This window comes from Nocardiopsis sp. LOL_012 (assembly GCF_048060475.1).
In the GTDB taxonomy this organism is placed as follows: Bacteria; Actinomycetota; Actinomycetes; order Streptosporangiales; family Streptosporangiaceae; genus Nocardiopsis.
Genome location: NZ_JBHMIV010000003.1, coordinates 55,957 through 113,627 on the forward strand (window position 1 = coordinate 55,957; position 57,671 = coordinate 113,627).

The window sequence follows — 57,671 nt, forward strand, 5'->3', positions numbered from 1 at the left end:
GTTCGGCGACGGCGAGGTACCACATGGTGCGCCAGTCGCCGGGGACCCGCTCGCTGAACCGCTGGAGGGCGTCCATGGCCTCGCCGAAGCGGCCCGCGGTGATCAGGGCCCGGCACAGCGCGAGCAGGGTCTCGGGGGTCGGGGAGGCCATCCCCAGCAGGGTGTGGACCAACTCGTCCGAGGACAGCGCTGAGAAGCCGCGCAGGTGCTGGGCGGCCGGGTCCCCGGGGTCGATCAGCGGGGTGGGCAGGAGCGCGGCCGCCTCGGTGGGCGAGGGCGGGACGAGCATGAGGTCGGCGTCGCGGGCGCTCGTGCCCACGGTGTGGTTCTCCCCGCCGAAGAGCGTCGAGGGGGCGGGGTGGGGCGTGCCCCTGATCTCGGACAGCACCTCGCGCAGGACTCCGGTGAGCTGGTCGGCCATGTCGCCCGCGTCGTGGAAGCGCAGTTCGGGTTCGATGTGGGTGCTCCGGCGCAGCAGCCGGTCGAAGGACTCGTGGCGCTGGAGCAGCGGCACGGACGATCGGGGCGGAAGGGCGTACTGGTACGTGCGCACGGCGTCGAACCGGAAGGCGAGCACGGCCAGGGTCCGTCCCACCGAGTACAGGTCGGAGCTGACGGAGGGGCCGGGGCCGCGCAGCTCCTCCTCCGGGACGCGGTATCCGGGCGTGGTGTACACCGGGCTCCCGGTGTCGTCCACCCGGCGCACGCCGCCCAGGTCGATGAGCGTGATCTGCTCCTCGCCCTGGATGACGTTGTCCGGCTTGAAGTCGCAGTAGAGCAGCCCCTTGGAGTGCAGGTAGCCCAGGGCCCGCAGGCTCTCCAGGCCGTAGGCGATGACCTGGTCGAGGGGGAGGACCCCCCGGCCGGCGGCGGCCTCCCCGGGTTCGGTCAGCAACTGGCGCAGCGACCTCCCGCCGACGTACTCCATGACGATGTGGCCGACGGGGACGCCGGTGCGCGGATCGGGGTACTGGGAGAAGTTGATGATCTTGACGATGTTGGGGTGCTCGACCTCGGACAGGAACGCACGCTCGGCGGCGGCTGCCTTGTGCGCCTCGGCGTCACCGACGTTGAGCAGGCCCTTGAGCACCACCCACCGGTCGTTGACGTTGCGGTCCCTCGCCAGGTAGATCCAGCCGAGTCCGCCGTGTGCCAGGCAGCCGAGCACCTCGTACTGTCCGCCGACCATGTCCCCGGGGGCGAGCCTGGGGGTGAAGGAGAAGGGGGTCCCGCAGGCGGTGCAGTAGCCCTCGGCCCGTCCCGGGCGGTCGCCCCGCGACCGGCCCACCCTCTCCCCGCAGTTGCCGCAGAACCGGTTCCTCTCCGCGACCACGGGCTCGGACAGGACCGCCTCGGAGGGCTCCCGGTAGGGGACGGCCGGCATCTCGACCATCCCCAGGCCGAGCATGCCGCGGATGGGGCGCGGGAGGGACCGGCCCGTGAAGGAGACCCCGCCCCGGGCCCCGCCGTTCCCGGTCGGCGCGCCGGGGCCCGACCGGCCGGAGATCCGGACGTCGCCGGAGGAGATCGGGTGGGAGCGGACGGGGTCGGGCCCGGCGGGGCCGGAGGAGAGCCACTGCTCGACGACGGTGTCGGGGGCGGAGCGCCCACGGCCCCCGGGAGGGGGGAGGCCGACGGCGGGACGTCCGCACACACCGCAGATCCCGTCCTCGACCGGGCCACCGCAGCCCGGCGCAGTGCACGTCGTCATCTGATCACACCACCGCCATCGCTTTCATCGTCCGATGCCGCCGGACCGAGGATGGTTCTGCCTTCGGAAGAGGTGGTTTCCACCAGTTCCCGGAGCCTGCGCAGGTACGAGGACAGGGTCTCGGTGGCCGCAGGCAGGTCGCACGGTGTGCTCCACAGCTCCCAGTGCGCCTCGCCGTGCAGCCCGGCGAGACGGCCGTCCTCGGCGCACCCGGCACGGACGGCGCGGGAGCGGTAGGCGTCCAGGCGGCCGCGGAGCCGCGCCCTGCTCTCCAGCAGACCGGTGAGGGCGGCCTCCCGTTCGCGGGCGGTGTCCGTCGCCTCGTGGATGTCCCGCTGGAGTTCTCCCAGCCGGGTACCGAGGTCGCGCCAGCGCCCGGCGTCGCGCAGGCGGTCCAGGTCCGCGACGGCCGCGCGCAGGTCGGGCACGGGATCGGGGACGTCGGGCGCAGCGGGGCGGGAGATCCTCGCCACGACCGTGGCCCGCAGGCTGCGGGCCCGGCTCAGGACCGCCGCCACGTCGTCGACCGCGTAGCGCAGGCGGGTGACGTTCTCGTCGTAGGAGTCGCGCATGCGCAGGGCGTCGCGCAGTTCCCCGCGGGTGCGTTCGAGCCGTCCGCGCAGGCGCTCCAAGGCGGAGGTGTCCACACGCCCGTCGTCCACGAGGGCGAGGGGGTCGAACCGCACCACCTCGGCCTGGTGGAAGACGGCGGCCCCGAGCGGGTCGTACTCGGTTCTGTCGAGTCCGACCATGTCGGCGAGGGTGCCGATGTCGTTCCACACGGCGTCGAGCTCGGTGATCCGGGGGCCGAGGGCGTCCCAGGCGGTCTCCACGGCGGAGACGGTCTCGGTGACCACCGAGTAGTGGGCACAGATCCGGGCGACGGCCTCGGCGGAGGTGATCGGACCCAGCGGTGCCGCCACGGACGGCCCGTCGAGGAGGCGGCCGATCTCGGTCCGGCTCGCGGGGTCCGCGGTGGCACGCAGTCCGGTGGCGCGGTCGACGACGTCCCGGAGGGCGGAGGTGAGGTCCCGCAGGCCGTGGACGTGCTCCTCCACGGACTCCCAGCGCTCGCGGGTGCGTCCGGCCAGGTCCGTGGCCTTGGGCATCCGGTGGACGATACGGCGGTCCAGGTCCGCGAGGTCGAGGGTGATCCGGTCGGCCTCACCGCGCACCCGGTTGAGCGCGTGGTCGATGCCCTCCCAGCTCATCGGGGTGCTCTCCGCCCCGGGTGCGCCGCCCACCTTCCCCGCACTCCCCCTGTCGCACACCCGTGTCCGCGCCGCTCGCCGACGACCGGTGATCCGATATCCGCTAGGACGAGTCTGGCGGGAGCGCCCCCGAACCACAAGGGAATGCCGGAGTTGCCGTCATGAGCGCTGTGAGGCGTAGCGTGTCCGGAAAACGGTCCGTGCGGGTGGCCGACCTGTCAGGCCGGGTCCTCGGGAAACTCTTCGGGGGGACGCGCCCGCCGTCCCGGCGCGCGGTGTCGGCCCCCTCCTCCGGACTGCCGCTCCTCGGCGCCGCCGGTTCCCGTGTCGGCGGTCCCGGTGTCGGCGGCCCGTTCCCGGGTACCGGCCCCCTGGCCGGAGGCGCCGCGGAGCCGCAGACCGGCCACCACGAGCACCGCGCCGAGGATGACCGCGTAGACCCCCACCGCCAGGAGAAGGACCTCGGCCCCCACCAGGGGCCAGAACCACAGCAGCAGGCCGAACACGACGGACAGGGCGCCGACGAAGACCAGCAGCCACTCGGAGCTGATGTGGGCGCGCAGCCGCACCGCGGTGATGATCTCGAAGACGCCGGTGAGGACGGCCCAGAAGCCGATGACGAACACCAGGGCGACCAGCGCCGCTAGCGGCCAGAGGAGCGCTACCAGGCCCAGGACGATGCCGAGCGCCGCTCGCACGGCCGTTCCCGCACGGGACCCGCGGGGTGCGCGGAGGGCCGCCGCGGCCAGGAAGCAGCCGTCGACCAGCGCGAAGGCGCCGAAGACCACGGCCAGCGCCACCAGGGTCGGGCCGGGCCACAGGATCGCGAGCAGGCCGAAGAGCACGGCGGCGGTCCCGCGCAGGACCATCAGCCACCAGTTCCGGCTCGTCTGCGCGAACAGGTCACCGGCGAGCACGTACCGGACCATCTCTCAGCCTCCCCGCACCCCGACTTCGTGGTCCCGTGATCACGGGACTACGGTGTGCGCTGACCCCAAGGTCGCACACCGACGGCCGACAGGGCACCAAGGCAGGGCCAAAGGACGGTATGCGCCGAACCCGCCCGGTCCCGGAACGGCGAACGCCCGCTCCCGGAGCCGGGAGCGGGCGTAGGCGGCGGGCGGTCAGCCCTGGCCGGGGTAGCGGCGCTCGCCGGACCCGATGTAGTGCTGACGCGGACGCGCGATCCGGAAGGCCGGGTCGTGCAGTTGCTCGCGGAAGTGGGCGATCCAGCCGGGCAGGCGGCCCAGCGCGAACAACACGGTGAACATGTTGGTCGGGAAGCCCATGGTGCGGTAGATGACGCCGGTGTAGAAGTCGACGTTCGGGTAGAGCTTGCGATCGGTGAAGTAGGGGTCGGCGAGCGCGGCGGCCTCAAGCTTGAGAGCCAGGGAGAACAGCTCGTCGGGGTTCTCGTCGCGGTCGAGGATCTGGCTGGCCAGACCCTTGATCTCCTTGCTTCGCGGGTCGAAGTTCTTGTAGACGCGGTGTCCGAAGCCCATCAGGCGGACCTCGCGGGCCTTCACCCGCTCCAGGAAGTCGTCGATGCTGGTACCGGAGTCACGGATCTCCTCCAGCATCTCCAGCACGGCCTGGTTGGCCCCGCCGTGGGACGGGCCGGACAGGGCGTTGACACCCGAGGCGATGCTCGCGTAGATGTCGGCCTGCGAGGAACCGACCACGCGCACGGTGGCGGTGGAGCAGTTCAGCTCGTGGTCGGCGTGCAGGATGAGCAGCAGGTCGACGGCCTTGCCGAACAGGTCGCCCAGCTCACCGTCGGCGGCCTTGTCGCCGAAGGTCATCCGGATGAAGTTCTCGACGTAGTTGAGGGAGTCGTTCGGCTCGATCGGCTTCTCGCCGATGGAGTTGCGGTAGATGCGGGCCGCGATCGTCGGCAGCTTGGCCAACAGCCGGATCGTGGCGGTCTCCACCTGGTTCTCGTCGGACGGGTCGGCGCTGTCGGCATAGTAGGCGGCGAGCGTGTTCACCGCGGCGGCCAGCAGCGACATGGGGTGGCCCTGGCGGGGCATCGCGTCGATGAGGGTGTTCATCTCCGCCGGGATGTCGGCGTTCTCACGCAGCTTGTCGGAGAACTCCTTGAGCGCGCCCGGCTCCGGCAGTTCACCGTAGATCACCAGGTAGGCGACCTCAAGGAAGCTGCTGCCCACGGCGAGGTCCTCGATGGGATACCCGCGGTAGCGCAGGATGCCGGCGGCTCCGTCGATGTAGGTGATCTTCGAGCTGCACGAAGCGGTGTTGCCGAACCCCGGGTCCAGGGTGGTCATACCAGTCGAGCCCAGCAGGGTCTTCAGCTCGATGGTGCGCTCACCCTCGGTACCGGTGAACACCGGAAGTGTCAGCGTTCCGCCCTCGTAGTGGAGCTCTACCGTGCGCTCTTTGTCGTCTTCGCTCATGCCCGAGGTCAACCTTTCCAGGCGGGGGATACGTGAGGTGCACGGCACGGGGCGGTGGCCACCGTGACCGTGTTCACTCGTTGGTGTTCTGTTTTGTTAAACGGCGGTTAAGCAAAATCATATAAGTTTCACCGATTCACGAACAGGTGACATGCAACACATACCCAGGACGTGATAAGAATTACCGCAAGGTGAAGATTTACAAACTTTGCCGAACGCCGATTACTCCGTGATCTCCCTGGGACGGGATCGACGGCACCGGGGTCACCCGTGCCGCGCGACCTCTCCTAGCGGTCCCCCGAGCGCCCCGGCACCCGGCGCGGAGACGGGGCCGCGGACACCCCACGCACGTGTACGAATGCCGCGCGGTCCGCTGCGCCGGCGTGCACGCACGCGCTCTAGCGGCCCCTCCCAGAGTACCTTCGCCCTGATCACAGGGGTTGAGGCGGGGTCACCGGAGCCGGTGATCTTCCGTACCTCAAATCAATACCCGCGCCCCACCGGGCCCACACGGCGCGGCCCAGCCCACGTGGACACGGGCGCGGGGAGGAAAAGGGAGCGGGAGGAAGCGGGCCGTGCGGCTCCGGACCGGCAGCGGAACCCGTCCACGGGGGCAGGAACCGCCGCCCATACGAATGGGGCCGAACACGGCCACACCGTGTTCGGAAAGCGCACTATCCCTCGTCGACCCCGCCGGCCAGGAGTGGTTCCATGAACAGTTCGGGGTGGTCCCGCTCGATCACGCGCAGCCGCCACTTGTTGTGCACCAGCACCAGGAGTTCACCATCACCGCGCCGCTTCAGCACCTCGGCCCCCGACAGCGCGTGCAGCGCGGGCGCGGACTCGGCGTCGGTGCGCCGCGCCACCGAGTAGTCCAGCGGGGAGGTCTCGATCGGCGACCGGAACTCCTGCTCCATCCGGGCCCTGACCACGTCGAACTGGAGCGGGCCCACCGCGGCCAGCACCGGGGCCTGCTCACCCCGCACATCCGAGGACAGCACCTGCACCACGCCCTCGGCGTCCAACTGGGCGATCCCCCGCTGGAACTGCTTGTACTTGCCCGCGTCCAGGGCCCGCGCCACCACGAAGTGCTCCGGAGCGAAGCTCGGGATCGCCGGGAAGACGACCTTGGGACCGTCGTAGAGCGTGTCCCCCACCGCCAGGGCCTGGGCGTTGACCAGCGCGATCACGTCGCCGGGGTAGGCGGCGTCGATGGTGGAGCGGTCCGCTCCGAAGACCGCCTGGGTGTACTTGGTCGCGAACGGGCGCCCCGTGGCCGCGTGGGTGAGCACCATCCCCCGGTCGAACCGGCCCGATGAGATGCGCACGAACGCCATCCGGTCCCGGTGGTTCTTGTCCATGTTGGCCTGCATCTTGAACACCTGCCCGGAGAACGGGGCGGCCACCGGGCGCGGCTCGTCCTTCTCGTCGGCCTTGGCCGCGGGTGCGGGGGCGAGCCCGACCACGGTCTCCAGCAGGTGGCCCACCCCGAAGTTGGGCAGCGCGGCACCGAACAGCACCGGAGAGGACTCCCCAGCCAGGAACGAGGCCTCGTCGTAGTCGGCGCCCAGCGCCTCCAGCAGTTCGATCTCCTCGACCGCCCGCTCCCACTCGTCCCCCTCGACCCGGGCGGCCTCCTCGTCCGAGAGCGCCTGCTCCACGGCCTTGCTGGCACCGCCCGGGGTACGGGTCATCTTGGTGTAGGCGCCGCTCGCGCGGTCGATCAGGCCCCGGAAGTCGCCCGCGATGCCCACGGGCCAGTTCAGCGGCGTGGGCCGCAGCCCGATCCGCTGTTCGATCTCGTCCAGCAGCTCCAGCGGCTCGCGCCCGGGCCGGTCCCACTTGTTGACGAAGGTGATGACGGGCATCCGCCGCGCGCGGCACACGTCGAACAGCTTGAGCGTCTGCGGCTCCAGGCCCTTGGCCGAGTCCAGCAGCATGATCGCGCAGTCCACAGCGGAGAGCACCCGGTAGGTGTCCTCGGAGAAGTCGGCGTGGCCGGGGGTGTCCAGCAGGTTGAGGACGCGGTCGTCGTAGTCGATGCGCAGCGCGGCGGAGGTGATGGAGATCCCGCGCTCCTGCTCCATCTGCATCCAGTCGGAGGTGACGCCCTTGCGGTCGCCCTTGCCGTGGACCGCTCCGGCCGAGGAGATCGCCGACGCGTGCAGGGCCAGCGCCTCGGTCAGCGTCGACTTGCCGGCGTCGGGGTGGGAGATGACCGCGAACGTACGGCGGCGCCCCGCCTCCCGAGCGACCTCGACCCCCTGCCGCGTCCCGGCCTCCTGGTCCACGCTCATCCGCCGCTTCCTCGCATCCCCGTCGCCGCCTGTTCACCGACGGGTCCAGCCTACGCGCGCCCGCGCGCGCCGAACACCGCGTCGCCGACACGGCGCAGCAGCTCCGCACGGCCGGTGCCGCCCGGGTAGACGGCGACGACCACGTTCCCGGCGGCCCCCTCCCCGGGCTCGGAGGCCGTCAGCAGGGGCCCCGCCGTGCGGCGCACGAGGTCCACCGCGGCGTCGAAGCGCTCCCACACCGCTTCGGGCTCCTGCCCGGGGCCGCGGAGCCAGGACCTGAGCACGTGGTTGTGCGCGGCGATGAGCGAGGCGGCGACCATACCGGCCTCCAGGGAGTGCTCCTCGCCGGTCCCCGCCGCCAGGTGGCGGGTGAACGCCGCCTGGTAGCGGGCGGTCATGGCCACCTCCCGGTCGCGCAGCCGCGTGTGGGCGCGGACCAGGCGGTACCGGGGGACGGTGATCTCCGGGTCGCGCAGGTAGCCCTGGAGGACCAGGCGGGCGGCCGAGCACGCCGCGTCCAGGGGTGCGTCGGGGGAGGCCTCCAGAAAGCGGGCCACGGTCGCGAAGAGTTCGTCGTGCTCGGCGAAGAGGATGTCCTCCTTCGAACCGAACCGGCGGAAGAGGCTGCGGCGGCTGACCCCCGTGGCCGCGGCGATGCCCTCCATGGTGGTCGCCTCGAACCCGGCCTCCGTGAACAGCCGTACCGCCGCGAGCACGACCCCGCGTGTGTCCGTTCCGGCCATCGGGTCCCCCTCCGCCACGCGCGGTGGGACCAGGTGCCCCACTCGGTGACCCGAAGCTACCGGCCCCCCGGTGTACTTCGGACGCTCCACCGCCTACTCTGACACTGGATGCCATACTAGGGCACGCAGTGCCACGCACCGGGGCGGCAGACACCGCGGAGAGGGAAGCGACATGAGCGACTTCGACCTGTTCAGGACCAGCGACGAGCACGAGGAGCTGCGCGAGGCCGTGCGCGCCGTCGCCGAGGACAAGATCGCGCCGCACGCCGCCGAGGTCGACGAGGCCTCCGCCTTCCCACAGTCCGCCCACGACGCCCTGGTCGCCACGGACTTCCACGCCCCCCACATCGGGGAGGAGTACGGCGGCGCGGGCGCCGACGCGCTGGCCACCTGCATCGTCATCGAGGAGGTGGCCCGCGTGTGCGCCTCCTCCTCACTGATCCCCGCGGTCAACAAGCTCGGCACCATGCCGGTGATCCTCGGCGCCTCCGAGGAGGTCAAGCGGCGCTACCTGCCCGAGGTCGCCAGCGGCGCGGCGATGTTCTCCTACGGCCTGTCCGAGCGCGAGGCCGGCTCCGACACCGCCAGCATGCGCACCCAGGCGGTGGCCGACGGCGACGACTGGATCATCAACGGCCAGAAGTCGTGGATCACCAACGCCGGCGTCAGCGAGTACTACACGGTGCTGGCCGTGACCGACCCCGGCGGCAAGCGCGGCGGCAACATCTCCGCGTTCGTCCTGCACAAGGACGACGCGGGCTTCACGTTCGGCGAGCCCGAGCGCAAGCTCGGCATCAAGGGCTCCCCCACGCGCGAACTGTTCTTCGACGACGTGCGCGTGCCCGGGGACCGCATCGTCGGCGCGCCCGGCGAGGGCCTCAAGCTCGCCCTGCGCACCCTCGACCACACCCGGGTCACCATCGGCGCCCAGGCCGTCGGCATCGCCCAGGGCGCCCTGGACCAGGCCGTGGCCTACGTCAAGGAACGCAAGCAGTTCGGCAGGGCCGTCGCCGACTTCCAGGGCGTGCAGTTCATGCTCGCCGACATGGCCATGAAGCTGGAGACCGCCCGCCAGATGGTCTACGTCGCCGCGGCCAAGTCCGAGCGCGGCGACGACGACCTGCCCTTCTACGGCGCCGCGGCCAAGTGCTACGCCTCCGACGCGGCCATGGAGATCACCACCGACGCCGTGCAGTTGCTGGGCGGTGCCGGCTACGTGAAGGACTTCCCGCTGGAGCGCATGATGCGCGACGCCAAGATCACCCAGATCTACGAGGGCACCAACCAGATCCAGCGCATGGTCATGGCCCGCCAGCTCCTCAAGTAGGCTCCCGGGTTCCCGCACGCGCCGGTGCCGGAGCGGGGAGCAGGACCCCCGGGAGACGTGCGCCCGGGGGTCCGCCTCTCCGTGCTCCGTCAGGCGGGTGCGCGGACGTCGGCGAGCACGGTCAGCGCCGAAAGCCCGGAGGTCTCCTCGTCCTCGAAGTACAGCTCAAGGGCCTCACGAAGGTTGGCGACGGCCTCCTCCACCGTCTCCCCTGGGAGGCGGCCCCGACTTCGACGGCTCTGGCCACGTAACCGCCCAGTCCGGTGTCCGGAACGACTGTGGCGTTGACGTGCGGTGTGCGCTCCATGGCCCCAGTCTGACCGAACCGGGCACCACCGGACCGGGATCCCGTCAGAGCGTGCAGGGTTCCTTCAGGGTGCCTTGACCTTCGGCACACCGCCCTTGCGCCCAATGGAGAAAGCGATCCTGTACACATCCGGTAGATCCAGGCGCCCATCCCGGCGGTAGGTATGGCCCTTGCGATAGTTCGCCCCCATGTAGGGGCCAGCGATCCTGGTGAACTCCTCCTTCTGGGTCTGACCGTCCACAAGGAGTTGATCCGGGGGTTGATAACGGCTAGCCATGTCATTGCGCCACCCGTATCGCAGCCCGCGAAATCCGGCAGAGAGACCCGGGGGTCCCTGGTTGCCGAGATAGTGGAAGAGCAATCCGTACAGATTGGTCATCGACCATGTCAGGTCGGCAGCGTTGGCGCTGAGAGTTCGTCGAAGCGGACGATGTCAGAGGTCACCGCAGCCCTCCAGCCACGAGAGCCTGCTGGTGGAGTACGAGCATCCCGCGAGCGGCTTCTGTGCATGCTGTTGCTCGGACACGCCGGGATCCTATCGGCTGTCCCGTCACCGCAAGACGTCGATCGCGTTGCTCTTCCCCTGGGCTTGGGTGTTCACAGCCCTCAGAGCGTGCACTCGCGGACGAACCGCGCCACCGGGATCGGGTCGCGGCCCAGCGCGGCGCGCACGTCCCCGGTGACCTCCGCGGCGCGGCCCGCGACGGCGGCGGCGAACCGCTCGTTGAGTGCGTCGACGTAGCGCTCACCCCAGCCCCGGTCGGTGGCCCGGAAGTAGAACCCCGCCTCGTCCACCGGCTTGAACCGCCACACCGGGCTCTCGGTGCCCCGGGTCATGCGCACCACCTGCTTGAACGTGAGCGCCTGCGGGCCGGTGAGCTCGTACTCCCGCCCGTGGTGCCCCTCCTCCAGGAGCGCGGCCACCGCCACGGAGGCCACGTCCCTGGCGTCGACGAAGCTGACCGCCGTCCCCTTCCTGACGGGGAGTTCGAGCTTGCCGCCGCGCCCCCGCGCCAACCGGGCGAAGACGCCCTCGGTGAAGTCCTGGTCCAGCCAGTTGGGGCGCAGCACGGTCCACGTGTCGAACAGCTCCGCGGCCCTGCTCTCGGCCCGCGCGTACTCGGGGTCCGCGGAGAGCCCGCCCATCGCGGACACGAGGACGGCCCGGCCCACCCCCGCCCCGGCTGCCCGCTCCAGAAAGCCGACCACCCTGCTGCCCAGGCCCACCGGAACCACGACGAAGACGCGCTCCGCCCCCTTGAGTGCGACGTCCCAGTCGGAGGTGTCCGTCCAGTCCAGGTGCACCCCCGAGGTCCGTGAGGCCCCCGTCACGGACAGACCGCGGCTGTGCAGCGCGGTCAGGACGAGTCGGCCCACGCAGCCGGTGGCTCCGGTGACGAGTGTGCTCATCGGGCAGGTCCCCCACGGTCGTTGCGCTCCGGGAAGCGCCTCCCCCGGTGTTACGGCGCCCCGCGAGCCCCCACGCTACCGACCGCCCGGCACCGCGCGTGACGGCTCCGAGACCGGGGAGTGGCTCAGCGGCGCCTGGTGGCCAGCGCCCCGGCGGCCAGCACGAGGGCCGCGCCGAGCACCGCCACCGCGAGGTTGGCGAACAGGGCGTGTTCCTGGAGGGGGCCCACGTTCGGCACGACGAAGCGGTTGAAGGAGTTGAGGACGACCCCGAGGAACGGCTGGTACCACAGGTGGTCGATGGTGCCGCTGACCCCGACGAGGAAGACGAGCACCCCGGTACCCTCGATGATTTTCCGCATGTTCCGAAGCCCATCACCTGCGGCGCCCCGCCGCATCGGCCACCGGTCCACATCCGCCCCCGCGCGAGCACCGGTTCGCCGCCCGTCCGAGCGACCAAAGTATCGGCCGGTGCGACCTCGGACCGAAAGCCGCCGCGCTCGGCGCCGCACCACGTGGACGAACCGTAGACTCCGAGGCGATGGACACTTCCACGGCCCCCGGACGGCGATGGCGGCGCGGCGCGCGCGACTGGGTCGTGGACCTGGCCATGTTCCTGCTCGCCGTCGGGTTCGGGCTGATGGAGGCCATGGACCTGAGCGGACCGCGGCACGCGGTGCAGGCACCCGAGACCGGGCCCGAACTGCCCGTGTGGCTGTCCGCCACCGAACAGCTCGTCGCCCTCGCGGGCTGCACGGCGCTGTGGTGGCGGCGCCGGTGGCCGGTGGAGCTGGCCGTCGTCCTGGTGGTGCTCTCCGCCCTCTCCTCGCTCGTGGCCGGGGCGATGCTCATCGCCCTCTTCTCCGTGGCGGTCCACCGCCCCCCGAAGGTCAGCCTGACCGTCTTCGCGCTGTCCGTACCGGCGGCCTACGTCAACGTGCTGATCTGGCCGGACCCCGTGGTCTCCATGCTGGTCTTCCTCATCATGGGGGTGACCCTCCAGGCCGCCGCCACCTGCTGGGGGCTGACCGTCCACCACCGGCGACGACTCGTGGAGTCGCTGCGCGACCGCGCCGTGCACGCCGAGACCGAGGCCCGGCTCCGGGCGGAGCGGGCCCAGCACCAGGTGCGGGAGTCGATCGCCCGGGAGATCCACGACGTGCTGGGCCACCGGCTGTCCATGCTCAGCGTCCACGCGGGCGCCCTGGAGTACCGGCCGGACGCCTCCCCCGAGGAGATCGCCCGCTCGGCCGGGGTGATCCGCGAGAGCGCGCACCAGGCCCTCCAGGACCTGCGGGAGGTGATCGGGGTCCTGCGCGCCCCCGTGGGCGAGCTCCCCCAGCCCACCATCGCCGACCTGCCCCAGCTCGTGGCGGAAGTGGACGACGTCGCGGGACGGGTCGAACTGGTGCGCGAGTATACGGGAACGGTGCCCGAGCGGGTGGGCCGTACCGCCTACCGGGCCGTGCAGGAGGCCCTGACCAACGTCCGCAAGCACGCGCCGGGGGCCGATACCCGGGTCCGGGTCGCGGGTGGCCCCGGGGAGGGGCTGACACTGGAGGTGCGCAACGGCCCTGCGGCCTCCCCCGACACGCCCGTGGCGGTCACGGGGACCGGCCAGGGGCTGGTCGGGTTGGCCGAACGGGTGTCGCTGGCCTCGGGGCGCCTGGAGCACGGCCCCACCGGCGCCGGTGGCTGGTGCCTGTCCGTGTGGCTACCGTGGCCCCATGAACGAGACGCGAGCGGGAGCCCCGGAGATCGGCGTGGTCCTCGTCGATGACGACGCGCTGGTACGTGTGGGGCTGGTGATGATGATGGGCGGCGCACCCGACATCACGGTCCTCGCCGAGGCCGAGGACGGCGGCGCGGTGCTCGACCTGGTCGGCCGGTACTCCCCCGACGTGGTGCTGATGGACATCCGCATGCCGACGGTGGACGGCCTGACCGCCACCGAGCGGCTGCGCGCCCTGCCCGACCCGCCGGAGGTGCTCGTGCTCACCACCTTCGACGCCGACGAGCACGTCCTGCGCGCCCTGCGTGCGGGCGCCGCCGGGTTCCTGCTCAAGGACACCCCGCCAGCGCAGATCGTGGAGTCCGTCCGCCAGGTGGCCCGCGGGTTGCCGGTCCTCTCCCCCGAGGTGACGCGCCGCCTGATCGACCGGGTGGCCGCCGACGACCACGGCGAGCGCACCGCGCGGGCCCGGGAGCGGCTGTCGGCGCTCAACGCCCGCGAACGGGACGTGGCGGTGGCCGTGGGCGAGGGCCGGTCCAACGCCGACATCGCCGCCCGCCTGTTCCTGAGCGTGCCGACGGTCAAGACGCACGTGTCCAGCATCCTCACCAAACTCGACCTGAACAACCGGGTCCAGATCGCCCTGCTCGTACACGACGCCCGGTTTCTGGAAGGGGGCGGGTGAAATCCGCTGCGGGAGGGGCGGCCCTCCCGCAGCGGCCGGGTCAGGAGGCGGGTTCGAAGGTCCGCGCCATCCGGTCGATCAGCGCGTGGTTGGCCCCCGGGTCGTCCGGGGTCACCAGGAAGAGCGCGTAGCCCTTGGTCTCGGTGTGGAAGCCCCGGTTGATGGCGTGCATCTCCCGGCCGCCGCTGGTGAAGGTGAACTCCCAGTCGGCGGCGGTGAGGTAGTCGTCGGCCCAGCCGCCCCGGATCTCCTCGATGCCGATGAGCTCGTACCCGCCGCCGAAACTCCCGCGCGCCTGCGGTTCGTAGTCGCGCCAGTCGGCGGCGGCGTCGGGGCCCGGGTCGTCGCCCTGGTCGACGAGCAGGTAGGCGCCGTCCGGCCCCCGGAAGTACACCATGTGCCCGTCGCGCTCCTCCGTCCAGTCCTCGGGGACGTCGACGGCGAACCCGCTGGGGTCCTCATGGCGGACGAGGAAGTCCCACTCGTCCGTCTCCTCCGGGGGCGGCGGCGTATCGGTGGCAGGCTCCTCCGGAGGCGGCGCGTCCGAGGCGGACCCCGCCACGGGCTGCGAGCCCTCGACGGAGCCCTCCACGAGGTCGGCGGCGGCCCCGTCACCGGGCCGGTTCGCGCTGACCATGTAGACCGCCGTCGCGGTGGCGGCGAGGACCACGAGTACGGCCGCGGCGACCAGCAGTCTGCGGGCCGCGTTGCCCGGGGCGGGCTCCTCGCCCCGGTCCGACCAGGGCACCACGGGGGTCTCGTCCGCTTCGGACGCGGGCTCGGCGGGCGCCGACTCGGCCACGGCCGCCACGGGTTCGGGCTCCGCGGGCGCCGGCTCGGCGAACGTCTCCGACGTCGTGCCGTGCGCGGCGGTCTCGGGCTCCTCGGGGGCCTCGAACACCTCTGTGGCGGGGGCCGGGTCGGGAGCCGGGGCCGGGACCACGGCGGTCGGCGCGTCGGCGTCGCGGAGCTCGCGCAGGCGAGTGCGCACTTCACCGATCGATGGGCGGTTCTCCGCCCGCTTCTCGCACAACCCTTCCAGGATCGGGCGGAGCGCCCCCGCGTGGACCGATTCGGGCAGGTCCTGGGTGACGATCGCCGTCAGCGTCCCCATGGGGGTGGGCCGGTCGAACGGAAGGGAGCCCTCCACCGACTGGTAGAGGGTGACGCCCAGGGCCCACGCGTCCGAGGCCGCGGTGGCCGGGTACCCCTCGGCGACCTCCGGTGCCAGGTAGCGGGGCGACCCGATGAGCAGGCCGGTGCTGGTCAGATGGGTGGAGCCGTCGACGTGGGCGATACCGAAGTCGGTGACCACCGCGCGGTCGTTCCCAGCGATGAGCACGTTGCCGGGTTTGATGTCGCGGTGCACGATGCCCCGGCCGTGCGCCTCGGACAGGCCCGCGCACATCTGCTCGCCGATGTCGGCGGTCCTGCGCACGGAGAGGCGCTCCTCCTGGCGGACGAGGTCGCCCAGGGAGGGGCCGCGGACCAGCTCCATGACGATCCACGGACGGCCGTCCACCTCCACGACGTCGAATACCGTGATGATGGAGGGGTGGCTCAACTGCGCGGCGCTGCGCGCCTCCCGGAGCATCCGGGTCCTGAGCACCTCGACCTCGCGTTCGGGGAGGTTGGGCGGCGTGGTCAGTTCCTTGACGGCGACGGGGCGGTCCAGGAGGAGGTCGGTCCCCCGCCACACCCGGCCCATGCCGCCCGCACCGATGACTTCGTCCAAGCGGTACCGGCCGACCAGCTCACGGCCGGTTTCGGATTCGGGGCTTCTCATCTCTGATGCGGTTTCCTCTGAGGGGGGAAGGGGGCGGGGACGCGGGGCCGCTCATGAGTGTAGGGAATCGGGGCGTCCCATGGCACGCCCCGGATCGGCACCAGAGGCAGCCCGATACCGGACACCATGCCCATGACATGGGGAGACCCGCTGAAAACAGCGGAGAACATCCCTTTCGCAGAGGTGTCCCCCGGGCGTGTCGCCCCGACGTGCCCCCGCACTCCCTCAGGAACCGCGCAGCAGCCTCACCAGGAAGTCGGACAGGCTCGACAGAACGGACGAGGGCCGGCCTCCCTCGGACGGCGGCGGCGCCTTGGTCTCCTCCGGTGAACGGCGGTTCGTCGGCGTGAACCGGACTGGAAGGTCGACGGGGACGGAGGCCAGATTGGTGACGTACCAGCGCAGTTCCTGGGACGGGACGGCCAGACTCAGGTCGGGCAACCGCTCGAACAGCGTGCGCAGCGCGACGATCGTGATGACGGTGGCCTCGTCGCGTGCGGGGCAGCGGTGCGGTCCGGCCCCCCAGGCGAGATGGGCGCGGTTGGGCGCCTCCTCCAGCCGCTCGGCGTTCTCCAGCCGGTAGAAGTGGTTCGCGGCGGCCAGGCCCAGGAGGATCGGGGTCCCGGCCTCGATCACGCGGCCCCCGCCGACCGGGATGTCCACACGCGGGTAGACGGCCGGGAAGTTCGTGATCGGCGGCACCTCCCACAGGATCCGGTCGACGAGCTCGACGAGGACGGTCCGGGACGGCGCCCGCCCCGGGGGGAGGACGGAACCGCTGAGGGCCGCTCGGGCGGAGGCACAGGTGAGCGCGAGGACGGTCTCGACCCCCCACGTGACCATGAGGAGCATCTGGTGGATCACCTCCTCGTCGGTCAGCGCGGACCGGTGCCCGATCAGCCGGGACGTGAGGTCCTCGCCCGGGTTCGCGTGCTTGGCGGCGATCACCTCCGACAGGGCCCGTTCCGCCTCGGCGTTGGCGCGTTCGGCGTCCACACCCACCACGACCTTGCGCATGGCCCCGGCGAACCGCAACCCCTGGTCCTCGTCGAAACCGAAGAGCTCGTTCATGACCAGGATCGGCAGGAGCCGCGCGTACTGGTCGACCAGGTCCGCCGTGCCCTGTTCGCAGAAGCTGTCGATCAGCCCTCCGGCGTAGCGCTCGGTGATCTCGCTCAGGTACGCCTCCCGGACGGCCCCGAGGCTGTCCGAGATCGCTCGCCGGTAGCGCTGGTGCTCGACCCCGTCCACGTACAGGGCGTTGGGACGCGGGGCCATCATCGGTAGGAGCGGGGAGTCCGGGGCGACCCGGCCCTCGCGGAAGTCCTTCCAGTTCCGGGAGTCGTAGGAGAAGTTCGACGTGTCCCGCGACCACGCGACCAGGGTCTGGTAGTCGGTGACGATCCACGCGTTCACCCCCGGTTCGAGCTCGATCGGGATGAGCGGACCGTACTCGGCCCTCAGCTTCTCGTACACGGCGTACGGGTCGGGGTGGGGCTCGCTCTGCTGGAACGTGGCGAAGGGGCATCCAGACGTCACGGGAACCTCGGCTCGGGGTGGGGGTGATCGGGGTATGCCGGACTCCGGCGGGGATCCGACCCTTCCGTGTCCGGCACGTGTACACCGTGTGGGTCGCACGCGAACACTGTGGCAGGGCACACACACTAGCGTTTCGGCCCGCCTGAGACGAGGCTTCAGGCCGCCCGCGCGAACGCGCTCACGGGCGCCGGAGCAGCCTGCCCAGGAAACGGGCCAGGAGGCCCGAGGGCAGCCGCTTGAGGAGGACGCTCCCGTCGCCGGCGGTCGGCGGCGTGTCGGGCGAGGAGGCGTCGGGCTCCCGGTCGGGCCGTGCCGCCGGTTCCCGCTCGGTGAACCGGACAGGAAGGCCCATGGGCAGGCAGAACACGTTGGTCACGAGCCATCGCAGGTCCTCGGGCCGGGAGGCCAGGGCCAAGTCGGGCAGCCGGTCCAACACGGTGCGCACGGCGACGGTGGCGATGACTAGCGCCTGGTCGCGGGCCGGGCACCGGTGCGGACCCACCCCCCAGGCCAGATGGGCCCTGCTGTGCGTCTCCTCCAACAACTCGGCGTTCTCCAGGCGGTAGAAGTGGTTGGCCGCGGCGAAGCCCAACAGGATCGGCGTCCCCGCCTCGATCGTCCGGCCGCCGCTGAGCGGCACATCCGTGCGCGGATAGAGGACGGGGTAGTTGGTGATCGGCGGCGACTCCCACAGGACCCGGTCGAGGAGCTCACCGAGGGCGGCGTCGGAGAGGGCGCGCCCCGCGTAGGAGGGGGAGTCGCTGAGGAGCAGCCGTGTGGAGCTGAAGATCAGGTCGGTGGTCGTGTGGAGGGCGATGGTGATGACGACGCGGAGTTGCAGGATCACCTCCTCGTCCGTGAGCGCCGACCGGTGCTGGAGCAGCCGCGAGATGAGGTCGTCGCCGGGCTCGACCCGCTTGGCCGCGATCGCCTCGGACAGGGTCTGGTTGGACTCCTCCACGGACCGCTCGGGGTCGCCGCCGGTCCACAGGTCGTTGATGGCCTGCCCGAAACGCAGTCCCTGGTCCTCGGTGAGCCCGAAGAGCTCGTTGACCACCAGGAGCGGCAGCAGTCGCGCGTACTCGAAGTACAGGTCGGCACTGCCGCGCTCACAGAAGGTGTCGATGAGGCCGTCGGCGTAGCGCCGGGTCGCGGCACGCACGTCCCCCTCCTGGGCCGCGTCCAGGGCCTCGGCGATCGCCCCCCGGTAGCGCTGGTGCTCGGCGCCGTCGGTGAACAGCGCGCTGGGCCGCGGCGCCATCAGCGCCGTGAGCCGGGAGTCCGGAGCGATCCGCCCCTCGCGGAAGTCCTCCCAGTTGCGGGGGTCGTGCGTGAAGGTCGCGGTGTCCCGGGACCAGGAGATGATCAGCTCGTAGTCGGTGACGATCCACGCCCTGACACCGGGCTCCAGCTCGATGGGGATGACCGTGCCGTACTCGTCCCTGAGGTCCGCGTACACGGCGTAGGGGTCGGGGTGCAGTTCGCTCTGCTGGAATGTGCCGAAGGGGCAGGATGTCACGGGGGCCTCGGGGTGCTGGGTGTCGTCGACGCGTGCGGACACCCTAACGTTAGGTGACGAGCGAAAGCGAGGCCCCCGTGCCCCGGGCGGTTGTGCCCGGGGCACGAGTGGTCACTGACTCCGCAGCAGCCTGCCCAGGAAGCGGGCCAGGATGCCCGGGGACAGCCGCTTGAGGAGGACACTCCCGCGTCCGTCCCCGGCGCGGCCGGACTCCGGCGGGGCCGCCTCGGCCTCCTGCCCTGCGAGCGGCGCCAGGGGGGCCTGCGGGGTGAAGCGGACGGGCAGGCTCACCGGTGTGCAGGCCATGTTCTTGATGACCCACCGCAACTGCTCGGGTGGGACCGCCAGGCGCAGTTCGGGCAGCCGGTCCAGGAGTGTGCGCAGCGCGACGCTGGCCATGGCGATCGCCTCGCCCCGGGCCGGACAGCGGTGCGGGCCCACCCCCCAGGCGAGGTGGGCGCGGTTGGGCACGCCGTCCAACCGCTCGGCGTTCTCCCTGCGGTAGAAGTGGTTCGCGGCGGCGAAGCCCAGCAGGACCGGGGTCCCCGCCTCGATCGTCCGACCGCCTCCGAGCGGCACGTCCCGGCGGGGATAGAGGGCCGGGTAGTTGGTGATCGGTGGCGACTCCCACAGGACCCGGTCCACGAGTTCGCCGAGGGCCGCGTCGGAGAAGGTCCTTCCCACGAAGCTCTCGGGGCTGGACAGGGCCAGGCGGCAGGCGGAGGCGATGAGGTCGGCGGTCGTCTGCACCGAGGCGGTGACGATGATGCGCACCTGCATGACCACCTCCTCGTCCGTCAGTGCGGACGGGTGCGCGATCAGCCGGGAGGTGACGTCGTCAGCGGGTTCGCGGTGCCTGGCGGCGACCACTTCCGACAGGGCGCGCTGGGTCTCGGCCAGGGAGCGCTTGACGTCCACCCCGGCCCAGACGTTGCGCATACTGGAGGCGAAGCGCAGCCCCTGGTCCTCGTCGAACCCGAAGAGCCCGTTGAGGACCAGGATGGGCAGGATACGCGCGTAGTCCGCGAGCAGGTCCGCCTCACCGCGTTCGCAGAACCGGTCGATGAGGCCGTCGGCGTAGCGCCGGGTGATGGTGCACAGGTCCTCCTCGCGGATCCCGCTCAAGCTGTCGACGATGGCCCCCCGGTAGCGCTGGTGCTCGGCGCCGTCGGTGAACAGCGCGCTGGGCCGCGGCGCCATCATGGCCGTGAGCCGCGATGCGGGGTCGACCCGGCCTTCGGTGAAGTCCTTCCAGTTCCGGGAGTCGTGCTTGAAGGTCGCGGTGTCCCGGGACCAGGAGATGATCAGCTCGTAGTCGGTGAGGATCCATCCCCTGACGCCTGGTTCCAGTTCGACGGGGATGACGGGGCCGTGCTCCTCCCTGAGCCGCGCGTACAAGGCGAAGGGGTCGGGGTGGGGTTCAGGCTGCTGGAACGTGGCGTAGGGGCAGGATGTCACGTGGGCCTCGGGGTGGTGGGGGTGGTCGATGCGTGGCGCACACCCTAGCGGGAGGCCGAGCGCGCACGCGAGACCCCGTTTTCCCCGGTACGCGCCCCGGGCGAGTGCGCCCGGGGCCGCGGAGACGGTGTTCAGGGGGTCCCGGGCATACCGTCGGCGGGGTCGGTCAGCGGCCGGAACCGGCGCAGGCGCTGACTGTTGCCGACCACGAACAGGCTCGACACGGCCATGGCCGCCCCCGCGAGCATCGGGTTGAGCAGGCCCAGCGCCGCCAGCGGCAGTGCCGCGGTGTTGTAGGCGAAGGCCCAGAACAGGTTCCCCTTGATGGTGGCCAGGGTCCTGCGAGAGAGCCGGACCGCGTCCGCCGCCGCGCGCAGGTCTCCGCGGACCAGGGTGAGGTCCCCCGCCTCGATCGCGGCGTCCGTACCCGTCCCCATGGACAGGCCCAGGTCGGCCTGGGCGAGCGCCGCCGCGTCGTTGACGCCGTCGCCGACCATGGCCACGACGCGCCCCTGGGCCTGCAACCGCTTGACGGCGTCGACCTTGCCGCTCGGCAGGACCCCGGCGATCACCTCGTCGATCCCGACCTCGTCGGCCACCGCCCGTGCGACGGTGGCGTTGTCACCGGTGAGCAGGATGGGGGTGAGCCCCAGGTCGCGGAACCGGCGGACCGCGTCGGCGCTGGTGGGCTTGGGGCGGTCGGCCACCGCCAGCACACCGCGGGCCCGGCCGTCCCAGCCGACCGCCACGACGGTGCGGCCCTCGGACTCGGCGGCGGCGACCGCCGCCGCCAGCTCCTCGGGCAGCGCGCGCGACCACTCCTCCTCAAGCAGGGCGGGCCGACCCGCCAAGGCGGTGTGCCCGTCCACGGTGCCCCGGACGCCGAGGCCCTCGATGCCGGAGAAGTCGGTGACGGCGGGCAGCGTGCCGACGCGGTCGGCCGCGCCCCGGGCGACGGCGCGGGCCACGGGGTGCTCGGAGGCGTGTTCCAGGGCTCCGGCGATCCGCAGGAGCGCGTCCCGGTCCTCTCCGTCCGCGGGGACGGCGTCCACGAGCGCCATGTGTCCGGTGGTGACGGTGCCGGTCTTGTCCAGGACGACGGTGTCGACGCGGCGTGTGTCCTCCAGGACCTCCGGCCCCTTGATGAGGATGCCGAGCCGGGCACCCCTGCCGGTGCCGACCATGAGCGCCATCGGGGTGGCCAGGCCGAGCGCGCACGGGCAGGCGATGATGAGCACGGCGACGGCGGCGGTGAACGCGGTGGCGGCGGGTGCGCCGGTGGCGAGCCAGAGGCCGAGGGTGGCGGCGGCGAGCACGATCACGGCCGGGACGAAGACGCCGGAGACCCGGTCGGCGAGCCGCTGCGCGGCGGCCTTGCCGTTCTGTGCCTCCTCCACCAGGCGCGCCATCTGTGCCAGGCGGGTTTGGGAGCCCACCCGCTCCGCGCGGACGACGAGGCGTCCCCCCGCGTTGACGGTGGCGCCGACGACAGCCGATCCGGGGGCGACCTCCACCGGGACGGATTCACCGGTGAGCATGCTCATGTCGACCGCGGAGGTGCCCTCCTCGACGGTGCCGTCGGTGGCGATCTTCTCGCCGGGACGGACCACGAAGCGGTCGCCGACGGACAGGTGGTCGGCGGGAACGGACTCCTCACGGGCTCCGGCGCCCTCGCCCCTCAGGACGGAGACCTGCTTGGCGCCGAGTTCGAGGAGCGCCCGCAGCGCAGCCCCGGCACGGCGCTTGGAGCGGGCCTCGATGTACTTGCCGACGAGGAGGAAGGAGGTGACGCCCGCGGCGACCTCCAGGTAGACGTCACCGGAGCCGTCGGTACGGGAGACGGTGAACGTGAAGGCGTGCGTCATGCCCGGGTCCCCGGCCGTACCGAGGAAGAGGGCGTACAGCGACCACAGGTAGGCGGCGCCCACCCCGAGCGAGACCAGTGTGTCCATGGTGGCCGCGCCCAGGCGCAGGTTCTTCCACGCCGAACGGTGGAAGGGCAGCGCACCCCAGACGGCGACGGGCGAGGCCAGGGCCAGGGAGGCCCACTGCCAGTGGGTGAACTGGAGGGCGGGGACCATCGCGAGGGCGATGACGGGGACGGACAGCGCGAGGCAGACCAGCATCCGGTCGCGCAGGCCCCGCGTGGGGTCGTCCTCCTCCGGTTCCGCACTGCCGGGTTCCGGTCGCGGCGGCGTGGCCGTATATCCGGCCTTCTCCACCTGGGCGACGAGCTCCCCGACCGGGACAGGGGCGCCCTCGAAGGACACGTGCGCCCGCTCCGTCGCGAAGTTGACGCTGGCGCTGACGCCCTCGATCCGGTTGAGCCGCTTCTCAATCCGATTGGCGCACGCGGCGCAGGTCATGCCTCCGATGGCCAGTTCGACCGACGAGGTGTCAGCGTCTCTCGTCCGGGTCCTGCTCGTGTTCATATCACGCTCCAGCGCGGTGGTCCGTGTCACCGGGGGCGGCCGTGTCAGCCGCGCACCCCGTATCCGGCCTCGTCGATGGCGGAGCGGACGGAGTCCGCGTCCACTGGCCCGTCGCTGGTGACGGTCACCCTGCCGGTCTCCAGGTCGACCTCGACCCCGGTGACACCGGGGACCGCGGTCACCTCCTCGGTGACGGCGCCGACGCAGTGTCCGCAACTCATGCCCTCGACGTCGTAGACAGCGGTGGTCGTGGCAGCCATGTCGCCTCCTGAGTACGTGTGCTTCACAGCGGTTCCTCGGGAACCGCTCCCAACCCCCTCAACCATACCCCCTATGGGTATATTCCCGCGGAGTCGCCCCCAGGGAACCCCGGACAGCACGGAGGGCGGCCCCGCACGGGACCGCCCTCACCCTCCTGTTCTCCGCGCCCCCTCCAGGCGCGGAGCTCATGCCGCCTTCAGTTCCAGCCGGGCCACCCACCGCTCACTCGCGTGGTGCGGGGCGAGGGAGAACCCGGCCCTGCGGAACATCTCGACGGTGCCTGTGTAGACCTCCGCACTGGGCGCCCTGCCGCCCGCGGTGTCGACGGGATAGGCCTCCAGTATCCGGGCGCCGTTGGTCCTGGCGTACTCGATGGCGCCGTCGAGCAGCCGGGTGCCGAGGCCCCGTCGTCGGCGGCGCGGCGGCAGCCAGAAGCACACGAGCGCCCACACCCCGGGTTCGTCGGGGTCGGCGGGGCGCAGGGCGCGCGACCGCGACAGCCGGATGTAGTCCCTCCTCGGGGCCACCGAGACCCAGCCGCAGGGCCCGTCGGAGTCGTAGGCGATCAGACCGGGAACACGCCCCTCCAGGGTCAGGCGCCGCAGCTCCAGCCGGTTGTCCAGGCCCCGCTGCGAGCGCTCGCACGAGACGCTCGCCGTGTGGTCCTTCGCCCGCCTGCGGAAGAACGTGCACCAGCAGTGTCCGTAGGCGCCGGTCGGTCCGAACAGGGTCTCCAGCTCCTCCCACCGCTCGGCGGTGGCGGGTTCGACTGAGACGAGGGACATCGGGCTCCTTCGGCGATCACGGTCCGCCACTGTGATGTAGAACACTATCGCGTCGAGCCCGCGACCGAAAGAAGCGGGATGCCGTAAAACACGGGCTTTTCGAGCCGTCGAGCCGCCCCGGCCCCCGTTCCGCGGCGACTCGGGGCGGGGACGGCCCGGCCGGTCGTCCCCGCCCCGAGCGGTCAGGCGGTCAGGACGGGGTGCCCGTGGGTGCCCCGGTCCGGGCCTCCGCCTCCGAGTCCCAGCACTCGACCCCGCGCAGACCGGGGATGCGGTCGCGGGTGAAGACCGGGTCGCGCCCCTCCTTGCGCTGCCGGTTGTAGTCCTTGAGCAGGCGGAAGGCGATCACCGCCAGGGGTGTGATCGCCGCCAGGTTGACCAGGGCCATCAGGCCCATCGTCGTGTCGGCCAGCGTCCAGATGAGGTCGACCGACCCGAGCGCGCCCAGGAAGGTCGCCACCAGGAACACGATCTTGTACCCGAAGCGCACACGCCTGCTGTCCGTCATGTACGCGATGTTGGACTCGCCGTAGTAGTAGTTGCCGAGTACCGAGGTGAACGCGACCAGCAGGATGATCAGCGTCATCAGGTGCAGCGCCCACGGCCCCAGGGCGGCCATGACCGCCTGCTGGGCCAGGTCGCCCTCCAGTCCGCCGTCGAGCGGCTCCTCGGAGGCCAGCAGGATGGTGAAGGCGGTGACCGTGCACAGGACGAGGGTGTCGAAGTACACGCCCAGGGTCTGGACCAGCCCCTGCTTGACCGGGTGCGTGACCGAGGCGCTGGCCGCGGCGATGGGCGCCGAGCCCAGGCCCGCCTCATTGGAGAACATCCCGCGCCGGATGCCCTGGACGATCACGGTGCCCAGAGCGGCCGCGCCGAACTCCCGGATACCGAACGCGTGCTCGAAGATCATCACGAACACACCGGGGACGGCCTCGTAGTTCATCACCATGACGACCAGGCCGATGAGCACGTACAGCGCCGCGAAGGACGGGATCAGGGCCTCCGCGGTGTGCGCGATCCTCCGGACACCGCCGAAGATCACCAGGGCGGTGGCCGCGACGAGGACCGCGCCGACACCCACCGACAGCCACATGCCCGACCCCAGGCCCAGGGTCTCGGAGGAGTTGCCGACCGCACCCGCGATGGTGTTGCTCTGCACCGCGTTGAACACCATCGGGAAGGTCAGGATGAGCACGACCGCGAACAGGACGCCCAGCCAGCGCCGCCCCAGGCCGCGCTCCATGTAGTAGGCGGGTCCACCGCGGTATCCGGTACTGCTGCGGGTCTTGTAGAGCTGGGCGAGGGAGGCCTCGACGAAGCTGGCGCCTCCCACCACCAGCGCCATCAGCCACATCCAGAACACCGCACCCGGCCCGCCGAGCGCGATGGCGACCGAGACACCGACGATGTTCCCCGTCCCCACGCGGGCCGCGGCCGAGATCATGAACGCCTGGAGGGAGGAGACGGCCTTCTTGCCGTCCGGCGCCGTCTCGGGCTTGCTCCTGAGCACCCGGAACATCTCGGGCAGCATTCGGAACTGGGCCAGCCCCGATCCGACGGTGAAGTACAGGCTGGCCGCGATGAGGACGCCGATCACGACCCACCACAGGTAGCCGTTGGCCTCGGCGATGGCTTCGGTTAACACGGTGGGGAGCTCCTTAACTCGGGAGAAGGCAACTCCCTCTCCCTACCCCCCAAATACCGACAAAAAGAACAAACCGTGCGAAGGCTCACGCGAAAGCCACACCCATGTGACCCAAGCGCAACATTATCGTTACTTTCCGCGATATCGGGGGCGACCTCAGCCCTCCTGGACCAGGTCCCCGTAGTCGGGGTTGCGCTTGAGGAAGCCGCGCACGAAGGGGCAGACCGGAACCACCCTGAGGTCCCTGGCCCGGATGTCGTCGAGCGACTCCCGCACGAGTGCGCTGGCCACCCCCCGCCCCTCGAAGGCGCGCTCCACCTCCACGTGCGGGAGAGCGAGCACCCCCTCCTCGATCAGGTGGTAGGCGGAGAAGCCCACGACCCGCCCGTCGGCACTCACCTCGTACCTGGACCGTTCCGGTGCGTCGACGACGGTCAGTTCCATGTCTCTCCCCCACTCCGGGTGCCCTCGCGCGGGCTCGGCAGGTGTGCTCGGCGAAGGGAAGCCTACTCCCGGACATACACCGCACACACGGGGACAACGGCCCGGACCCGTACGAGAGTTCCGCCGACCGCCTGGTCAGCGTCCGGAGAGATAGGGATCGGTGACCCCTCCGGGGCAGGCCAACGCCCCGATGTCCCACCCGGCTGGCTCCGCGCCCGCCCGGTAGGCGCTCTCCAGGAACTCCAGGACCGTGGCGCGCGGGTCGGGCGCCTTGCGGGCCTGCGCGTAGCGCAGCAGCGCGAGGTGTCCGTGGCCGCTCTCCACCCACTCCGCCGATGGGGGTACGAGCCCGCGCCCGGTGATCCCCTCTGGTTCGGGGGCCGTGTAGGAGTAGAAGCACGGTTCGGGGACGGCGTCGTCACCGAACCAGAAACCGGAGCTGACGACCTCCCGCGAGTAGGCCTCCCGGACCACCGGACCGGCCGACTCGGGTTGCGGGACCGGATGCGGCGAGAAGCGCGTGACCGCGATGTCGAACGTGTGCCAGAAGTGGTGCACCGGGCTGACCTTGCCGCTGAACCCGGCCGAGAACTCCTCCAGCACCAGGTTGACCTGGCTCAGGATCCGCCAGAACCGGGTGGCGTGCTCGGGGACGTAGACGGCGTGCGCGTGGTCCTCCACGAACAGCCGCCCGGAGTCGGGCAGGTCGAAGGGGTGCGCGTGCCGGATGCTCCCGTCGACCCCCAGGCTGTCCAGGGCCGACTGGAGCCGCAGGTAGAACGAGGCGACACTGTTGCCCGGGAGCGGGAAGGACACCTGGTCGCCCTCCAGGTTCGAGGCCACCAGCAGGTGGCTCACGAAGTCGAAGTCGACGGTGAAGACCGGGTTCCCGTCCGCCATCCCCATCGGGCGGGTGGTGATCCCGCGACCGGTCAGGTGGTAGGGCACGTTCCACCAGTGGTTGCGGCGGCTGCTGTGCTGGAGCCGCACCTTGCCCACGATCTGTTCGAACCGGTGCAGTGTCTGCTTGGTCTCGTTCCACTCCTCAAGCGGAAGCGGCGGGAAGAGTTCCATGGCGGCGGCCCCCCTGGGTCCTGTGTGTCGGTTCGTGTGTGATCGAAGGGCCGCGGCGCTGTCCGGCCCGGTCACCAGCCCCTCCGGGAGGCCCGCTTCGCCTGGCCCCCGGCGGCCGCGTACCGGACCCGCGTGCGGTAGACGACGTAGGGGCGGAACAGGTAACCGACCGGGGCGCTGAAGGCGTGCACCAGCCGGGTGAACGGAAGCAGCGCGAAGAGCGCGAACCCCACGAGGACGTGGAGCTTGTACAGCGGGTCGGCACCGGCCATGGCTGCCACGTCCGGCCGCAGGATCCAGATCGACCGGAACCAGGGCGAGACGAAGCGCCGGTAGTCCTGGGTGTGCCCGCCCGCCAGTTCCAGCCCCGCGAAGAACACCGTCATCCCCAGCCCGGTGACCAGGGCCAGGACCAGGACCGCGTACATGAGCTTGTCGTTGCGGGTGGTCGCGCTGAAGACGGGTCCGGTCGTGCGTCGCCGCCAGATGAGCAGGGCGATCCCCGCGAGCGTGCAGAAGCCGGCCACGCCCCCCAGCACCAGGGCACCCACGTGGTACACCGGGTCGGACACGCCGACCGCGCGTGTCCACCCCTCCGGGACCATCAGGCCCACCACGTGGCCGACGATGACCAGCAGCAGCCCGAAGTGGAACAGCGGGCTGCCGATTCGCAGGAGCCTGGACTCATACAGCTCTGAGGAGCGGGTGGTCCAGCCGAACCGGTCGAAGCGGTACCGCCAGACCAGCCCGCCGACGCAGACGACGAGGACGACGTAGGGGAGCACCCCCCACAGCAGCAGGTCGGGGGTGGTCAACGCCGCGCCCCCTCTCCGCTCCGTCCGCTCACATCGGTCAGGGGCAGCGGTGTACCCGCCCCGTAGGGCTCTAGGCCCACGTCCTCGGCGGGCGGCCCCTGGGCGGCCAGGCGCCGGGCACGCTCGCGGTCCCGCCCGCTCCCGGGGGGCAGGGTCAGGTGGACGGCGTCCACGACGCGCGCGTAGGGCGTCCCGTGGTCGTGCAGGGCCGCCCTCAGCAGCTCCAGCCCGGGGCGCAGGCGCGCGAGCAGCGCCTCGCCCGCACGGGCGTCGCCGCGCGCGGTGAACTCCAGGACCACCGCGAGGTGGTCGGGCAGCTCCCGGGCGGTCAGCTTCCAGCCCGCGGCGGTGTAGACGCCCCCGATCTCGACCAGGGCGTGCCCGCGCCGCCGCGTGGAGCCGTCGGAGTAGTAGGTCATGTGCAGGGAGCGCCGGTGGCGCAGGTCGAACACGTCCACGTAGTGCTCGCACAGCTCGCGTTCGGCCGCGCCCGCGGCGTGGGCGCAGAACTCCGCCAGCGCGGCGCGGGCCCCGCCCCGGGGCAGCTCGCCCACCGCACGCGTGATGCCGGGCAGACGCCCGCGCCATACCTGATCGGGGTATCCGAGCAGCAGGGACGCCGCCTGCCGGACCACCGCCTCGTCACGGCCCCTCACGTCTCCCCCTCCCCCCGCTGCGGGGGCACCGGCCCATCGCCGGGGGACTCCCCCGGTCCGGACCGGCGCGGCGGGAACAGCCCCTCGGGCCGTCCGCTACCGTCCCAGTTCAGGAGGTTGACCCGGCCGCCCGGGGCGACCCGCCCCCCGCTGGACTGGCGCACCCGCAGGGCGTGGAAGGTCTCCACGGACGCGGCGTCAGGGCGGCCCGACGCCTCCCCGAACGGGGGCGCGCCGCCCATGCCCCCCATCCCCGGGCCGCCCTCGAAGTCGAGGGAGCAGCCGATCTCGTCGATCGCCCCGGCGTCGGCCTCGTCCACCCCGAAGGCGGTCGGGACGACGTAGCGCTCGTCGTACTTGGCGATGGCCAGAAGCCGGTACATGTCCTCGATCTCGTCACCGCTCATCCCCACCTCCTCGGCGATCGACGCGTCGCGCTCCTGGCCGAGGTTGATCCGGCGCATGTGGGAGCGCATGGCCGCGAGCCTGCGCAGCACGCGCCGCACCGGTTCGGGGTCGCCCGCCGAGAACAGCTCCGCCAGGTACTCGACCGGGATGCGCAGCGTGTCGATCGCGCCGAAGAGGTTGCCCGCCTCCTCGCCGTCGTGCCCGGTCGAGGTCAGCGAGTCGACCACCGGGGACAGCGGCAGCACGTACCAGACCATCGGCATCGTCCGGTACTCCGGGTGCAGCGGCAGGGCCACCCGGAAGCGCTTGGCCAGGGCCAGGACCGGGGAGCGCGCCGCGGAGTCGACCCAGCGCCCGGGGATTCCGTCCCGCCGCGCCTTGTCGCGCACGGCCGGGTCGTTCGGGTCGAGGAGGACGTCGAGCTGCGCCTCGTACAGTTCGGTGTCGTCCTCCACCGACGCGGCCTCGGCGACCCGGTCGGCGTCGTAGAGGACCACGCCCAGGTACCGCAGTCGGCCCACGCACGTCTCCGAGCAGATGGTGGGCATGCCCACCTCCACGCGCGGATAGCAGAACGTGCACTTCTCGGCCTTGCCGGTCTTGTGGTTGAAGTAGATCTTCTTGTACGGACAGCCGGTGACGCACGTGCGCCAGCCCCGGCAGCGGTCCTGGTCGACGAGGACGACGCCGTCCTCGGCCCGCTTGTACAGGGCGCCGCTGGGGCAGGCGGCCACGCACGACGGGTTCAGGCAGTGCTCGCAGATCCGCGGCAGGTAGAACATGAAGGTCTCCTCGAAGGAGAAGCGCACCTTCTCCCCCAGGCGCCGCACGATCGGGTCGTGGCGGGCCAGTTCCGGACCGCCACCCAGGTCGTCGTCCCAGTTCGCGCTCCAGGTGACCGCCATGGGTTCGCCGGTGAGCACCGACCTGGGCGTGGCCACCGGGAAGTCGTCGCCCAGCGGGGCGTTGAACAGGGTCTCGTAGTCGTAGGTCCAGGGCTCGTAGTAGTCCTGGATGGAGGGCATCACCGGGTTGGCGAAGATCGTGGCGAGCCGTTTGAGCCGCCCGCCCGCGCGCGGCACCAGGCGTCCGCCCGGCTTGCGTACCCAGCCGCCCTTCCACTTGTCCTGGTCCTGGTAGGTGCGCGGGTACCCCTGGCCCGGCCGGGTCTCCACGTTGTTGAACCAGGCGTACTCGACCCCGCTGCGGTTGGTCCAGGCCTGCTTGCAGGTGACCGAACACGTGTGGCAGCCGATGCACTTGTCCAGGTTCATCACCATGGCCACCTGTGCCATGACCCGTCCGATCGGCCGCCTCGCATCGCCGTCGCCCATCAGTAGCGCACCTCCGTCGTCCGCTTGCGCACGACCGTGACCTCGTCACGCTGGTTCCCGGTCGGTCCGAGGTAGTTGAAGGCGTAGCTGAACTGCGCGTACCCGCCGATGAGGTGGGTGGGTTTGACGAGCAGGCGGGTGAGCGAGTTGTGGATGCCGCCCCGGGTGCCGGTGGTCTCGGTGAGGGGCACGTCGATGACGCGCTCCTGCACGTGGTGCATGTACACCGTCCCGGTGGGCATGCGGTGGGAGACCACCAGCCGGGCGGCGACCACACCGTTGCGGTTGACCGCCTCCACCCAGTCGTTGTCGCGGGCGCCGATGGCCTCGGCGTCGGCGACGCCCATCCAGAGGGTGGGGCCGCCCCGGGAGAGGGTCTGGAGCAGCAGATTGTCCTGGTATTCGGAGTGGATCGACCACTTGGAGTGCGGTGTCAGATAGCGCACGACGACCTCGCGCTCCCCGTGCGGGCCGAGCTGCGGCTCGCCGAACAGGCGGTGGATGTCGAGCGGCGGCCGGTACACGGGCAAGGCCTCCCCGAACTCGTGCATCCAGTCGTGGTCGAGGTAGAAGTGCTGGCGCCCGGTGAGGGTGTGCCAGGGCTTGTCGTGCTCCAGGTTGATGGTGAAGGGCGAGTAACGGCGGTCCACGGCCTCCTTGCCCGACCACTCCGGGCTGGTGCCCACGGGGGTGGGCCCGCCGCGGGCGTCGTCGAAGACCACCCGGCGCGCGGCGGCGTGGCGGATCAGCTCGTCCATGTCGGTACCGGTCCGCTCGGCCAGGCGCTCGAACCCCTGCGCGGCCAGGCGGCCGTTGCTGGTCCCCGACAGCGCGAGGATCGCCTCGCACACCTTGACATCGGTGTCCAGGGACGGCCTTCCCTCGGCGACACCGCCGCGCACGGCGCCGTTGCGTCGGCGCAGCCACTCCACCTCCTCGTCGGGGGTGAAGGAGACGCCCTTGACCGGCAGCCCCCTGCCCTCTGCGAGCGGGCCGAGCGCCGCCATCTTCTGCGCGACTGCGGAGTAGTCGCGGCGCACCGCGACGACGGCGGGCATGCTCCGGCCGGGGACGGGGCGCTCCCCCTCGGCCCTCCAGTCGAGGGGGATGCCGCGCGGCTGGGCCATCTCCCCGGGGGTGTCGTGCCCGTGGGGCACGGCGACCAGGTCGGTGACCTCGCCCAGCCGGTCGGCGGCCAGGGCGCTGAACGCCCTGGCCAGGCCGTGGAAGGCCTCGAAGTCGGAGCGGGTCTCCCACGGCGGGTCGATGGCCGGGTTGAAGGCGTGCACGAAGGGGTGCATGTCCGTGCTGGACAGGTCGTGCTTCTCGTACCAGGTGGCGGCGGGCAGCACGATGTCGGAGAGCAGGGTGGTGCTGGTCATCCGGAAGTCCAGGGACAGCAGCAGGTCGAGTTTGCCCTCGGGGACCTCCTCCCGCCAGTCCACCTCGCCGGGCCGGTGCTCGGGGCCGGCGGGTTCGGCGCGCAGGTTCGCGCGGGTGCCCAGCAGGTGCTTGAGGAAGTACTCGTTGCCCTTGGCCGAGGAGCCCAGCAGGTTGGAACGCCACACGGTGAGCACGCGCGGCCAGTTCTCCGGGGCGTCGGGGTCCTCCGCGGCGAAGCGCAGCGTGCCGTCGGCGAGCCGGTCGGCGACGTAGTCCCCGGGGTCCTGGCCGCGCTCGTCGGCCTCCCGGCCGAGCACGATGGGGTTGCGGTCGAAGGTGGGGTAGGAGGGCATCCATCCCATGCGGGCGGAGGCGGCGACCAGGTCGGCCGTGTGCTTGCCGCGCACCCGGCCGGGGCCGAGCGGGGAGGCCAGGGCGTCCGCCCGGTAGGTGTCGTAGCGCCACTGGTCGGTGTGGGTGTACCAGTAGGCGGTCCCGGCCATGAAGCGCGGCGGGCGGGACCAGTCCATCGCCGAGGCGTAGGCCGCCCACCCGGTGGAGGTGCGGCACTTCTCCTGACCCACGTAGTGCGCCCAGCCGCCGCCGTTGACGCCCTGGCAGCCGGTGAGCAGCAGCAGGGACAGGAACGCGCGGTAGGCGTTCTCCCCGTGGAACCACTGGTTGGTGCCGGCGCCGAGCACGATCATGGCCCGGCCGCCGCTGGCCTCGGCGGTGTCGGCGAACTCGCGCGCGATGCGCGCGGCCCGCTCAGCGGGCACGGAGGTGAGCCGCTCCTGCCACGCCGGGGTGTAGGGGGCGTCGGCGTCGCCGTATCCGGAGGGCCAGCGGCCGGGCAGGTCCGGCCGCTCCACCCCGTACTGGGCGAGGAGGAGGTCGAAGACGGTGGTGACGCGGCGGCCCGCCACGCGGCGGACCGGTACGCCCCTGGTCACCGCGCTGCCCTCGCCGGAGGGCGCGTCGAAGCGGGTGAGCGCCACCTCGGCGGTCTCGCCGCCCGGCTCGTACAGGGTCAGTTCGGGGACCCGCCCCTCCGGTCGCAGGTTCCACCTGCCGATCCCGGCCTCGCCCCAGCGGTCGCCGAGGGTCCCGTTGGGCACCGCGGGGGCGTCCTCCCCCTGCGGCCACAGCACCGGCTTCCACTCGGCGTTGGCGGCGGCCGTGTGCTCGGGCAGGTCGGCGGCGGTCAGGAACTTGCCGGGGACCGTCAGGCCGTCGCGCTCCTCCAGCGCCACCAGGAACGGCAGATCGGTGTAGGAGCGCGCGTACTCGGTGAAGCGGGCGGTGGGGGCGTCGACGAACCGCTCCTTGAGGATGACGTGCCCCATCGCCATCGCCAGGGCACCGTCCGTGCCGGGGTGGGGGGCGAGCCACTCGTCGGCGAACTTGGTGGCGTCGCTGTAGTCGGGCGAGACCACGACGACCTTCTGCCCCCGGTAGCGGGCCTCGGCCATCCAGTGGGCGTCGGGGGTGCGGGTGACGGGGACGTTGGATCCCCAGAGCACCAGGTAGGCGGCGTCCCACCAGTCACCGGACTCAGGGACGTCGGTCTGGTCACCGAACACCTGCGGTGAGGCCACCGGCAGATCGGCGTACCAGTCGTAGAACGACAGCATGGAGCCGCCGATCAGGTTGACGAAGCGGGCGCCCACACCGTGGGAGACCATCGACATGGCGGGGATCGGGGAGAACCCGGCGACGCGGTCGGGGCCGTAGGTGCCGATGGTGTGCACGTGCGCGGCGGCGGCGATCTCCAGGGCCTCGTCCCAGGTGATGCGCACCAGGCCACCCTTGCCGCGGGCTCGCTGGTAGCGGCGGCGCCGCTCGGGGTCGGCGGTGATCTCCGCCCACGCCGCGACCGGGTCGCCCAGCCGATCCCGGGCCTCGCGGTACATCTCGACCAGCACGCCGCGCGCGTAGGGGAAGCGCACCCGGGTCGGGGAATAGGTGTACCAGGAGAACGCGGCGCCGCGCGGACAGCCGCGCGGTTCGTACTCCGGACGGTCCGGGCCCACGGACGGATAATCGGTCGCCTGTGTCTCCCAGGTGATGATCCCGTCTTTGACATAGACATTCCAGGAACACGACCCGGTGCAATTGACTCCATGCGTGGAACGGACCACGCGATCGTGGCTCCAGCGGTCCCGGTAGAAGACGTCCCCCTCCCTTCCACCCTGTCTGACCTGTGCCCGGGTTCCGTCGAGGGGTTCGGAGCGCGTCAGGTACGAGCCCATGCGCAAAAGCGCGTCACCCGCACCTCCGCCCCTTTTTTGCGCCACCATTGCACCCCGTTCACCGTTACATGGATCGGCCCGGACGCGCCAAGGTCCAACTCCCACCACATTCCGTTAATGAATATGCCTGAACCGGCACGGATGTCACGTATCCCACTCCGCCCCGGGCGACAATCACCCCGAAACCGCCTTGAGGGGAGACACCTGTGGAAACAGTGACACGGCAGCGGCCGCCCCGCTCCGGAACGGCGGGTGCCAACCTCGTCCTGGCCACAGCGGCGTTCGCCCTGACGTTCTGGGCGTGGAACCTCATCGGCCCGCTGTCGCGGACCTACTCCGAGCACCTCGGCCTGGGCCCGGCGCGGACCTCGCTCCTGGTGGCCGTCCCGGTGCTGGTCGGCTCCCTGGGCCGGATACCCGTGGGTGTGCTGACCGACCGCTACGGCGGACGGCTGATGTTCACCGTCCTGTGCTTCATCAGCATCGTCCCGACGCTGTTCGTCGGCCTCTCCCAGGACTCCTACGGGATGCTGCTGTTCTGGGGGTTCCTGCTGGGCATCGCGGGCACCTCGTTCGCCGTCGGCATCCCGTTCGCCAACGCCTGGTACCCGCCCGAGCGGCGCGGGTTCGCCACGGGTGTGTTCGGTGCGGGCATGGGCGGAACCGCGCTGTCGGCGTTCCTGACCCCCAGGCTGGCGGAAGGGCTGGGTGTGCTCACCACGCACCTGCTAATGTGCGCGACCCTGGCGGCCATGGGCGCGGTGATGTGGCTGTTCAGCCGGAACCCGCCGGAGTGGCGGCCCCGGACCGAGCCCGCGCTGCCGCGCATGGCGGAGGCGCTGAAGATGAAGAGCACCTGGCAGATGTCGCTGCTGTACGCGGTCGCCTTCGGCGGCTTCGTGGCCTTCTCCACCTACCTGCCGACCCTGCTGACCACGTCCTACGAGTTCGCGCAGACCGAAGCGGGGCTGCGCACCGCCGGTTTCGCGGTCGCCGCCGTCATCGCACGCCCGGTCGGCGGCATCCTCTCCGACCGAATCGGGCCGGTGAAGGTGTGCCTGGTGTCGTTCTTCGGCACGTGCGCGTTCGCCGTGGTACTGGCCCTGCATCCGCCCGCGGAGTTCCCCGCGGGCGCCGCGTTCGTGCTCATCGCGATCTCCCTGGGCCTGGGCACCGGCGGCGTGTTCGCACTCGTGGCCAAGCTGGTGGAACCGTCCCGGGTGGGGACCGTGACCGGCCTGGTCGGCGCGGCGGGCGGCCTCGGCGGCTACTTCCCGCCCCTGCTCATGGGTGTGGTCTACCAGGCCACCGGCGCCTACACGCTCGGGTTCGTACTGCTGGCGCTCGTCGCCCTGGCGGTGGGCCTGTACTCCGTGCGCGCCTTCCGAAGCTGACCGCCCAGCCCCGAGGGGATCAGCCCGGCTTGACGTCCCGGGCCCGGACCAGTGCGGCCGACCGGTTGCCCACCTTGACCCGCTCCAGCGCGCGCACCCCCTCGGGCAGGTCGACCCGGCGCGTGCGGGCCGTCACCACCACCACGGCGTGGCCGGGCAGGACCCGGCCGAGCGAGGCGAGCAGGCCGCCCACCGGGTCCTCCTCGGGCACTCCGCCGGACCACCGGGTCAGCTCGCCGTAGGGCACGTCGGTGACGACCAGATCGGAGTCCACCGGCTCACGCAGCGAGAACACGTCGGCCACCGCGGACTCGTGCGGCAGGTCGCCCCCGGACGCGGCCAGACCGGCGGCGATACCGGCCGCCACCTCGGCCCGCTCGACGAACTCCACCCGGCCGAAGTCGCGCGCCGACCGGCGCAGTTCGGCCTCCCGCTCGGCTAGGCCCGAAGCGGTCAGCAGAGCGAGGTTGCGCCTGGCCAGGTCCACCGCGTCGGCGTCCACGTCCGACACCCGCACGTGGGAGAGCGCGTCGCGGTGGAGCAGCCCCAGCACGGTGGCCAGGTAGCCGCTGCCGCAGCAGGGGTCCCACAGACGCACGGGCGCCTCGTAGACGTGGGCCAGCGCCCGCTGGAGGAGTTCGCTGGCCAGCCGCACCGGAAACCCGGGGAAACCCGGCGCGGAGCGGAGCACCTGCCCGCTCGCCAGCGCCGAGTGGTCCGCCCGCTCGGTGGCGTACCGATAGCCCAACGTGCCGTCATCCTCCCGCACCCGGTGCCGTCTCCTCCGGCGATGACCTTCCCCATCCGAGGAATTCCACCCACAACGACAGGAGCCCGGCACCTCGCGGTGCCGGGCTCCCTCCGCGGTCCTGACGGGATTTGAACCCGCGGCCTCCACCTTGACAGGGTGGCGAGCACTCCTAACTGCTCCACAGGACCTCGCTTCGTGAACAACTCTAGCGCGACTTCCGGAGTGCTTCGTACGGTCGCCCCATAGAGTGGCGGAGGAGTCCGAAGAACAGTGAGAGGAACACGGCGTGAGCGAGTCGTCGGCGCCCCTGCCCTCCGGCCCCGATTCCACCCGGATCGACCGCTGGCTGTGGGCCGTGCGCCTCACCAAGACCCGTTCGGACGCGGCCCAGGCGTGCCGCGGCGGCCACGTGCGCGTGAACGGACGCCCGGCCAAGGCCGCCACCACCGTCAGGCCCGGCGACCAGGTGCGCGTCCGACTGCACGGCACCACCAGGCTCGTCGACGTGAGCCACGTCATCGTCAAGAGGGTCGGCGCGCCCATCGCCGTGCGCTGCTACGTCGACCGCACCCCGGCACCCCCGCCGCAAGCGGGCCCCCTCATCCGGCGCGACCGGGGCGCGGGGCGCCCCACCAAGCGCGACCGACGACAACTGGACCGGCTCCGCTCGGAGGGACCCCCGGCGCTCTGAGCGGGACGCTCAGACCCGGTGCCCGGCCAGGAACGCCAGGACCGCACCGGTGGCCTCGGCCCGGGCCTCGTGGAGGTAGCCGTGGCGCGCGCCCGGGAACACCCGCAGGCGCGCCCCGGGGATGCGGTCCGCCAGCAGGCGCGCGTTGACCACCGGGGTGAGCGGGTCGTCCCCGCCGTGCAGGACGAGCGTCGGGGCCTGGATACGGGGCAGCAGGTCCCACGCGTCGTGGGCGAGGCTGGCCTCGTAGTGCCTGCGCCGCGCGCGGGGCGGGTTTCGCGGCACCATCACGGCCACGGCCTCGGGGTGCTCGGCCGCCCAGCCGGGCGTGTAGAGCAGACCGGTGAACCCGCTCCCGGCGCCCTGGCGCAGCGCCCGCGCGGCCTCGGCCGGACGCTCGGCCTCGCGCGCGCCGCCCGGCGCGGTGGCCCCCAGGACGAGGGCGCCGACCCGTTCGGGGGCCGTCGCGGCGAGGACCTGGGCGACCCTGCCGCCCATGGAGAACCCGTAGACGTGCGCGCGACCGAGGCCCGCGTGATCCAGGACGGCGAGGACGTCGCCCGCCAGAAGACCCGTGCTGTAGGGGGCCTCGACCGGGGCGTCGCTCTCGCCCGTCCCCCGCAGGTCCACCCGGACCACCCGGTAGCGGTCGGCCAGCTCCTCGGCGACCCCGTCCCACATGGTGCGGTCGAGGGACTGCCCGTGCACGAGCAACAGGGGCTCACCCTTCCCGAGGGAGTCGTACCGGATCCGGGTGCCGTCCGCGGCGGTCGCGTGGCTCACAGGGCCGAATCCTACTCGTGTCGGCGGTCGGGGCAGACCGCCGGGGGATCGGAGCGAAACAGCCCCTCGGGCATCGGCGCCGACCTCCTGGAGATCCTCGCGACACCGCCGGTCCACCACGACAGGACCCCGGTGTGCTAAGTTCGGAGGAGTTGCAGTCGTGACCAACCGGCGAGGACCACCTCTTCGGGAGATTACTGCGGTGACGGGGAAATCGTCATCCGCGGTTTTCTTCATTCTTCGAACGAGGGGTATGTCTATGGCGACCGGTACGGTCAAGTGGTTCAACAGCGAAAAGGGCTTCGGCTTCATCGAGCAGGACGGCGGCGGCCCGGACGTCTTCGCCCACTACTCGAACATCCAGGCCAACGGATACCGTGAGCTCGCCGAGGGCCAGGCCGTGCAGTTCGACGCCACGGCCGGGGCCAAGGGCCCCCAGGCCGAGAACATCACCATGATCTAGGGGAGCCGACGCTCCCGACGCGGTGGTGCCCGCCCTTCGTGCGCCGGGCCCACCGCTTCTCTTCACATCCGCCGGGTTTCCAGCCGTCGTTCTCTCGACCGGCACCGGCTCCACCGCGCCCCGGAACCGTCCGGACGAGCGCGGACATCCACCATGCTCCTCCGGCGTACCCCGGTTCCCCCCTGTGCGGCCAAAAGGCCTCGCCCGGCGAACGCCGTCAGCGAAAGGCCCGACATTGAGTTATCCCCAACACACCCGTACCAACCGTGGCCGCCCCAACCGCGGACACGGCCGACAGCGGCCCCAGAGCAGCCGGCCCCGCACCGACAGGCGCCCCGGGAACGGCGGCCCCTCCGGTGAGTTCGCCCTCCCGGTCACCATCACCCCGGCGCTCCCGCCCGTGGACTCCTTCGACGCGCTGGACATGCCCGCGCCCTTGAAGCGGACCCTGGCCCGGCAGGGACTGACCACCCCCTCCGCGATCCAGGCCGCCACCCTGCCCAACTCCCTGGCCGGACGCGACGTGCTGGGCCGCAGCCGGACCGGTTCGGGCAAGACCCTGGCCTTCGGCCTGGCCCTGCTCGCCCGGCTGGAGGGACGCACCGCCGAGTCCCGGCGCCCCCTGGCCGTGGTGCTCGCACCCACCCGTGAACTGGCCCAGCAGGTCGCCGAATCCCTGGAGCCCTACGCCCGTTCGGTGGGGGTGCGCACGGCGACCGTCGTGGGCGGGATGCCCATCCGCCGCCAGTCGCGGGCCCTGCACCAGGGCGCCCAACTGGTCGTCGCCACCCCGGGACGCCTGCGCGACCTGATGGAACGCGGCGACTGCGTCCTGGACCGGGTGGAGTCCGCGGTCCTGGACGAGGCCGACCAGATGACCGACATGGGTTTCATGCCGCAGGTCACCGCCATCCTCCAGCAGGTTCCCGCCGACGGCAGGCGCATGCTGTTCTCCGCCACCCTGGACCGCAACGTCGACACCCTGGTCCGCCGCTTCCTCAACGACCCCGTGGTCCACTCGGTCGACCTCTCCGAGGGCGCCGTCTCCACCATGGAGCACCACGTCATGCACGTGTCGGCCGCCGACAAGCAAGACGTCGCGACCCGGATCGCGGCCCGCGAAGGCCGGGTCATCATGTTCCTGGACACCAAGCGCGCCGTGGACCGGATGGCCGCCCACCTGCTGGCCAACGGCGTCCTCGCCGCGCCCCTGCACGGCGGCCGGAGCCAGCCGCAGCGCACCCGCACCCTCGACCAGTTCAAGAGGGGCGACGTCACCGCCCTGATCGCCACCAACGTGGCGGCCCGCGGCATCCACGTGGACGGCCTGGACCTGGTGGTCAACATCGACCCGCCCATCGACCACAAGGACTACCTGCACCGGGGCGGGCGCACCGCCCGCGCCGGGGAGTCGGGCAGCGTGGTCACCCTCGTCCTGCCGAGCCAGCGGCGCGACATGACCCGGCTGATGAGCCGGGCCCGGATCGACGCGCACACCGCCCGGACGGACGTGGAGGACCCCGAACTCACCCGGGTGACCGGAGCGCGCGAGCCCTCGGGGGTGCCGGTCAGCCTCCCGGTGCGGGCACCCGCCCAGGCCTCCCGGCAGCAGCGCCCCCGCCGCGGCGGCACCCCGCGCCGACGCCGCCACTGACCCGGGGTACCCGCGATCGGTACGACACGAACGCCCGGGGCCCGAGGTTCGTCTTGAGGCGAACCTCGGGCCCCGGGTTCTCCCTGGGGCGAACCTCGACGGCAGGGCGTCCGACGCACCAAAACGCCCCGTGGCCTGTTCACGCAGGTCACGGGGCGTTTTCGCATGTCTTGTGGGAGTGGCTAGGGGCGGGGTCGAACCGCCGACCTTCCGCTTTTCAGGCGGACGCTCGTACCAACTGAGCTACCTAGCCGCGCACGCCGGTCCACGGCGCACCTGCGGTCCTGACGGGATTTGAACCCGCGGCCTCCACCTTGACAGGGTGGCGAGCACTCCTAACTGCTCCACAGGACCTGGATGAAGTTGTCGCCCCGGTTGACCGCCCCGGCGCTTTGGCGTGGTCATCATTCTGCCAGATGCCCGGCAGTGCTCAGACCATGTCGTACCCCCAACGGGATTCGAACCCGCGCTACCGCCTTGAAAGGGCGGCGTCCTAGGCCGCTAGACGATGGGGGCCCGTGTGACAGGTCAAGCATAGGGGAGATTCCCACCAACGCCAAAGCGGTTTGCCCGGTCCCGCCGGACACATGACCACCTGCGGAAACGTCAGCCTCCGGTCGGGCTCTCCGCAACGGAGGGCGTCGCGGACGGGCTCCCCGATTCCGGCGCCGTGGGCCGTTCGCCCACCAGGCGGTCGGGGTCGGGTTCGATGTGCCGCTCCACCTGTGCCGACGTCAGGCCGACCCCACCGAGATCGATGTCGTCGCGTGCCTGGAGGCGCCCCGTCTCGGCGTCCAGGTACAGCACCGACGCCTGGTAGGGCACCGGTCGGCCGGAACCGTGATCAAGGCCACTCAGACCCGCGCCGCCCGTCGACCCCTGCACCAGGAACCTGGTGCCCAGGTCGCCCAGGATCGTGGAGCGCCGGTGCTCGTCGCCGGTCAGTACCAGGGGCACCACGCCGTCGAAGGCCTCCGCCTGCGCGCGCGTGTGCAGCACGGCGACGTCCACCTCCTCGCGCCCGCCGGCGACCTCCTCCGCCTGCTCCTCACCCAGCTCCGCGACCTCACGAACGGTCAGGTTGATCCTCGTGGCGTCGGGCGTGAACCGGGGGTCGCCCGCCCCGTAGAAGGTCAGTCCGGCCACCTCGCGGACGTCGCCGTCCAGCACCACGGCGTTGGGCTGGGACTCGACGGCGCGCTGGGTGCCCGTCGAGTCGTGCTGGCCGCGCACCCACACGTAGGGCACCTCCAGGTCGGCGATCTCGGCCGCGAAGGCGTCCTCGGCGGCGCTCCCCCGGTCGGTCAGGTCTCCCGAGTCCACGATCACGTCCACCCCGTACTGCCGCTGGAGGGTGCCGATGATGCTCCACGACGCCGGGTTGAGGTGGATGTCGGACACGTGCAGCACACGGACCACCGCCTCGTCCTCCTCGTAAACGGGCAGGGTGGAGGTGGCCTCGTAGAGCCGGGACACGTTGCTCACCAGGCCGGCGAGCTGCTCCTGGTACTGGGAGAACTGGTCGACGACGGCCTCGGCGCTGCCGACCACCTGTGGCGCGCCCGCGATCAGTCCCGTGTACCGGGGTTCGACGATGGCACTCGGATTGAAGGTGGCCGCCGCACCGGCCCCCGCCCCGGCGAGGACGAGGACCGCGATGGCCGACCCGGCCAGCGCCCGCCACAGGTTCCGGAACAGCAGCAGCCCCAGGAGCAGCGCGCCCAGGGCACCGGCGGCCAGGGCGCGGACCACCAGGTCGGTGATGCCCTGGCGCAGGTCCTGACCGATACCCGCGGCCATCCGGCCGATGGACTCGGGGTCGGTGAACATCTCCTCGGCCGCGGCGAGCCGGATGTCGGAGATCGTCGCCTCCAGCCTCAGCGGCGCCCGGTGGGTGTCGAAGGCGAGCTGGCCGAGGGGGGCGACATCGACGACCGTCTCACCATGCCACTGCGGGGTCAGGCTGAACGTGACGTCGGCCGGACCGATCGGGCTGACGACCTGGCCGCCCAAGGCGAGCCCCAGCCACCCGCCGACGAGCCCGGCGACGACGACGCATCCCCAGCGCCACAGACGCCCGGAGGTCACACGTTCGAAGGCGCGGCGAAAGTCGTACGCACGGATCGCTTCCCAAGACAGCACACCACCATCATGCAGGGCCTTGGGACCACTCCCCAACCGTCTCCTCCCCTTCGGCCCCCTTCTCCGCCTCCGGCCGCGCCGTGGGAGCACAATGGATGGTGTGGTGGAACTGACGCGCGCACACTTCGAGGAACTCGTCGCCGACGCCCTGGACGAGATCCCGCCCGGCCTGGCACGCCTCATGGACAACGTGGTGATCACCGTCGAGGACGAGTCGCCTGACGGGCTCTTGGGCCTGTACGAGGGCATTCCGCTGACGGAGCGGGGAGACTCCTATTTCGGGGTGCTGCCGGACCGGATCCTCATCTACCGGCACGACATCTGCGCCCTGTGCGAGACCCCTGAACAGGTGGTGGAGGAGGTGCGGGTGACCGTCATCCACGAGATCGCGCACCACTTCGGGATCGACGACGCTCGGCTCGCCGAGCTCGGCTGGGCATGAGCACGCACGGATCCGTCCTGGTAATGCGGTGTTTCCTCCTCTGAACACCGCCATAACCGAGAGCAACGAATCAGGCACGAAATCGCCTTATCCGCTTGCGCGCACGCCACCAATCAGGGACTGTTGGTTATCGGGACACGACTGAGCGTGAAATGAACCCTGTAAAGGCAAGGGAGTGCCGGGTGCCGAATCCGAGCCTCGACAGAACACCCGAAGGCCGGGGGCACGAGCGCCCCAGCGCCCCGAAACCGTCCTGGCGGAGCAGCTACCGGGAAGTCATGGGGATCGGCGAGTTCCGCACCGTCTGGCTCGCCCACGCCCTCTCGATGATCGGCTCCAACCTGCTGAACATCACCACGAGCGTCCTCGTCTACCAGGCCACCGACTCCGCCTTCGCCGCGGGCGCGACCCTGGCCGTGACGTTCCTCGCCCCGTTCGTCGCCGGGCCCCTCCTGTCCGGTCTGGCCGACGTCCTACCCCGGCGCCGGGTCATGGTGGCGTGCGACCTGGCCCGGGCGCTCGTCGTGGTCCTCATCGCCGTTCCGGGCGTACCCGTCTGGGCGGTGTGGGTCCTGCTGTTCTGCTCCGTGCTGCCGTCGATCCCCTTCGCCGCGGCGCGTGCGGCCCTGCTGACGGAGATCGTCCAGGGCGAGCGGTACGTGGCCGGCACGGCCATCACCCAGCTCACCTCTCAGGTCGGGATGCTGTTCGGCTTGGTGGTGGGCGGTCTGGCCGTCGAACACGTGGATCCGCGACTGGCCGTGGCCGCCACCAGCGCGGTCTTCGCCCTGTCCGCCGTGATCCTCCTTCTGGGGGTCGCCCGGCGGGCCGCGCCGCGCGCCGCGGAGGAGAGCCGGCCCGGTTTCCTGGCGATGACCCGCGACGGGGCCGCCCTAGTCTTCGGCGACACCCGGCTGCGGACACTGGCGCTGCTCGCGTGGCTCGCGGGCCTGTACTCCATCCCCTACGGGCTCGCCAACCCGATCGCGGACGAGGCGGGCGCCGGGCCGGCCGCGGCGGGGCTCATCATGGCGGGTTCGCCGGTGGGGGCGCTGATCGGTGGTTTCGTCCTCACCCGTCTGGTGCCTCCCCCCACCCGGATACGGCTGCTGGGCCCCCTGGCGGTGCTCACCTCGGTGCCGCTGCTGCTGTGGCTGGCCGACCCGCCGCTGTGGCTGATGGTCGCCGCGCTGGCCCTGGTAGGTATGGCGGGCTCCTACCAGTTCGTGGCCAACGCCGCGTTCGTCCTGTGTGTGCCGGAGAAGGGCCGGGGGCTGGCCTTCGGCCTGGTCGCCGCCGGGCTCCAGGTCGTGCAGGGCCTGGGCATCCTCGTCGCCGGATTCTGCGCCGAGTTCACCGGAACCGGCACCGTGGTGACGGCGGCGGGCGCGCTGGGGGTGTGCTCGGCCCTGTTCCTGGCCGTCCCGTGGTCACGGGAGGCCGGTCCCACCATCGAGCGGATGGAGCGGACCGAGCAGAACGCCTGACCGCACGGCGGCCGGGCCAACGCCATGTCGGCCCGGCCGCCGCAGCCGCCTCAGCCCCCCGTCAGGCGGGACTCGATGGCCTCGATGATGCGCGGGCGCAGCTCGGCGGCGCTGACGACGGCGTCGACCGAGCCCACCTCCACCGCGCGCCGGATGTCGTGCACCCCGTCGAACTCCGCGGCCACGTCGCCGAGCTTCTCCGCGCGCACCGACGAGCGGACCCCGTCGAGTTCGGCGGCCAGCGCCGCGCGCTCGGTGCCCGCGGCCGCCGCCACCCGGGCCTCCAGGTCCCGCACCCGCGGATCGGCCGCCGTGCGGGCCTTGACCTCCCCGGCGAAGACGACCGCGGCGGCGGGGGCGCCGCCGAGCACCGAGGCGAACGAGCCCTCCAGCGCGAGCACGGTCATGTTCGGGTTGAGGGCCTTGGAGAACACCACGAACGCTCCGCCGTGGTAGCGCGAGATCACGCAGAACACGATGGGACCGCGGAAGTTCACGATCGCCCGGCCGATCTCGGCCCCGTACTCCAACTGGAGCTTGCGCATCGACTCCGGCGAGCCGTCGAAGCCCGACAGGTTGGCGAGCACCACCAGCGGCCGGTTGCCGCTGGCCGTGTTGATCGCCCGCGCGGCCTTCTTCGACGACTGCGGGAACAGCGTGCCCGCGGTGAAGGAGTCCGGGCCGTCCGTGGGCAGGAAGCCGCGCCGGGACACCGACTTGGACTCGATGCCGAGCAGGCACACCGGCATGCCGCCCATGTGCACGTCCTGGACCACGGCGGTGTCAGCGTCGGCCATCCCCGCCCAGCGCTCCATCACCTGGTGGTCCTGGTCGGAGACGGCCCGCATCACGGTCCGGATGTCGAACGGCTTCTTGCGGTCCGGGTTGGCCTCGGCGGAGAAGATCTGGCCGACCGTGGTGAAGTCGCTGCCCTCCAGCATGTGCGGGAAGTCGCGGATGTCGCGGTCGACCGGGTCGGTGCTCTCCGTCCGCCGCGGCCGGTCCTCGCCCGGGGCGACGTAGGAGTGCTCGTAGTGCGACATGAGCACGTCGCGGGCGGCGGCCAGGTTGGGTGCCCAGTACTGGGCCTGGCCATTCGGGCCCATCACCCGGTCGTAGCCGCCGATACCGAAGTTGTCCTCGGCCGACACACCGCCGGAGAAGTCCAGCGACTGCTTGCCGGTGAGTACCATCGCCGAGTCCGGGGTCATCACCAGGACGCCCTTGGTGTGCATGAGCATGGTCGCCTCGGCGTTCCAGTACGGCTGGGCGCCGACGTTGATGCCCGCGACCACGACGTTGATCTCACCGCCGTCCTGGGTGAACTCCACGATCCGCTTGAGTGCGGCGGCCACCCAGTCCATGTTCTCGGTGCCCGACTCCATGGAGATCCGGGCGCCGGAGGAGAGCGCGTACCACTCCAGCGGCACCTCCATCCGCTCGGCGAGGTCTAGGGCGGCGATCACGCGGCGGCACTCCGGCTCTGAGAGCGCACCGAGCGACTTGGTGGGGTCGCCCAGCAGGACCACCCGGGTGACGCCCTGCGGGTGCCGCTCGGTGGGCGTGGTGACCACACCCGCGACGATCGCGGCGGTGTTGCGCCCCTTGGGTCGGTCCACCGGCACGAGCGCGTGGGTGTCGTCGAGGTCGTACTCGGTGAACGCGCCGAGCAGGTTGGTCAGCTCGTAGGGGTAGACGGTGTTGCGGGCGCTGGCGCGCAGCACCTTCTGCCGGTAGTCGTCGATCGGCTCGATCGGCTCGTCGGAGGGCGCGCCGACGACCAGCTCGGTGCCGCCGGTCGGGTCGGAGCAGATGCGGATGGCCACCTTGGTCAGCTCGCCGGTCTCCGGGTCGCGCTGGCGCGCGATGAACAGGATCTCCTCCAGCCCCGCGCCCTCGGTCGAGGGCCGCACCCGGCCCACGATCGTCTCCATCTCCTCACGGGTGAGCCCGCTCGGCGGCCAGACGTAGATGACCACCCGGTTGGTGTCGGAGCGCTTCCTGGAGGACCGGCGCGCCCGCTCGCGGCGGATGGAGTCGACACAGGCGGCCACGGTCTCCTCGGCCGTGGGCAGCGCGACGAGCCTGCCGTCCTGCTCCCGCAGTTCGGTGAGGTCGCGCACCTGGGCGAAGGCGATGAGCCGCTCGTCCGCCGGGTTCTCCTTGGCCACGCACTGGAAGAGGTAGACCTCCTCGTCCGCCGAAGGCATGCGGGTGAGGTCGAACCTGCTCAGGCGCTCCATCTGCATCCGCTGCGCGATGTAGGGGTGCAGGCCCCGGATCAGCCGGTCCTCGGCCATACCGGTGGGCGATGGGCGGAACGTGAAGTGGTGGTGCATCACCGCGCCGTCGCGCCCGGCGACGGTCGTGGTCAGCCTGCGCACCCGGTCGGGCAGCGGACGGACGCTGAGGGCCTCCTGCAACGCGGCGGCCATCGCCTCGGAGTCCTCCGGCTGCTTCTCCCAGGCCAAATAGAGGTCGGCGTCGACCTCGCCCTCGGCGGCCAATTCGGCCAGTCCGCGCAGCGCCCGGTCCAGGCCCTCGAAGCCCACGGCCGTGGAGACCACGCGCGAGTCCGCGCGCTGGGCGACCACGAACGTGCAGTCGGCGGCCTCGGTGGAGCGCACGGTGAGGCCCTTGTTGCCGTAGTACCGGCGGGTCAGCACCTCCAGCATCACGGAGTTGTCCAGGTCGGAGCGGACGAGCCGCTGGCCGAGCAGCCGCACGAGCGGCTCGGTGCTGCGCACCATCTCGGCGATGCGCTCGGCGCGGTCCGGGGCGTCGGGGTGGGCGTCCAGGTGGCGCAGGTGCCTGCGCACGTTCGCGTAGACGCGGGCGCGGTTGCGGCGCAGAACCGGCTGGCCGAACCAGGCGAAGACCACTCCGCGCGCGAGGTCGGCGACCACGGGGAAGCGGACCTGGGTGGCCGACACCAGGTGCTCCAGGGCACGGCCTGCGGTCTCCCTCAACGCCTCGTCCGGCTGCGGCTCCGCCAGCCAGGCGCGCAGCAGGGCGGTGACGGCCGAGACCTCGGTGGACACCCGCTGCTGGGCGAGGAAGATCCGGAACACCGCCGACTCCAGGTCGGTCGAGCGCTCCAGCTCGGTGACCCCGTAGTGGCCGAGCGCCTTGGCGAGCCGGTCCCGGAACGCCTCCGGCAGTCCGGCGCGTTCGGCGTCCAGGCTCTGGAGGTAGGTGTGGAAGTACTCGCGGGCGCTGTGGACGCGCTCGTCGGCGGCGGCGTCCTCGCCGGCCGGGCGGTTGCGGCTCAGTTCGGCGAGGTCGGCGAAGAGTTCGATGAGCGGGAGCTCCTCGGCCAGCGGCCGGTGTCCCTCCCCGACCGCCTCGGCGCGCGCGGCGAGGTAGTCCTGGAGCACCCGGCGCTCGTCGTAGGGGTCGGCGTCGAAGCCCAGGAGCAGGCTCCGCACGTCCTCCCGGCCGCGTGCCAGGCGCAGACGCGCGGAGGCGGCGGCATCGGAGGCGGGCAGGTCCAGTTCCACGGCCTCGGAAGCGGCGTCCTCCTCGTCCTCGCCGTCGGAGAGCGGCTCCAGGCGCAGCAGCGCCGCACCGGTCTCCACCTGGCTGCCCACGGACACGGCGCACTCCTTGAGCCGGGCCCGGAACGGTGCCCGCAGCACCGTCTCCATCTTCATGCTCTCCAGCACCAGGACCGGGGCGCCCGCCTCGACCTCGGCGCCGACCTTCAGCGGGGTGGCCACCACCAGCGCGGGCGCGGGCGAGCGCAGGACGCCGCCCTCGTCGCGACTGACACGGTGCGCCACGCCCTCCACCTCGACCATGTGCACGGGGCCATGGGTGGCGGTGAGCAGGCGGTAGGGGGTTCCGTTGACGATGATCCGGCCGGTGTGCTCGTCGAAGCGGTCGAGTTCGGCGTCGACGGTGCGGGCGTCGCCGCCCGCCTCCACCCCGACCCGGAAGCGGTGCGCACCCACGCGCGCCACCCGCACCCGGTAGCCCACGCCGCGCAGTTTGAGGTCCAGGGGACGGCCGCTCTCGTGCTGCACCTGCGGACGGCCACCGAACGCGGTGGAGAGGAGGCGCTGGCACTCGACGCGTTCCTCCTCCTCGTAGGCCTCGATGGCGGCGGCGACCAGGGCAACGGCGGAGTGCCGGTGCGTGACCAGGCCGCCCTCGGCGCGCACCCGGTCGATCCAGCCGGTGTCGGCGGTGGCCTCGATCACCTCGGGCCGGTCGAGCAGGTCGAGGACGAAGCTCTTGTTGGTGGCGCCGCCCTCGATGATCACGGTGGTCTGGGCCATCGCCCGGCGCAGGCGGCCGAGCGCCTCCTCGCGGTCGCGGCCGTAGGCGATGATCTTGGCGATCATCGAGTCGAAGTCGGCGGGGATGGTGTCGCCCTCGGCGACGCCGGTGTCCACGCGGATGCCCGGCCCCGCTGGCAGGTCCAGTCGGGCGATGCGGCCCGGGGAGGGGGCGAAGTCGCGGTCGGGGTCCTCGGCGTTGAGCCGCGCCTCGACGGCGTGGCCGCGCTCGGCGGGCGCCCTGCCTTCGAGCCTGCCGCCGGAGGCCACGTGCAACTGCGCCTTGACCAGGTCGAACCCGGTGGTGGACTCGGTGATGGGGTGCTCGACCTGGAGCCGGGTGTTGACCTCCAGGAACGCGAACATGCCGTCGCCGGGGTGGTAGAGGAACTCGACGGTGGCCGCACCCCGGTAGCCGACCGCGACGGCCAGCCGCTCGGCCGACGTCTTGAGTTCGGCGGTCTGCTCGGGGCTCAGGACCGGTGAGGCCGACTCCTCGATGATCTTCTGGTTGCGCCGCTGCACGGAGCAGTCGCGCACGCCCAGCGCCCACGCGGTCTCGCCGTCGGAGATGACCTGCACCTCGACGTGCCGGGCGTGGGTGACCAGGCGCTCCAGGAAGACGATGCCGCTGCCGAAGGCGCGGGCGGCCTCCTGGCTAGTGCGCTCGTAGGCGTCGGCGAGCTCGTCCTCGTGGTTGATCACGCGGATGCCGCGCCCGCCGCCGCCGGCGGTGGCCTTGAGCATGAGCGGGTAGCCGATCCGCGCCGCCGACGCCAGGGCGTCGTCCAGGGTCTCGACCGCGCCCCGGCTCCACGGGGCGACGGGGACGCCGACCTCCTCGGCGATCAGCTTCGCGCCGATCTTGTCGCCGAGTTTGCGCATGGCGTCGGCGCTCGGCCCGACGAAGGTGACGCCGACCCGCTCGCACAGTTCGGCGAACGCGGGGTCCTCGGCGACGAAGCCCCAGCCGACCCACGCCGCGTCGGCGCCGGTCTCCACCAGCGCGCGCTCCAGCACCTGCATGTCGAGGTAGGGACGCGCGGACGCGGGACCGAGGTCGTAGGACAGGTCCGCCTCACGGACGAACGCGGCCGTGCGGTCGACGTCGGTGTACAGGGCGACGGTCTCGATCCGGGCCCCTGTCTCCGCGGCGATGTCCCGTACGGCGTGGATGAGCCGCATGGCGGACTCTCCACGGTTGACGATGGCGACACGACTGAACACCCGATCAGGTCCTTCGCAGATAGACGACGTGTGTGCCGTCCCCGGGACGGCACTCCCCAGAGTGCAATCCTCCCGCCCGCCGACCGGTGGCGCCATGTCGGGGAGAGAGGAGTCCGGGGGGCTGTTGTTGTGGGAAACGTCCAAAAGCGGCCGGCCGTGTCCCGGTGACGGCCCGTAGGGGCACGCGGCGCAGTTTAAGGCCTCCGAACAGTGCGGATGTCCACGGCCGGGGGTCGTGGTGCCCCAAGTCTCGCACCGTCCCCGCCCGGAGTCAGGGCCTGGGGGCGCTTCGAGCAGGACCGGAGAAGGGGGGAGGCCGATTCGGGCATCAGGGTGACTTGTCTACAAGAAGCGCACCGGCGGTAGTCAGCCTGTCGATCCCAGCGATTGAATAGCCCTTGACTCAAAGATGAGGTGCGATGGCTGGAGACCGCTTGTGGACGTGGAGCTGGTACACGACGCCGGCCGGCAACGATGTCGTGCGCGATGAGATCGACAAGACATTCAAGAAGCTCCCCCGTGCCCCCAAGGTCGAGCTTGCCGAGCTGATGGAACGTATCGCAAGAGGCGAGACCCTGCGCTCTGACGTGACGGACCTGCGTAATGGGCTGTTGGAAGCGAGACTCTCCTACCAAGGCATGCAGTTCCGTCTGTACTTCGGCAAGAACCAGCGCGGACTGGTGCTGCTGGCGCTGAAATTCCAGCGGAAGGGGGGCCAGGGAGCACAGAAACGCGAGATCAGGAAAGCCAGGGACAGGCTGGCCGACGCCAAGCGCCGCGATATATGCTGAACCCTATAGGAGGTGTGCTGGCATGGATCAGAACATCGCTGACCTGCTGGGAATCGACCCAGCGGACCCCGAGGTCCAACGCGAGCAAGCAGCGGTGGCCCGGGACATGGACCTGATCAAGGCACTGGTCGAGATCCGCCGCAAGCGAGGGCTCACACAACAGCAGGTGGCTGAACGTATGGGCTGCAGCCAGCCGGGGGTATCCGATTTCGAGCGCTTGGGTGGTGACCCGCACCTCTCCACCATCCGGCGATACGCCCTAGCCGTCGGTGTCCGAGTGGAGCACACGGTGTCGAACGAAGCGGCGCTTCCCAAGGCCGCCGAGGCGGCGCCACGGGTCGGGGGCTCTTTGGTCTGGGTTCGCCGCCATCTGAGCGCCACCCAACCCCATCAGGCCAAAGACAACCGAGCGCCGATTCCTCAGCCGCTGGGGCGGGGCTGGTCCACCGGTAGGCGGGTGCAGGTGTGAGCACCCCTGTCCGTCTGGATACAGCGGACGCGCTCCGCTCTCACCTGCGGATCAGAGAGACCGTCTTCTTCGAGGTGCACGGTAAGCGCCATGAGGACAGTGAGCCGAGCGACTCGAAGACGGTTCGGACCACTCAGGTGATGTACGCGCATAATGAGGGAGCGACCACCGAGGCGTTCTCCGTGAGACTGCGCACCGACCTCGTCACACCAGAGGCCTCTTTTGTCACGGACTGCGCCATCTTCTTCTCCGCTGAGGAGCCGTTCTCCTTCAGCGAAGAGGCGGTCAACGGGTTCATGGCCACCACAGGGGTCCAGTTGCTCGACGCCCATACCCGAGAAGCCATCGAACAGACAGCGGTACGCCTTCGGGTGAAACGCCCTCAGCTCGGATTCCCCCCTCTCACGGGTGCGGCTCTGGCTGAGGGCGAGGAAGAGGAGTTGTAGAGCCTTCGGTCAAGGGCGTCTCCCCATAGGGCACACCGCTGCCCGAGGCCGCTCGGCCCAGAGTCGGACCGCTCCGCCGCCGGGGTTCGCCCTGAGGCGAACCTGAGGCCCGGGGTTCGCCCTGAGGCGAACCTCGGCCCCCTGCCGGAGGTGGCCAGGAAGGCGGCCGAAGCGTCCGCCGCCGCAGTCCCCCGCCGACGGGCGGTCGGGGGCACTCCCAGCACTTCCGGGCTCCCTACGGGCTCCCAAGGCCCGAAGAACACCGAAGGGCGCCCCTCCCGCAGGAGGGGCGCCCAGGTGAGGCACGGTAGGCCCCCAGGGGCTCGAACCCTGAACCCACGGATTAAAAGTCCGCTGCTCTACCGATTGAGCTAGAGGCCCGCGCCGCAGCGCGGCTCGGGGCATGTCCCCGGCGCTCGCCGGGGCCAACTCTACCGCAGCAGCAACGGATCTGGGCTTTCGGTTCGTTCAGGGCAACGCGCGGGCCTTCCCCGCCACGGTCCCGTCCGGTTTCGGACGGGACCGCCGTTCGTTACAGCACGTGAATTGCTACACATTGCGAAATTTTGCAGCCGATGCAACTATAGGGGGACTGGAAGGGGGCACACCATGGGGCTGCGCGAACGCAAGAAGCAGGCCACCCGCCGTGCGCTCCAGGAGGCCGCGGTCGGGCTCACCCTGAAGCACGACCTGGAGAACGTGACCGTGGAGGAGATCGCCGCGGCGGTCGACGTGTCCCCGCGCACGTTCTTCAACTACTTCTCCACCAAGGAAGAGGCCGTCCTCGGCAACGCCCCGCTCTCCCCGGACGAGGAGTCCCGGGAGGTGTTCACCGCGGGAGGTCCCACAGGGGACTTCGTCAACGACCTCACCCACCTGATCACCGCCTCCTTCGTCAGTTGGGAGGACGTCACCGCGCACCGCACGCTCATGCGGCTCCGCAAGCAGATCCTGGAAAGGGAACCGCAGTTGGCGACCCGGGCGTTCGCGCAACTGCACGGTGCGGAGGAGGGCCTGGGCCGGACCATCGCCCAGCGCCTGGGCTCCGCTCCCGGGGACGCCCGACCGCAACTGATCGCCGCGACCGCCATGTCGGTCATGCGCCACACCATGAAACGGCTCGACTTCCACGAGGGGGAGGACGCCGAGCACGTGCGTGCCCGGCTCCGCGAGGGGTTCCACCACCTCAGCGAGGTCTACGCGCCGTCCTCCGACTGACCCGCCTCGCACCGCTTCCCGCCCCGGAGCCGACCGGGGTTCCTTCCCATGGCTAACGGAGGCCCCATGACCACCACCGACGCACCCCCCGACCAAGGCGCACCCCGTACCCGGCTGCGCTGGATCTTCCTCGCGGTCATCCTGACCGTGCTGCTGGGCGCGCTCGACCAGACGATCGTGTCCACGGCGCTGCCCACCATCGTGGGCGAACTCAACGGCCTGGAGCACCTCTCCTGGGTCGTGACCGCCTACATCCTCGCGGCCACCGTGGGCATGCCCATCTACGGCAAGGCCGGCGACCTCTTCGGCCGCCGCAACGTCTACCTCTTCGCCATCGTGGTCTTCCTCGTGGGCTCGGTCCTGTGCGGGCTGGCCCAGAGCATGCCCCAGCTCATCGCCTTCCGCGCCGTCCAGGGCATCGGCGGCGGCGGTCTGATCATCAGCGCGCAGGCGATCATCGGCGACGTGGTGCCCCCGCGCGATCGCGGGAAGTACATGGGGATCGTCGGCGCCGTGTTCGGCCTGGCGTCGGTCATCGGCCCGCTGGCGGGCGGCTTCTTCACCGACCACCTCGACTGGCGCTGGATCTTCTACATCAACCTGCCGCTGGGAGCCGTCGCCCTGTTCACGGCGGCCACACTGCTCCACCTGCCCAAGCCGGACGGCCCGCGACCCAAGCTCGACTACCTGGGGACCGTCCTCCTGGCCGCGACCAGCGTCTGCCTGGTCCTGTGCACCAGTTGGGCCGGGTCGGAGTACGACTGGGTCAGCCCGCAGATCCTGGGACTGGCGGCCGCCTCCGTGGTCTGCGCGGTCGCGTTCGTGTTCGTCGAGCGCCGGGCGGCCGAACCCATCCTCCCGCTCCGGCTGTTCCGCGACCGCAACTTCGTCATGACGGCCCTGGTGGGCATCACCGTGGGGATCGCCATGTTCTCCACCATCGCCTACATGCCCACGTTCCTCCAGATGGTGGGCGGCGCCACCGCCACCGAGTCGGGGCTGCGGATGATCCCCATGGTGGTCGGCATGCTCATCACCAACATCGGGACCGGGCGCCTGATCAGCGCCACCGGCCGCTACAAGCACTGGCCGATCCTGGGCACGCTCATCATGCCGGTCGGGGTCCTCATGCTCTCGCGGATGGACAGCGAGACCTCCTACCCCTACATCGCCGCGGCGCTGTTCATCTTCGGGATCGGCCTGGGCATGGTCATCCAGAACCTCGTCCTCATCGTGCAGAACTCGGTACCCCGGCGCGACCTGGGGGCGGCGACCTCGGCGAACAACTACTTCCGCCAGATCGGAGCCTCCTTCGGCATCGCCGTGTTCGGTTCGATCTTCGTCTCCCGCCTCAACGAGCGGGTGGCCGGCCTGCCGGGTGACGCGCCCGCCTTCGAGGGCGGCGAGGTCGGGATCAGCTCCATGACCCCGGAGATGCTCCAGGCCCTGCCCGACCCCGTGCGCGCGCTCATCGTGGAGGCGTTCTCCGGGGCGCTGCCGCCGGTGTTCGTCTACGCCGTGCCGATCGTGCTCGCGGGCTTCGTGCTCTCCTGGTTCATCGAGGAGCGGCCGCTGGCCACCAGCATCGGCGACGCTCCGAAGTCCGAGGGCCCGTAGGAGAACGACACCGCCGCAGCGGGCTGACCATACGTTTTCGCCGAACTCGGAACCATCAGCGCCTCCGTGCCGTCTCACCTGGCACGGGGGCGCACTGGAACCGCCTCAGGAGCACCCGGGGAGGTGCCGGAGGGGGATGTCAGGGACGGTCCAGGGCTGTCCCCGATGGGAATCGTCAGTAAGGGAGGGCAGTCTGGAGACATGAACGAGATGACCCGGGCCAAGCGCCTCGAACGCAGTGACACCGACCGCTTCCTCACGGGGGTGTGCGGCGGTATGGCCGCCTTCGCCGGCATCGACGCCACGATCGTCCGACTCGCCTTCGTGGTCTTCACGCTCCTGGGCGGCGGCGCGTTCGTGTACATCCTCGCCTGGCTGCTCATGCCCGCCGAGAGTGAGAGCAACTCCCTGCTGCAAGAGATCATCCGCAACTTCCAAGGAAAGCCGAACCAGTGATGTGGACCATTCGCTCCCAGCCGGGGTGGAAGCCCCGTGAACTGCGTGTCCCCCGCGAGGACCGCGAGAACGACGAGACCCGCGACACCGCCGCCGGGGGCGGCTCGGAGCGCTGAGCACCCACGCACCGCCCCCGGCCGGCCGCGGGCTCCGTCAGGCGTCGGAGTCGAGTTCGTCCAGCCTCACGTGCCGCAGCGTCCACAGGACCACGACGCCCAGCGGCAGCAGGATCAGCGCGGTGACCCCGTATCCCGCCTGGACCGCCGCAGAGAAGGCCGACCGGGCCGCCTCCAGCAGCTCGGCCGCGGCCGTCCCGGTGAGGGAGTCGGCCACGGCGGTCGCGCCGCCGATGCTCTCCCCGGCCCGGCCGAGCGCTTCGGGCGGCACGTCCGCGGAAGCGCCGTCCGCCAGCCGCTGCCGGTAGACCACCGCCGCCAGGCTTCCCAGCAGGGCCAGTCCGAGCGCGGTCCCCAGACCGCCGGCGACGTCGCCCATGGCCGCGGCCGAACCGGTGCCCCGCACCGGCGCGGAGGCGATCACCAGGTTGTAGCCCAGGGTGAACATCGGCCCCAGGGCGAGCGCGACCACCACGGCGCACACGATCACGTGCACGGTGTCCCCGCCGCGCAGGGCCAGCACCATGGCCGCCGCCCCGGCGCCCGCCGACAGCAGCGCGCAGCCCATGACGGAGCCGGGGCGCATCCACCGGTTGAGCAGGGTGGGGAGCATCCCGCCGATGATGGAGCCCAGTGCGGGGGCGATCAGGAGAAGCCCGGCCTGCCCGGGTGAGAGGCCCTGCACAGACTGGAGGTACTGGGACAGCAGCATCTCGACTCCGCCCGCTCCGATGAGCATCAGCAGCATGGCGGCGAGCGACACCGTGAACGCGGGCGCGGCGAACAGCCTGAGGTCGAGCAGCGGTTCGGGAACGCGCAACTGGCGCCGGACGAACGCCGTGCCGAGCGCGACGCCCACCGCGATACTCAGCGCGTACGGCCACAGCGGCGCCTCGGACGCCGAGGCACGGTGGTCGGCGATCTCCTGGAACCCGAAGATCACCGTGACGACCGCGGCCACCGAGAGCAGGGCGCCGAAGAGGTCGGGGCGGCCGACGGCACCGGTGGTGTCGCCGCCCACGCGCGGCAGGAGGGGGAGCCCCAGCAGCAGGACCACGGCGAAGGGCACGTTGATGAGGAACACCGCACCCCACCAGAAGTACTCCAGGAGCACCCCGCCCAGCGGTGGGCCGAGCGCCATCCCGGCGGAGAAGGAGCTCATGATCACCGCGATGGCGACGGAGAACCGCCGGGGGTCGGGGAACATCACGCGCAGCAGCGAGGTGGCGCTGGGCAGCAGGGAGGCGGCGGCCACGCCCATCAGCGCCCGGGTGGCGATGAGCATGACCGGGTCCCAGGCGAGGGCGGCGACGAGGGAGGCCGTCCCGTATACGCTGACACCGATCACCAGGAGCCGCCTGTAGCCGATCCGCGACCCCAGCCACCCCATGGTGAGCACCGTTCCCACCTGGAGGAACGAGGCCACGTGCAGGATCCACAGGAGCTGGGTGCTGCTCGGGGCCAGGTCGGCGGCGATGGAGGGCTGTGCTAGGAAGAGGACGGTCATGTCCGTCGCGGACATGAGCAGGGGCAGTGTCAGCACGGCCAGGCCGAGCCAGGCACGCCAGGTAGTGGTTCGGGGGATTTCGGTCACCACGCCGGTCTCCAAGTGTCAAAAGGGTCATTGTCGACCTGACAACGAGCATTCAGCACATCATGTGACTAATGCTGACAAATAAGACGTGACATGCGCCACGAAACTCTAAGTCACACATGTCACGACGTGGGACGAAGTGTCGAAGAGTCGTTCACTCTGTTCACACCAGTGGTCTACCTCCCCACCAGAGGACCTTCCGTACACTATGGTCTGCTCGCATGGGGAACGCACTGAGGAACGCACCGACGACGAGCACGGACGGGATCACCACCCCCGAACCCGCCGAAACGCTTTCCGAATTCCTCGGCGTCCCGCTGGCACCACGTGACTTCACGCTGAAGGACGGGATAAGGGTGGGGGTCGACTACGCGGACACCGACCGGAGAACCCCGACCGTACTCGCCCAGGGCTACCTCCACTGGGGGCAGGTCAAGTCCGCCCACCGCAACAAGGTCATCGCGGACGCCTTCAAGCTCGCGTGGCTGCGCGACACCAGGTTCCCCGAGGCTCGCGCCCTCCTGGTGTTGAGTACACCCTTCACCCGTCTACTGGGAAGCGGCGCGTGGCTCCCCTCGGCGCTCGCCTCGTACCACATCCACGTCCTCATCATGGACCAGAACCGAAATATCCAGCTATCGGATACGACCAAGTGACCAATACCCCGCTATGAGCCCATCCTTTTCGTCTACACTTGCCGAGTCAACGACTCCCGCGGGCCGTCGACAACCCTGCTTCCGCCCGCTCTCCGTCGAAGGCTCAGGCGCCATGCCTGAGGTGTCCTGTATGGAGGGTGTGCGCGTGGGCTCTTCCCATGTGGTCGCGTCGACACGTGGTCCCCGCTCGGGCCCACGCGCTCTCTCCTGCGTCGACCAGAGCCCGCCGTCGCGCCCCGAGCGGACGCGAACCGGCACCGCGGCCACCGCGGACGGCCGGGCGGACCACGGATTCACCCGGAACGCCCCCCTCTTGGCGCGCCCATGATCGACGCAGCCCATCGCCTTCCCCTTCGGCATGCCCCCGCACACCCCAGCGGCCGCCGACAGCACGAGCCCGTCCCTGAGGAGCAGCCATGACCTCGCCCTCCCCCACAGCCCGCTCGACCGACATACGCGAGGAACCAGGGGCCCTACGCGACGGCCTGGCCCACATGGCCACCTCGGTCAGCGTGGTCACCACCGAGATCTCCACCGGCCGCCACGGCTTCACCGCCAACAGCGTCGTGTCCGTCTCGGCGGAGCCGCCGCTGATCGCCGTCTTCCTGGCCACCAAGGCCGAGTGCCACGAGGCCTTCTCGCACACCGAGACCCTGGCCGTGAACGTCCTGGCCGACGGCCAGGAGGGCCTGGCCAGGGTCTTCGCCACCAGGGGCGCCGACAAGTTCGCCGCCACCGGGTTCGTCCCAGGCGACCTGGGCGCCCCCGTCCTCCCCGAAGCCGCCCTCGTGCTGGAGGGAACCGTCCACTCCCTCCAGCACGCGGGCGACCACACGATGATCCTCGCCGAGGTCTCCCGCGTCCGGCGCCACGACGCCGAACCGCTGGTGTACCAGGGGCGCCGCTTCCGTCGCCTGGGGGCAGCGTGAACGAGAGCATCACCGTCAGAGGACTGACCAAGACCTACGAAGGCGCCCTGGCACCGGTCCTCGACGACATCGATCTGACCATCCCCCGAGGACACTTCGTCAGCCTCATCGGCCCCAGCGGCTGCGGCAAGTCCACGCTCCTGCGCGTCATCGCCGGACTGGAGGGCTTCGACTCCGGCCGGGCGGCCCTCTTCGGCTCCACACCGCGGCAGATGTGCGCGGCCAAGGCGGTAGGGCTCGTCCCGCAGACACCGGCCCTCCTGCCCTGGCTGAACGTGCGGCGCAACGTGTCGCTCCCCTCCCGGGTCAACCGGAGGGCGGGCCGGGGCAGCGAGAACCCCGAATCCCTGCTGGAACTGGTCGGGCTGGCCGACGCCGCCCGCAAGTACCCCCACGAACTGTCCGGCGGCATGCAGCAGCGCGTCGCCATCGCT

Annotated in this window: 46 protein-coding genes and 5 tRNA genes (2 of these 51 only partly in view); 18 read left to right on the forward strand and 33 right to left on the reverse strand. The window is 71.2% G+C overall.

Translation table 11 applies throughout. The annotated features are described in order from the left end of the window. The 6 genes from ACFHWE_RS02880 to ACFHWE_RS02905 all read right to left on the reverse strand — a co-directional run. Positions 1-1,711: the 5' portion of a tetratricopeptide repeat protein gene (locus tag ACFHWE_RS02880; RefSeq protein ID WP_416598971.1), read on the reverse strand. It extends 617 nt beyond the left edge of the window; the window shows 1,711 of its 2,328 coding nt (coding positions 1-1,711); the start codon lies at positions 1,709-1,711; the stop codon falls past the left edge of the window. After that, positions 1,708-2,922: a hypothetical protein gene (locus tag ACFHWE_RS02885; RefSeq protein ID WP_416599112.1), complete on the reverse strand. Its 1,215-nt coding sequence runs from the start codon at positions 2,920-2,922 to the stop codon at positions 1,708-1,710. The genes ACFHWE_RS02880 and ACFHWE_RS02885 overlap by 4 nt, the downstream gene beginning before the upstream one ends. Positions 2,923-3,140: 218 nt before the next feature. Then, entirely contained in the window at positions 3,141-3,851 is a 711-nt protein-coding gene (locus ACFHWE_RS02890) for an HdeD family acid-resistance protein (RefSeq protein WP_416598972.1), read from the reverse strand. Positions 3,852-4,046: 195 nt separating this feature from the next. Beyond that, entirely contained in the window at positions 4,047-5,336 is a 1,290-nt protein-coding gene (locus ACFHWE_RS02895) for a citrate synthase (protein WP_416598973.1), read from the reverse strand. A 674-nt stretch (positions 5,337-6,010) separates the two neighbouring features. Further along, complete coding sequence (locus tag ACFHWE_RS02900) at positions 6,011-7,633, reverse strand: peptide chain release factor 3 (RefSeq protein ID WP_416598974.1); 1,623 nt, start codon at positions 7,631-7,633, stop codon at positions 6,011-6,013. 50 nt (positions 7,634-7,683) lie between these two features. Continuing rightward, a complete protein-coding gene (locus ACFHWE_RS02905) occupies positions 7,684-8,376 on the reverse strand; it encodes a TetR/AcrR family transcriptional regulator (RefSeq protein WP_416598975.1) in 693 nt (230 codons plus the stop codon). A 172-nt stretch (positions 8,377-8,548) separates the two neighbouring features. On the opposite strand from ACFHWE_RS02905, the gene ACFHWE_RS02910 reads away from it, so the two are divergent. Continuing rightward, positions 8,549-9,703: an acyl-CoA dehydrogenase family protein gene (locus ACFHWE_RS02910; RefSeq protein WP_416598976.1), complete on the forward strand. Its 1,155-nt coding sequence runs from the start codon at positions 8,549-8,551 to the stop codon at positions 9,701-9,703. A gap of 371 nt (positions 9,704-10,074) precedes the next feature. Here the strand turns inward: ACFHWE_RS02910 and ACFHWE_RS02915 are convergent, their stop codons facing one another. The 3 genes from ACFHWE_RS02915 to ACFHWE_RS02925 form a co-directional block, all read right to left on the reverse strand. Next, entirely contained in the window at positions 10,075-10,389 is a 315-nt protein-coding gene (locus ACFHWE_RS02915; RefSeq protein ID WP_416598977.1) for a hypothetical protein, read from the reverse strand. A 227-nt stretch (positions 10,390-10,616) separates the two neighbouring features. Continuing rightward, on the reverse strand, positions 10,617-11,420 hold the full coding sequence (locus ACFHWE_RS02920; RefSeq protein ID WP_416598978.1) for an NAD(P)H-binding protein: 804 nt from the start codon (positions 11,418-11,420) through the stop codon (positions 10,617-10,619). A 125-nt stretch (positions 11,421-11,545) separates the two neighbouring features. Beyond that, on the reverse strand, positions 11,546-11,782 hold the full coding sequence (locus tag ACFHWE_RS02925) for a hypothetical protein (protein ID WP_416598979.1): 237 nt from the start codon (positions 11,780-11,782) through the stop codon (positions 11,546-11,548). 179 nt (positions 11,783-11,961) lie between these two features. Here ACFHWE_RS02925 and ACFHWE_RS02930 point away from each other — a divergent pair, with 179 nt between their 5' ends. Together ACFHWE_RS02930 and ACFHWE_RS02935 are read left to right on the forward strand one after the other, a co-directional pair. Then, positions 11,962-13,200 carry a sensor histidine kinase gene (locus tag ACFHWE_RS02930; RefSeq protein WP_416598980.1) on the forward strand — a complete coding sequence of 413 codons (1,239 nt, stop codon included), beginning with the start codon at positions 11,962-11,964 and terminating at the stop codon, positions 13,198-13,200. Beyond that, entirely contained in the window at positions 13,148-13,837 is a 690-nt protein-coding gene (locus tag ACFHWE_RS02935; protein WP_416598981.1) for a response regulator transcription factor, read from the forward strand. Before ACFHWE_RS02930 ends, ACFHWE_RS02935 begins: the two co-directional genes overlap by 53 nt. A 40-nt stretch (positions 13,838-13,877) precedes the next feature. Here the strand turns inward: ACFHWE_RS02935 and ACFHWE_RS02940 are convergent, their stop codons facing one another. From ACFHWE_RS02940 to ACFHWE_RS03005, 14 genes are all read right to left on the reverse strand, one after another. Beyond that, a complete protein-coding gene (locus ACFHWE_RS02940) occupies positions 13,878-15,623 on the reverse strand; it encodes a serine/threonine-protein kinase (protein WP_416598982.1) in 1,746 nt (581 codons plus the stop codon). A gap of 225 nt (positions 15,624-15,848) precedes the next feature. Beyond that, entirely contained in the window at positions 15,849-17,099 is a 1,251-nt protein-coding gene (locus ACFHWE_RS02945) for a cytochrome P450 (protein WP_416599113.1), read from the reverse strand. Positions 17,100-17,340: 241 nt separating this feature from the next. Further along, positions 17,341-18,723: a cytochrome P450 gene (locus ACFHWE_RS02950; RefSeq protein ID WP_416598983.1), complete on the reverse strand. Its 1,383-nt coding sequence runs from the start codon at positions 18,721-18,723 to the stop codon at positions 17,341-17,343. Between the two features lie 69 nt (positions 18,724-18,792). Then, a complete protein-coding gene (locus tag ACFHWE_RS02955) occupies positions 18,793-20,139 on the reverse strand; it encodes a cytochrome P450 (RefSeq protein ID WP_416598984.1) in 1,347 nt (448 codons plus the stop codon). A 131-nt stretch (positions 20,140-20,270) separates the two neighbouring features. Next, a complete protein-coding gene (locus ACFHWE_RS02960; RefSeq protein ID WP_416598985.1) occupies positions 20,271-22,571 on the reverse strand; it encodes a heavy metal translocating P-type ATPase in 2,301 nt (766 codons plus the stop codon). 44 nt (positions 22,572-22,615) lie between these two features. Next, positions 22,616-22,831: a heavy-metal-associated domain-containing protein gene (locus ACFHWE_RS02965; RefSeq protein WP_416598986.1), complete on the reverse strand. Its 216-nt coding sequence runs from the start codon at positions 22,829-22,831 to the stop codon at positions 22,616-22,618. 186 nt (positions 22,832-23,017) lie between these two features. After that, the gene (locus ACFHWE_RS02970; RefSeq protein WP_416598987.1) at positions 23,018-23,617 is read right to left on the reverse strand and encodes a GNAT family N-acetyltransferase; all 600 of its coding nucleotides are present in this window, start codon (positions 23,615-23,617) and stop codon (positions 23,018-23,020) included. A gap of 190 nt (positions 23,618-23,807) precedes the next feature. Beyond that, positions 23,808-25,265 carry an alanine/glycine:cation symporter family protein gene (locus ACFHWE_RS02975; RefSeq protein ID WP_416598988.1) on the reverse strand — a complete coding sequence of 486 codons (1,458 nt, stop codon included), beginning with the start codon at positions 25,263-25,265 and terminating at the stop codon, positions 23,808-23,810. A 156-nt stretch (positions 25,266-25,421) separates the two neighbouring features. Next, positions 25,422-25,709, reverse strand: coding sequence for a GNAT family N-acetyltransferase (locus tag ACFHWE_RS02980; RefSeq protein ID WP_416598989.1), 288 nt, complete (start codon positions 25,707-25,709; stop codon positions 25,422-25,424). A gap of 135 nt (positions 25,710-25,844) precedes the next feature. Further along, positions 25,845-26,783, reverse strand: a complete 939-nt coding sequence (locus tag ACFHWE_RS02985) for a DUF5996 family protein (protein ID WP_416598990.1) — start codon at positions 26,781-26,783, stop codon at positions 25,845-25,847. Positions 26,784-26,854: 71 nt separating this feature from the next. Then, entirely contained in the window at positions 26,855-27,598 is a 744-nt protein-coding gene (gene narI, locus ACFHWE_RS02990) for a respiratory nitrate reductase subunit gamma (protein ID WP_416598991.1), read from the reverse strand. Then, complete coding sequence (narJ, locus tag ACFHWE_RS02995; RefSeq protein ID WP_416598992.1) at positions 27,595-28,254, reverse strand: nitrate reductase molybdenum cofactor assembly chaperone; 660 nt, start codon at positions 28,252-28,254, stop codon at positions 27,595-27,597. The genes narI and narJ overlap by 4 nt, the downstream gene beginning before the upstream one ends. Continuing rightward, positions 28,251-29,996, reverse strand: a complete 1,746-nt coding sequence (gene narH, locus ACFHWE_RS03000) for a nitrate reductase subunit beta (protein WP_416598993.1) — start codon at positions 29,994-29,996, stop codon at positions 28,251-28,253. Before narH ends, narJ begins: the two co-directional genes overlap by 4 nt. Continuing rightward, positions 29,996-33,679: a nitrate reductase subunit alpha gene (locus tag ACFHWE_RS03005; RefSeq protein WP_416598994.1), complete on the reverse strand. Its 3,684-nt coding sequence runs from the start codon at positions 33,677-33,679 to the stop codon at positions 29,996-29,998. The genes narH and ACFHWE_RS03005 overlap by 1 nt, the downstream gene beginning before the upstream one ends. 158 nt (positions 33,680-33,837) lie before the next feature. On the opposite strand from ACFHWE_RS03005, the gene ACFHWE_RS03010 reads away from it, so the two are divergent. Next, positions 33,838-35,025: an MFS transporter gene (locus tag ACFHWE_RS03010; RefSeq protein ID WP_416598995.1), complete on the forward strand. Its 1,188-nt coding sequence runs from the start codon at positions 33,838-33,840 to the stop codon at positions 35,023-35,025. Between the two features lie 19 nt (positions 35,026-35,044). Here the strand turns inward: ACFHWE_RS03010 and ACFHWE_RS03015 are convergent, their stop codons facing one another. Both ACFHWE_RS03015 and ACFHWE_RS03020 read right to left on the reverse strand, forming a co-directional pair. Then, the gene (locus tag ACFHWE_RS03015) at positions 35,045-35,773 is read right to left on the reverse strand and encodes an rRNA methyltransferase (protein ID WP_416599114.1); all 729 of its coding nucleotides are present in this window, start codon (positions 35,771-35,773) and stop codon (positions 35,045-35,047) included. A 116-nt stretch (positions 35,774-35,889) separates the two neighbouring features. Then, a tRNA-Asp gene (locus ACFHWE_RS03020) sits at positions 35,890-35,964 on the reverse strand. 98 nt (positions 35,965-36,062) lie between these two features. Here ACFHWE_RS03020 and ACFHWE_RS03025 point away from each other — a divergent pair. After that, the gene (locus tag ACFHWE_RS03025) at positions 36,063-36,467 is read left to right on the forward strand and encodes an RNA-binding S4 domain-containing protein (protein ID WP_416598996.1); all 405 of its coding nucleotides are present in this window, start codon (positions 36,063-36,065) and stop codon (positions 36,465-36,467) included. 9 nt (positions 36,468-36,476) lie between these two features. On the opposite strand, the gene ACFHWE_RS03030 is transcribed toward ACFHWE_RS03025, so the two are convergent. After that, positions 36,477-37,250 carry an alpha/beta fold hydrolase gene (locus ACFHWE_RS03030; protein WP_416598997.1) on the reverse strand — a complete coding sequence of 258 codons (774 nt, stop codon included), beginning with the start codon at positions 37,248-37,250 and terminating at the stop codon, positions 36,477-36,479. Between the two features lie 259 nt (positions 37,251-37,509). Here ACFHWE_RS03030 and ACFHWE_RS03035 point away from each other — a divergent pair, with 259 nt between their 5' ends. Beyond that, on the forward strand, positions 37,510-37,713 hold the full coding sequence (locus ACFHWE_RS03035) for a cold-shock protein (RefSeq protein ID WP_416598998.1): 204 nt from the start codon (positions 37,510-37,512) through the stop codon (positions 37,711-37,713). Between the two features lie 235 nt (positions 37,714-37,948). Further along, positions 37,949-39,367, forward strand: coding sequence for a DEAD/DEAH box helicase (locus tag ACFHWE_RS03040; RefSeq protein ID WP_416598999.1), 1,419 nt, complete (start codon positions 37,949-37,951; stop codon positions 39,365-39,367). A 179-nt stretch (positions 39,368-39,546) separates the two neighbouring features. On the opposite strand, the gene ACFHWE_RS03045 is transcribed toward ACFHWE_RS03040, so the two are convergent. The 4 genes from ACFHWE_RS03045 to ACFHWE_RS03060 form a co-directional block, all read right to left on the reverse strand. Further along, positions 39,547-39,620, reverse strand: a tRNA-Phe gene (locus tag ACFHWE_RS03045). Between the two features lie 26 nt (positions 39,621-39,646). Continuing rightward, positions 39,647-39,721, reverse strand: a tRNA-Asp gene (locus ACFHWE_RS03050). A gap of 89 nt (positions 39,722-39,810) precedes the next feature. Beyond that, positions 39,811-39,883, reverse strand: a tRNA-Glu gene (locus ACFHWE_RS03055). A gap of 90 nt (positions 39,884-39,973) precedes the next feature. Continuing rightward, positions 39,974-41,506: a metallophosphoesterase family protein gene (locus ACFHWE_RS03060; RefSeq protein WP_416599115.1), complete on the reverse strand. Its 1,533-nt coding sequence runs from the start codon at positions 41,504-41,506 to the stop codon at positions 39,974-39,976. Positions 41,507-41,600: 94 nt separating this feature from the next. Between ACFHWE_RS03060 and ACFHWE_RS03065 the strand changes: the two genes are divergently transcribed. Next, a complete protein-coding gene (locus ACFHWE_RS03065) occupies positions 41,601-41,951 on the forward strand; it encodes a metallopeptidase family protein (protein WP_416599000.1) in 351 nt (116 codons plus the stop codon). A 182-nt stretch (positions 41,952-42,133) separates the two neighbouring features. Then, positions 42,134-43,438, forward strand: a complete 1,305-nt coding sequence (locus ACFHWE_RS03070; protein WP_416599002.1) for an MFS transporter — start codon at positions 42,134-42,136, stop codon at positions 43,436-43,438. 50 nt (positions 43,439-43,488) lie between these two features. On the opposite strand, the gene ACFHWE_RS03075 is transcribed toward ACFHWE_RS03070, so the two are convergent. After that, positions 43,489-48,945, reverse strand: a complete 5,457-nt coding sequence (locus ACFHWE_RS03075; protein ID WP_416599004.1) for a carboxyl transferase domain-containing protein — start codon at positions 48,943-48,945, stop codon at positions 43,489-43,491. Positions 48,946-49,364: 419 nt separating this feature from the next. On the opposite strand from ACFHWE_RS03075, the gene ACFHWE_RS03080 reads away from it, so the two are divergent. Genes ACFHWE_RS03080 through ACFHWE_RS03090 form a run of 3 tightly spaced genes read left to right on the forward strand, consistent with a single transcriptional unit; the run spans position 49,365 to position 50,651 of the window. Further along, entirely contained in the window at positions 49,365-49,736 is a 372-nt protein-coding gene (locus tag ACFHWE_RS03080; RefSeq protein WP_416599006.1) for a type II toxin-antitoxin system RelE/ParE family toxin, read from the forward strand. Positions 49,737-49,758: 22 nt separating this feature from the next. After that, the gene (locus tag ACFHWE_RS03085; RefSeq protein WP_416599007.1) at positions 49,759-50,205 is read left to right on the forward strand and encodes a helix-turn-helix domain-containing protein; all 447 of its coding nucleotides are present in this window, start codon (positions 49,759-49,761) and stop codon (positions 50,203-50,205) included. Continuing rightward, positions 50,202-50,651: a hypothetical protein gene (locus ACFHWE_RS03090; RefSeq protein WP_416599009.1), complete on the forward strand. Its 450-nt coding sequence runs from the start codon at positions 50,202-50,204 to the stop codon at positions 50,649-50,651. Before ACFHWE_RS03085 ends, ACFHWE_RS03090 begins: the two co-directional genes overlap by 4 nt. Positions 50,652-50,959: 308 nt before the next feature. On the opposite strand, the gene ACFHWE_RS03095 is transcribed toward ACFHWE_RS03090, so the two are convergent. After that, positions 50,960-51,032, reverse strand: a tRNA-Lys gene (locus tag ACFHWE_RS03095). 228 nt (positions 51,033-51,260) lie between these two features. Between ACFHWE_RS03095 and ACFHWE_RS03100 the strand changes: the two genes are divergently transcribed. The 3 genes from ACFHWE_RS03100 (at position 51,261) to ACFHWE_RS03110 (ending at position 53,942) form a co-directional block, all read left to right on the forward strand. Continuing rightward, on the forward strand, positions 51,261-51,869 hold the full coding sequence (locus ACFHWE_RS03100) for a TetR/AcrR family transcriptional regulator (protein WP_416599011.1): 609 nt from the start codon (positions 51,261-51,263) through the stop codon (positions 51,867-51,869). A gap of 66 nt (positions 51,870-51,935) precedes the next feature. Continuing rightward, positions 51,936-53,486, forward strand: a complete 1,551-nt coding sequence (locus tag ACFHWE_RS03105) for an MDR family MFS transporter (RefSeq protein ID WP_416599012.1) — start codon at positions 51,936-51,938, stop codon at positions 53,484-53,486. 201 nt (positions 53,487-53,687) lie between these two features. After that, the gene (locus ACFHWE_RS03110) at positions 53,688-53,942 is read left to right on the forward strand and encodes a PspC domain-containing protein (protein ID WP_416599013.1); all 255 of its coding nucleotides are present in this window, start codon (positions 53,688-53,690) and stop codon (positions 53,940-53,942) included. Positions 53,943-54,095: 153 nt separating this feature from the next. Here the strand turns inward: ACFHWE_RS03110 and ACFHWE_RS03115 are convergent, their stop codons facing one another. Continuing rightward, a complete protein-coding gene (locus ACFHWE_RS03115; protein ID WP_416599014.1) occupies positions 54,096-55,655 on the reverse strand; it encodes an MFS transporter in 1,560 nt (519 codons plus the stop codon). A 218-nt stretch (positions 55,656-55,873) separates the two neighbouring features. Between ACFHWE_RS03115 and ACFHWE_RS03120 the strand changes: the two genes are divergently transcribed. The 3 genes from ACFHWE_RS03120 to ACFHWE_RS03130 all read left to right on the forward strand — a co-directional run. Further along, positions 55,874-56,308 carry a hypothetical protein gene (locus tag ACFHWE_RS03120; protein WP_416599015.1) on the forward strand — a complete coding sequence of 145 codons (435 nt, stop codon included), beginning with the start codon at positions 55,874-55,876 and terminating at the stop codon, positions 56,306-56,308. A 416-nt stretch (positions 56,309-56,724) separates the two neighbouring features. Further along, on the forward strand, positions 56,725-57,237 hold the full coding sequence (locus tag ACFHWE_RS03125) for a flavin reductase family protein (RefSeq protein WP_416599016.1): 513 nt from the start codon (positions 56,725-56,727) through the stop codon (positions 57,235-57,237). Then, positions 57,234-57,671, forward strand: partial view of an ABC transporter ATP-binding protein gene (locus ACFHWE_RS03130; protein WP_416599018.1) — the 5' portion only. 357 nt of this gene lie beyond the right edge of the window; 438 of the gene's 795 nt are visible here — the first part of the coding sequence; the start codon lies at positions 57,234-57,236; the stop codon falls past the right edge of the window. Before ACFHWE_RS03125 ends, ACFHWE_RS03130 begins: the two co-directional genes overlap by 4 nt.

What these genes read in the sequence shown, in the direction of transcription:
- ACFHWE_RS03005 (WP_416598994.1), bottom strand. Translation starts at nt 33,679, where the DNA reads ATGGTGGCGCAAAAAAGGGGCGGAGGTGCGGGTGACGCGCTTTTGCGC.
- ACFHWE_RS02985 (WP_416598990.1), bottom strand. Translation starts at nt 26,783, where the DNA reads ATGGAACTCTTCCCGCCGCTTCCGCTTGAGGAGTGGAACGAGACCAAG.
- ACFHWE_RS02920 (WP_416598978.1), bottom strand. Translation starts at nt 11,420, where the DNA reads ATGAGCACACTCGTCACCGGAGCCACCGGCTGCGTGGGCCGACTCGTC.
- ACFHWE_RS02965 (WP_416598986.1), bottom strand. Translation starts at nt 22,831, where the DNA reads ATGGCTGCCACGACCACCGCTGTCTACGACGTCGAGGGCATGAGTTGC.
- ACFHWE_RS02970 (WP_416598987.1), bottom strand. Translation starts at nt 23,617, where the DNA reads ATGTCCCTCGTCTCAGTCGAACCCGCCACCGCCGAGCGGTGGGAGGAG.
- ACFHWE_RS03080 (WP_416599006.1), top strand. Translation starts at nt 49,365, where the DNA reads ATGGCTGGAGACCGCTTGTGGACGTGGAGCTGGTACACGACGCCGGCC.
- ACFHWE_RS03065 (WP_416599000.1), top strand. Translation starts at nt 41,601, where the DNA reads ATGGATGGTGTGGTGGAACTGACGCGCGCACACTTCGAGGAACTCGTC.
- ACFHWE_RS02980 (WP_416598989.1), bottom strand. Translation starts at nt 25,709, where the DNA reads ATGGAACTGACCGTCGTCGACGCACCGGAACGGTCCAGGTACGAGGTG.
- ACFHWE_RS02895 (WP_416598973.1), bottom strand. Translation starts at nt 5,336, where the DNA reads ATGAGCGAAGACGACAAAGAGCGCACGGTAGAGCTCCACTACGAGGGC.
- ACFHWE_RS03105 (WP_416599012.1), top strand. Translation starts at nt 51,936, where the DNA reads ATGACCACCACCGACGCACCCCCCGACCAAGGCGCACCCCGTACCCGG.
- ACFHWE_RS02900 (WP_416598974.1), bottom strand. Translation starts at nt 7,633, where the DNA reads ATGAGCGTGGACCAGGAGGCCGGGACGCGGCAGGGGGTCGAGGTCGCT.
- ACFHWE_RS03110 (WP_416599013.1), top strand. Translation starts at nt 53,688, where the DNA reads ATGAACGAGATGACCCGGGCCAAGCGCCTCGAACGCAGTGACACCGAC.
- ACFHWE_RS02925 (WP_416598979.1), bottom strand. Translation starts at nt 11,782, where the DNA reads ATGCGGAAAATCATCGAGGGTACCGGGGTGCTCGTCTTCCTCGTCGGG.
- ACFHWE_RS02885 (WP_416599112.1), bottom strand. Translation starts at nt 2,922, where the DNA reads ATGAGCTGGGAGGGCATCGACCACGCGCTCAACCGGGTGCGCGGTGAG.
- ACFHWE_RS02940 (WP_416598982.1), bottom strand. Translation starts at nt 15,623, where the DNA reads ATGAGAAGCCCCGAATCCGAAACCGGCCGTGAGCTGGTCGGCCGGTAC.
- ACFHWE_RS02890 (WP_416598972.1), bottom strand. Translation starts at nt 3,851, where the DNA reads ATGGTCCGGTACGTGCTCGCCGGTGACCTGTTCGCGCAGACGAGCCGG.
- ACFHWE_RS02930 (WP_416598980.1), top strand. Translation starts at nt 11,962, where the DNA reads ATGGACACTTCCACGGCCCCCGGACGGCGATGGCGGCGCGGCGCGCGC.
- narH (WP_416598993.1), bottom strand. Translation starts at nt 29,996, where the DNA reads ATGGGCGACGGCGATGCGAGGCGGCCGATCGGACGGGTCATGGCACAG.
- ACFHWE_RS03035 (WP_416598998.1), top strand. Translation starts at nt 37,510, where the DNA reads ATGGCGACCGGTACGGTCAAGTGGTTCAACAGCGAAAAGGGCTTCGGC.
- ACFHWE_RS02910 (WP_416598976.1), top strand. Translation starts at nt 8,549, where the DNA reads ATGAGCGACTTCGACCTGTTCAGGACCAGCGACGAGCACGAGGAGCTG.
- ACFHWE_RS02960 (WP_416598985.1), bottom strand. Translation starts at nt 22,571, where the DNA reads ATGAACACGAGCAGGACCCGGACGAGAGACGCTGACACCTCGTCGGTC.
- ACFHWE_RS02915 (WP_416598977.1), bottom strand. Translation starts at nt 10,389, where the DNA reads ATGACCAATCTGTACGGATTGCTCTTCCACTATCTCGGCAACCAGGGA.
- ACFHWE_RS03100 (WP_416599011.1), top strand. Translation starts at nt 51,261, where the DNA reads ATGGGGCTGCGCGAACGCAAGAAGCAGGCCACCCGCCGTGCGCTCCAG.
- ACFHWE_RS03125 (WP_416599016.1), top strand. Translation starts at nt 56,725, where the DNA reads ATGACCTCGCCCTCCCCCACAGCCCGCTCGACCGACATACGCGAGGAA.
- ACFHWE_RS03120 (WP_416599015.1), top strand. Translation starts at nt 55,874, where the DNA reads ATGGGGAACGCACTGAGGAACGCACCGACGACGAGCACGGACGGGATC.
- ACFHWE_RS03085 (WP_416599007.1), top strand. Translation starts at nt 49,759, where the DNA reads ATGGATCAGAACATCGCTGACCTGCTGGGAATCGACCCAGCGGACCCC.
- ACFHWE_RS02935 (WP_416598981.1), top strand. Translation starts at nt 13,148, where the DNA reads ATGAACGAGACGCGAGCGGGAGCCCCGGAGATCGGCGTGGTCCTCGTC.
- ACFHWE_RS02905 (WP_416598975.1), bottom strand. Translation starts at nt 8,376, where the DNA reads ATGGCCGGAACGGACACACGCGGGGTCGTGCTCGCGGCGGTACGGCTG.